We start from the raw sequence: 57,671 nt of genomic DNA, 5'->3' as shown, positions 1-57,671 counted from the left end.
AAAATGAACTGCCATATTATTTGCCCCATGCCTTGAGAAGCATAGTAGCGAATATTTATTCAGAAATCTTTGCTTACGCAAGATTTAGACGACAATTTGTGTCACGAATTTCTCTGAACGATATTTATTATTTTCTCTTTCTTTTAGCTCTGCGTTTATTCGAATTGGTCGAGTATTTTTTTAATGGTGTTTGATTTTCAACAACTTTTATTGTGGGGTATGGAAATAGATATTGAATGAGTAGTGGACAGAAAAAAATCACCAACCAAATGCACATATTAGGTGGAATGATTTGGAAGTAATAATTCAAGGTATAAGCAAACGTTGAGATGAGTAAACATAAACTCGCCTCTATCCATGAAATTTGATCTAAAGAAAAACGTTCAATATGAGCTTGTGTATTTTCTTTAATATCTGAAAAGTAAGAACGAGTATATTTGTTGGGCAAGTATTGCAGTAGCAACATGATATTTTGAAATAGAAATAATGCAGAAATGCCAAGTAGGAAGTATTGAATCAGTAAAATAATATTTTCAGCAAGTGTTTTACTTAAGCTTGGTTCACCTTGATCCATAAGTTGAAATAAGTTATCTAAAGATAGTATCACAACAGCAATACAGGTACTTATACTTAAAATGAAGCGACTGACAGCATTATGTTTAATTTTAAATAATGCATGTATGACAGAAAATGCTGTAATTGAAAGCACCGTCATGCTTAAGACTTGGGTCAAAATAAATGAAAAGTCGAATAAGTAATTTTCAAAGAGCCAATATAGAAAAGCCAAACAAAACAATAAACTGAGCCCTTCACCGAAAGGTGTTGTTATTTTTTTATCATGCTCTACAGACATAATAATGAGATAAATAGTAAGAAAAAAATAAATCCATATCTCTATATGTTCTGCGAAAACATAATGCGTTTCATTTTCTCCTTGACCGAATGCTAACAAACTTACAAATGAACTAATGGTTAGATAAATGAGGATTTTTTTAAAACTTTGAGTGATTTTGTAGCTTTGATAGATTAAGCCTAGAATCAATGTCACCATCGTCAGTGGGATGAGACTTTCTTCTTCTTGGAATGCAACATAGCAAATAAAGAAGTAAAGTGCTAAGACAATGGTCGTTAAAAAAATAATAAATGGGTTTTGAAAGAGAGTCCCAAAAGATGAATTAAATTGAGAATTTTTGGAGTTCTTTTGCTTTGAAGGCATCGATTCTTTTCTATTTTATTTAGTTTTTTGGAACTGAGTAATTATGACATTGATAAAAAAAGTTGTCATTACGATTATAAGTTTCGAAAAATTAGACAAAATAAAGCCGACGATTCGAGTGATAGAAAATCGTCGGCTAAAATACTTCGATCATGAAAATTTAGGCTGCTACAACTAAACTTTAATGCTAGAAGCAAGATTTATAAGTCTGATTGGTTTAGAGGTCACCAAGAACATTTGCGGATGCCGTGGCAAATCATTCATGGTTGCTACTGACCTTCTACTCTATATAACGTCGGCTTATGGACATTCGTTGACAATAAACTGAAAAAAAACTCAATTTTTTTTATACTGCTGTTTTATTCAGTGTTGGTTGAACAAAAATGGTCTCTTTGAAGAAATATTACCTATGGTTCTTTTTACTTTGTTTAGGACTGACATTGATCGCAGGCGTGGTGGCTGCACTCTTACCACCAAAAGTGGCAGGTATCGTGACCGCTTTACCTTATATGATCGCGATGATCTTTGTGCTGAATCTATTTATCAAACAACAACGCCGTGCGCCTACAGACCAAGAGCGTAAAAAGTTTACTTTAGCGTATACGTTTATATTTTGGGGTTACAACATCGCAGGGGTGTTATTTGGCATCCTGATGTTTTCTCGAAAAGACCCTGAAGTATGGCAAAACTTCGTACTGTATATGACCAATGGTAAATTTTTAAGTCTCACCATTATTATGATCATGATTCTAGCTATTCCATTGTACTTAATTACCTATTGGTTTTATGGCAAACAAGCACAGCGTATGGCTGCAAAAAAGTTTGGTTAACTCATTTTTAAAGTATTAAAAGGAATAGCGACAATCTGAAACCATTTAAATGGGTTCAGTCCGCTGTAATCGGCTCGGACTATAAACTTCTGCATTAACTAGAGTGTCTTGATTTAAGATCAGTTCGCGTAGAAGCTGTGCTGAAGCAGGTCCCATACACAAACCATTTCTAAAATGTCCAAAGTTTGCCCAAGCATTATCAAGTTTAGGAAGTCGTCCGATATAGGGGATCCCTGTAGGTGAGCTTGGGCGTAATCCAGCCCATGATTTTACGATTGGGAATTGTTCCAGTTCAGGCACCATTTCTAAGCTGGCTTCATAAATTTTACGTTGTGTGTCGATGTCTGGACGATGGTCAAAACCAATGTCATCCATACTTGAGCCACAGACGATATACCCATCTTGTCGTGGAATTAAATACATGACTTTATTCATACACATGGTCGGTAACCAGTGTTCAGGCGTTTTAAAGAGTAACATTTGACCTTGTACAGGATGGACAGGAATGTTCAATCCGAGTTGATTTGACCAATGTTCTGACCATGAACCTGTCGCAATCACATACTGATCCGCCCTGAAGTCTTGACCTAATGTGGTTCGTATCGAGTTAATTTTATTGTTTTGAATGTCAAAGTGATCGATCCATGTATTTTCATACAGCTTGACTTTTGGATGTTGTTTTAAATAAGCAATGATAGATTTAAGCAAACGTGGATTACGTACATTTGAAATTTCAGAAAAATACATCGCTTGCTGAAATTGTTGGGAAATCCGTGGATTGGTCTGTTCTAATTTTTCACGATCGAGCAGTTGGCAATGTTGCATCGGCTCATGATGACGTTCTGCATATTGATGACCAATTTCAAAATCATCTTGATCGAAAATCAATAAACCTGTGTCGTGAATTTCAAAGTCGATTCCTGTTAGCGGACTGAGTTTTTTATTCCACTGTTGATAGAGTGCTTTGCCATGTTGAGCCAAGTCATTGACCGCTTGTGGGTAACGCCATGGATACATCGGAGACAGAATCCCGCCACCTGCCCATGATGCAGCTTTGCCAGCTTGCTGTTGATCAAATAAGCTGATCGAGCAACCTTGATCCAATAATTCGAGTGCAGTTAATAGACCGCTAATCCCACATCCAATGATGGCAATATGCATCTTAAACTCAGTGTTATCCATGACCGTGTGCGATATTAGAACATAGCATCAAGCTCTCAAGCGAGTCGAAACTTGATTTAAAGGTTCACGATTTAAAAATATTGGAAAATAATTTTTAGATTGATCTCAATTCTTTTAATGAAGATCTTAACTGGATTAAAAAAGGCCGATCTTAGATCAGCCTGTTTAGAAGGGTATTAGGTACTTTGAAAATTAATTGATGCCTTTTAACATTTTCGCAGCATCTTCAGCAAAATAAGTCCAGATTCCATCTGCACCTGCACGACGACAGCTCATCAGTGATTCTAAAATGACACTTTCAGACAACCATCCATTTTGGATCGCCGCTGCCAACATTGCATATTCACCACTGACTTGATACACAAAGGTTGGAATACCAAAGGTATCTTTGACTTCACGAACGATATCGAGATAAGGCATGCCTGGTTTTACGATCACCATGTCCGCACCTTCTTGAATATCTAATGCAATTTCATGTAAAGCTTCAGCACGGTTACCGACATCCATTTGGTAATTGTATTTATTACCACCTTTGAGATTACTTGAAGAGCCGACAGCATCGCGGAATGGGCCGTAGAAGCTTGATGCATATTTCGCTGAATACGCCATGATATTAGTATAGATATGACCATTTGCTTCAAAAGCTTGACGAATCGCTGCAATGCGCCCATCCATCATGTCGCTTGGTGCAAATACATCAGCACCTGCTTCGGCATGACTCAAGCCTTGTTTAATTAAGCACTCAACCGTTTCATCATTCAGTACATAGCCTGTTTCATCAATGATACCGTCTTGACCATGTGTGGTATATGGATCAAGTGCGCCGTCAGTGATTAGCACCATTTCAGGCAATTCTTTTTTTAGTAAACGTACAGTTGTTTGAACCAGACCATCATCACGCCAAGCAGCTTCAGCTGATAAGCTCTTGTCTTCTTGTGGCGTTACAGGGAATAGCGCAAGTTTAGAAACACCCAATTCCAAAAGTTTTTCTGCTTTGTTTAACAACAAATCCGCGGAAAGTCGTTGGATTTTTGGCATACTAGGGATGTCTTGGGTTTTATTTTGACCTGGTAGCACAAATACCGGATAAATGAGGTGCTCTGTAGATAGATGCGTTTCTCTCACCATCTCACGGAGTTTTTCATTTTTTCGAATACGGCGCATACGTGTAGCAGGAAAAGCTGGGCGATTAAACGTATAAGTCATCACATTCTCGATGTTCGGTATTTAACTTGCGGTTATTGTAGCCCCCTTAATGCGGTTTTGGGGAGAATTCCTGAATGGTTTTTTCTCATTATGTTGATTTGAGTTTGTTATGAATGATGTAGAAAAAAAATGGACGGGCAATTTGCATTACGGTGCAAAGGTTGACTTGAATGTGGTTTTAAACCAATTGGTTCAGGTGTTTAACACTTCACCTTATTTTTCGTACAATGAAATGCAAATGCGTGTAGTCGATGGTCAAATCCAAGGCTATATCGAAATGAAGCCGAATCTCATCGGGAATATTTCATTCCAGATTTTACATGGCGGTGTGTCTGCGACATTGCTCGATAGTATTGGCGGTATTGTCGCAATGGCAGAGCTATATAACCGTGCTGAGCCTGACCAAATGGCAGAAACCTTGAAAAAAGTTTCTCGTTTAGCGACAGTAGACATGCGTGTAGATTATTTAGCACCCGGTCGTGGAAAGCATTTTATTGCCACAGCTGAAGTACTTCGTATGGGACGTAAAGGCTGTACCATGCGCATGAATATGGTGAATGATGAAGGCAAGCCAATCGCAACTGGGATTGCTTCTTACGCTTACTAATTGCAAAGTTTTTATTAAAAGATAGAAAAATAAAAGCCCTCAATTTACATGATGCTAAAAATGAGGGCTTTTTTGTGTCATTACAATTGAATCAGGACTTTGCTCGATTGAGTGCATCTTGCCAAAGGTTTAAATGATGTTGACGTTGATCTTCGTTCATATTTGGCTCAAACGCACGATCGAGTTGCCATGATTCAGAGATTTCTGAAAGCTGTGTAAATACACCAGCTTTTAAGCCTGCCATAGCTGCTGCACCCCAAGCCGTTGATTCGAGCATTTTAGGACGCAGAACAGGAACATTCAGTAGATCAGCTTGAAACTGCATCAGCATATCATTACTACTTGCACCGCCATCAACTCGAAGTTCTTTCAGCGGTTGTCCAATATCCGACTGCATTGCAGAGAGCACATCTGATACCTGAAAAGCGATTGCTTCCAACGCTGCACGTGCGATATGCGCTTTATTTGTCCCACGAGACATGCCACAGAGTAGGGCACGGGCTTCGCTATCCCAATGCGGTGCGCCTAGCCCTGTAAATGCAGGGACTAAAACCACGCCTTCAGAACTATCGACCTGACAAGCCAAATGCTCAACATCTTGGCTATTTTTAATGATTCCTAGGCCGTCACGGAGCCATTGCACAATTGCACCTGCCATAAAGACGCTGCCTTCAAGTGCATAAGTATTTTGATTTTGGCATTGCCAAGCCAGGGTAGATAGAAGTTGGTTTTGGCTGGTTTTAATTTGATCGCCTGTATTGAACAGCATAAAACAACCTGTTCCGTAGGTATTTTTAGCCGTACCGATGTCAAAACAAGATTGACCAAATAATGCGGATTGTTGATCGCCTAAAACGCCCATAATCGGAATTTCTGCGCCTAACAAACCCTTTGCGGTGTTAGCAATATAGTGGTCGGAACTGACAATTTGAGGTAATACAGAACGAGGAATATTAAATAATGTCAGTAATTCTTCATTCCATGTTTGTGATTTTAAATCCATGAGCATGGTGCGTGAAGCATTACTCATCTCAATCACATGCTCAGAACCTTGAGTTAAATTCCAAATCAGCCAACTATCAATGGTCCCAAAAGCAACATGACCTTGTTCTGCAAGTTCACGTAAACCTTCTACATGTTCGAATAACCACACCAATTTCCCTGCACTAAAATAAGGATCAATCCGTAAACCTGTAATATTTTGAATGCTCTGTTCATGCTGATTTTGAATGAGCTGTTGACACCATGAGCTTGCACGTCGGTCTTGCCAAACGATAGCGGGGGCGAGCGTTTGACCTGTGCGCTTATCCCATACCACAGTAGTTTCACGTTGATTGGTGAGACCAATGGCTTTGATATCTTTGGCGAGTAGGCGAGCAGAGGCGATAGCTTGCTGTACCACTGCGATTTGAGTCGTCCATATTTCTTGAGCATCTTGTTCAACCCAACCCGAATGAGGTGTTTTAATCTGGATTTCACGTTGAGCTGTTGCATGAACTTTTCCGTGTTCATCAAAGATGATCGCGCGACTGGAAGTCGTTCCTTGATCGAGTGCAAGTAAGTAACTCATATTTTTTTTAAATCTTAGACTTGAAAAACAAAATATTAGCGCAATTATGAAATTAAGCGCATCAAGTTGTGTAATTGTTTGAAAATTACATCGTATTTTTCAGCAAGTATGCTATGATTGCGTTGTACTTTGGGGATGTTCCTGGCTTCGACGCTGGTGATGAAGCTCATAGATGCATGCCGAGAGCGCATTTTCTCTCGTAAATCAAATTTGCATTTTTTAGTCGCAAACGACGAATCATACGCTCTAGCTGCCTAAGGGCAGCTTGTCCGCCTCTCCGAATACTTGTGGTTAGAGAGTCCGACTGAAGCGCACGCACACAAGTCCGTATTAAAGCCACGCCTCGGGGCTTTGTACTAAATTTAGAGGATCGCCTTAGCACCCTGTTCGTCGGGTCGCAACGGGTTAAACTAATTGACGATATCTAAGCATGTAGTATTCTCGAGTGTAGTGCTTGCGGACGCGGGTTCGACTCCCGCCATCTCCACCAATATACTTTATCAAGTTTGATCAATCTTAGTTAATCTCGATCAAATTAGACCTAAAAGCCTTAAGTTATAACAACTTAGGGCTTTTTTATCGCCTATTGATTCTGTGAATCTTGATCAAGCTCAATCATTATTAATCAGACTTAATCACTATAGAGTGTTACACAGGTGTGACACACGTGTAATAGGGGCTTAAAAGTGCTATCCGACTCTCAAGTAAAAAGCTTAAAAGCAAAAGAAAAAAGATACTCAATGGCAGCTGGTGAGGGGGTGTCAATTGATGTACTGCTATCAAGGGAAAAGACATGGTGCTCACCAGGTACGTTATAAACAAACACGTAATCGATTAAACGTGTATACAGTAGTGGAATATATAGAAGCGAGACAACTTGCTAGATAATATAAATCTGAAGCTCAAGACAAAATTTTTGAATCACGTATGGTTAATGAGGGTGTTGCTGAATAATCCACAGTGAGGAATATGACTGGTCAAATGAAACATTTATGAATAAAGTTGTCTTATTTAAACTATAATAATGAACAATTTATTATCAAATTTTGAGGTTTTTATATCATGTAAATACATGTTCAATAAATATGAAGACTTTAAAAATTAATTTGGTAGTTATTGCAAGTGATTGTTATTTACAGGTTTGTTAACATATACCCTATAAATAAAATATACATAAAAATTTATCTATTCATCAATCTGCATTTACTCCAATATGCAGATTTTTTTAACTATAGCTTTACGAATCAATGATCAATTTCGAAATCTGATATAGATTCGAGTCCTGAATGGAATGACATAAAACTTAAAATAGCTTGTATGTTCTAATTAACTGATAGCTTTATTGTTGCTATTCGTCAGCCTTTCATCTAGTTTAGAATTACAACATACAAATTAGAAGAATGATATTGATTAGTTATGATTATCCAACATTAAAACAAATATACTTTTTCCTCATCGAAACCAAAGGATTCGAACATTTAAGCAATACAACACAATGTATTCATTTTTTTGAAGAATTAAATGATAGTAAACAAGCTGATTTTAAAGTAGATGAAAATCAACATGTAATCGGTAAATTTGGTAGACTTTCCAAAGTTGATCTTAACGCTGCACCACAGTTTACCCAGATGGAAAACTTCTTAAAGTGGGTGTTTCAATTGTTGCAAAACTAAATTATAAAATGATTTATATAGATATTTAAAATCTACAATCCCACTTTCTAGAAAAGCAAAATCATAGAAATTTATTGCTAAAGCTTATTTAGGCTTGCTGTCACCTTGCGTAGGCTTATCTGATGGTGTGGTTGTGGGTGGGGTTTGATCAGGCTTAGTTGTTTCGTTCGCTTGAACATTTGCCAACGGTGTATTAGCTTTATTTGAGAAAGCTTTGAATCCTGAAATAGTACTTGTCATGATCTTTCCTTAGTAGTTGAAATAATGGTTGAGCAGTCAGTGTGGGCTTTTAATCTATTAACACTACGGTAGTTTTGAGATGTGTTTGTGGCTATATGTACAGTTTAAGGATTTATATCTTATTAATATTTCAATAATTTTTATATTTCATTGCAAGTGAGTGATTGTTATCACTATATGATTAATCACTTATAAGATGGCAGATACGCGAACTCAACAATGTATCTAATTCAAGGTGAGTTTATAAATTATTTAATACTTAGATGAAGTGGATCCGCAGGTGTTATAGTGAGGTATCTCTTAGGTACTTTATTACATGTCTGAAATATATAAATACCTTTACACAAAAATTAGTATAGGCGGTTCATTACCCACTTATAAGGTATTTAGTGGCGATATAGGTGGTAAAACAAAATGGGTATTTGCAGATAATACGTTCATGTATGGTTATGTATCAGACTGGTCTTTAAAACATGCGGGACTTGATTCTGGTCAAGCTTCTTGGTTGAATGAACCTAAATTAACCCTAGAAACTGAAAAACGAAAACTAGCCATATATAAGGCTTCACATTTGGATTTTATAACTGAAGACGAAAGTTAAATTTTCATTTTTTAATTTATTTTTTAAATTGGAGTGTTAATAGATTAAACACCTTGATTTAATTTATAGAAATATTCAGATTATCGAGTGAAGTTAATATTTTACATTAAAGTGCATAAGAATCTGAGTGAGGATGATTATCTAAAAATAATAAAATTTTTACAATATTGCTTTCTGCCCGATTCACTATCGATCAGCTTATATATGAAGTGATCATAAAAATTACGATGCTTAAAATCATTTATATTTTGCTTGAAATCACCTTCAAAGACTATTTTTCTAAAATATAAATTGCGTTTAACTTCAAATTCAGTTAATTCATTTTTCATTTTTTTGATCTCTATATGGCCTATTCAGATGATCCCTCAAAACCCAAACCTCATTATTTAAAACAATTTTATTACCTTTGTTAATGGTCAGAATTTCACCATAGAAGCCTGTCATATGTGTAAAAATGCCATTCTCATTGAAATTAGCCCAGGCACATCTACACTCGTTTGGATCGGATTCTTTGCAGAAAGTTAATAGAACTTGGGGATAGCGCATTTTCATGTATTCACTAAATTTAACGAAAAAATTCATAATCATTTTCAACAAAATATACATCACCAGTAGATTTTAATTCCCATTGCTTTGTGCCTTTAATTTTTGTGAGTTCTTGATTTAAATTATTAAATAACTTGACCATCAAATTATTTTCATTGAAATAACCTAAATATTGAATAATTGGAAGACTATGAAAATCTTCATACATTTTATGAACAATTACTTTTCTTGTTTTCATATCCATTCCTTACCATTTAAAAGGGATTACAATTTTAAGTGGCTTTGATCAAGTCTTGAAAAAAATTATTTTTTCACTGGATTTTCATTGTGTTCTTTTGGCGCATTTATATTGGGTTTATTTTCAGCATTTTTTTGCTGATCCTGATGTTTTTCCTGTTGTGACTTTTGGTTGTTGCCGCTAGAGGACGATGACTGTTGTTGTTGTTGTTGTTGTTGTTGTTGTTGGGATTTAGAATCATTTTGCTTATTGAAGTTTGTCATGATAATTGTCCTTTATTTGTCGAAAATATTAACGACTTAATGAGCATGTTCTTTATAATGATTAATAGATACTTATTATATGTATCAAACTATGTTGTTTTATAAGTTATTTTGCTTGGGTTGTTGAAATATATAAATTAAATATTTCTGTATTGTATTTAATGATCGGTTAATAGTATTTGTCCGTATTAATAGATTTTAGTGTTATTTGGTGGATTTGCTTGAAAGCTTAGAGTTGGTTGTCGGGAATTTTGGATTTTATATAAATGATTTTATGATTGAATAAGGATTTGAATATTTAATTTCATTATTACCAAATAAGTATATAGATAATAGCTAAAAATTATTGATTAACATAGCCCTACCGTGTTTATGTGAGCTAGAAAACAATAAACTGAATAAATAGCTCTGAAATAAACCAAGTAATCAAACTACTGAGGATGATGATAAAAAAGATTTCTTGTTTAATATTATCCAAAGGGTGACCTGCAAATTATTTTTTGTAAGAAATTCCGTAATTAACCAATTTACTCATTCAAGTAATTAAATGATTTCATATTAGTCATCCATCACCTGATGTCGTTCTTGATGATAGCTCTCTTCATTTTCTCCTTGCTTCCAGTAGGGAACAGCATACAGATACGTTTTTGGGATTTTAAATTGTTGCCTAAAAAGTTTACGCAGAGATACAACTCTCGTATTTTCACCTGCTAAGGACACTGAAACAGTCATGGACTGCCAATCTAAAAGATTCAAAGCATTCACAATTTTAGTTTCAGTGTTTTGATCTTTGATGATCCAATGAATCTGCATAAATTTGGGGTGTTTGATTTTTATTTGATCATTTGAATTCTCAATTTCAATCCAAACTTTACCCCCAGCATTTTCAGGTAATTGCTCTAAACTTGAAGAAATCATGGGTAGCGCTGATAAATCACCAATAAAAATCCAGTAATTTGCTTGCAAATTGAATCGATCAGGCCCACCTGGACCTGCCAATCCAAGCACGTTTCCTTTTTGCGCATGCATCGCCCAATCCGCTGCAATGCCAAAATCAGTATGACGTACAAAATCAACTACGAGTAATTGTTCATTTTTAAGAAAATCACGAATGGTATAAGTGCGCGTTACAGGTTTTTTTCCTTCAGGCCAAATGACTTTTCCAAGTTCATTCCGAGTAGGAAGTATGGGCTTTTGATCAATCTGCTCAGGAAAAAATAGCTTGATGTGCGCGCCATTTTGATCAGTAGGAAAATCCGAAAAATCATCACTCGAAAAATAAATACGTTGCAAGTGAGGGGACAATTGTTCCGATTTTTCAACATAAATATAACGTGGCGAAGGGAGAGAAATATTTGCCATGTGTATTCTGCTTTTAAAATTTATTGGGAAAATGGATTAGAAAATTTCTGAACGGAATAGCTCTGTGGAAATAATGTAATGCAACTAAAAACCATTTGCAAATGATAATCATTATATTTAATAATTTGTGTGAATGTTTTGATGACTCTATTTGAAGGCTTCATCAATAAATACACCTAGATTTTTATACTCGATTATAAAAATTATTTAAAATGGTATGACAACTCATGCAAACAATGGATTCTTTAGTTCCTTTAACTCGCGCACAACACAGTATGTGGAAAGGGCATCAGTACCACGGTAGTTATCCTTTTCACACAGCTGAATGGTTGGTGATCGAAGGGCCTTTAAACCGAGAGCTATTTCATCAAGCCATAGAGTTAACACTCAAAGAGGCGAAAGCCCTACATTGGCGAGTTTTGGAAAAGGATGGGAAAGTTTATCGTGTAGATGATGTGGGATTGCGTGCACCACGTTTTGTTGATTTATCGCATTTAGACGAACAAGGAATTTTAGATTGGGCGGATAAGGAAGTAGAGCCACCTTTTGATTTGAGTGTAGGTCATCTTTATGATTATGTATTTGCACATTTAGGTGAGCAAAAATACGGTTTATTGTTTAAAGCCCATCATGTTGCATTAGATGGCTATGCATATGGCTTAATGATTAGCCGTTTCTTCGATTATTACCAGTCTTTAAAAAATGATAAAGCTCTAAAAAACAAAGCCTTTGATCATTTTGATCGCTTTCTTGCAGATGAACAACGATATTTATCATCTCCTAAAGCAGAGCAAGATTTACAATTTTGGCGGGATAACTTTTCCAACGAATTAGCACCAAAGAAACGTTTAAAACGAAAATTAAAACAGCCATTTTATCAAGGTCCTCGCTATGAAGAAGTGATCGATTGGGATACACAGCTACAAATGAATAGTTTGGCAGCGGAACTGAAGCTACCGAGTGCCATGGTCGTGATGGCGGTGATGATGAGCTATTTAGTGAAACAATCAGGTGACACGCAGCAAAGTTTTGGCGTGCCAATGATGTCACGATTAGGCACAGCAGCGATGCGTATTCCTTGTTTAGTGATGAATATTTTACCCTTACGCTTAGCTGGTACAGGTCGAGAAAATTTGTCTGAAACGGTGCAGTTGTTGGCAAAACGTTTTGCAGAAATACGACCACATCAAAACAGTTATTTTGAGCAAATGCGTTATGTACTTGAAGGCTTTGAACCGATGGAAAATATTTTATTCGGTCCGATTGTCAATTGGATTCCTTATCCATTACCTGAACAGTTTGAGGGCTGTACACTGAATAAAACCACAATTTCTGCAGGACCAATTGAAGATTTTGATATTGCGATTACCAACAAATTCGTCAATGGTGTTGAACGTTTATACCTTGCAGTAGATGGGCATAAAGAACTTTATGATGTTGAGTCTCTAGGGGAATATTGGCATGACTTTATGTCAATGTTGCGTCTATGGTTAGCTCAACCTGAGCTGACAGCAAACCAATTAGCGATTCAAAAAAAACTACCAGTTTAAGGCTGGTAGTTTTAAGTAAATGGTTTAAGTCATTATTTTAACTAATTAGGTTTAAGTAGGTGTTATTAAACGCCTAAAGTTGCTCCACCATCCACGACCAGTTCGTGCATGGTGATTTGTTGTGCTTGATTGGAAAGTAAGAACAAAATTCCATTGGCAATATCTTCAGGTTCAGCCATTTTTCCAAGTGGGATACCACTACGGTATTGTTCAAGATTTCCTTCAACAATGCCTTTGGGTGGCTGTTCATCTGTCCATAATTGCTTTTGCATTTGAGTCAAAGTCGAACCAGGTAAAACAAGGTTGCAACGAATGCCATGTGGAGCGAGTTCTAGCGCTAAATTTTTAAAGAAGTGACTGACAGTTGCTTTGGTTGTGGCATAGAGCCCCATATTCATACGTGGAATCAATGCGGCATTCGAACTGATACTGACAATTGCGCCTGCTTTGTGAGGAATCATTTGTTTGGCAACCCACTGAGACAATAGGGCAGGTCCAATAAAGTTAACGGCTAAGTTATGTTGCCATTGTACTTCGGAGGTATCCAGTAAACTGCCCATTTCTAAAATCCCTGCTGCATTGACCAAGCCTGTAATGGCGAGGTGATTCCATGGTGATTGCTGAATTTTGCTAATTAATGTCGTTGTTTTGGAGATGTCATGGGAAATTGCATGAAAACGAGCAGTTTGGTCTGAGTCTAGCTTTTTTAAAACCTCCCAAGACTGTAGTTCAGGATTGAGGTCGATACCAATAACGTTATGTTGTTGTTGAATTAATTTCTCTACCACCACTGCACCAATGCCACGTGCGGCACCAGTCACAATAAATACTGTGGACATTTTTGAATCCTTTTTTAATTAACAAAATGTAACGATTATCATTACTAATTGAGAATAATAATCATTATAGTTATTGCGTTCAACCACTTTAATCCAAGAAAGTCGGGTTGGACTGTTAAAACATAATTGAAAGATGTGAGAGCAAATATGTTGCCAGTAGAACCATCAGTATTTAAAAATATGATTGGAATCACCAAGGAAGATTTAATTGAGGCAGATTTAGCCGGTTTTGTTTTTGCGACACCCACGGGAACAATATCGAGTAAAAAACTCATAAAAAATATTCATTTTGAGCGTGATGAAAACTTATCTTTTGAAGCACAACAACACGCATGGCTGAATAAAGCTCAACGAGAGCTACAGCAGAAAATTCAAGCAACAGGAAATGCTGAACTCATATTGGTGGGAAGTTTGCCTTTTGATCATCGCGATTTACCTGAAATGTCGATCGCAGAAGCGAAAAATACTTTTGTCACTGATGGGTTGAATTTGCCAGAGCCGATTGAACGACTCTCACAAGTTCAAGCGACTTTAGTTCCTCCTCAAGCAGACTATGTGGAAGGTGTTGCAAAACTCGTGCAACTCATGAAAACCACGCATCTTGAAAAAGCGGTATTGGCACGAGCAATTGATTTGAGCAGTGCGCAAAAAATCCCAGTTGTTAAATTATTTCATCAGTTATTTAGAACCAATCCAGACGGTTATACCTTTGCCTTGGCACAAGATCCTAAAAAGACAGGCTGGTTTTTAGGGGCGAGTCCAGAGTTATTGGTGGCAAAGCAAAACCAATATGTGTTTAGTAATCCTGTCGCAGGAACGCTTGCTCGAAGTTTGGATCCAGTTGAAGATCAAGCACAGGCTGATCGTTTATTTGCTTCAGCTAAGGATCAGCATGAACACAAAGTGGTGATTGAAGCCATTGCCGATCAACTTTCTCCTTTATGTCAAACACTGAGCATTCCAAAGTTACCCTCTCTCATCAAAACTCAAACAGTCTGGCATTTGGCGACTCAAATTAAAGGCACATTAAAAGATCCTGAAATGCACGTATTTGATCTTGCATCACTGTTACATCCGACACCTGCAGTCTGTGGTCAACCGCCGGCTTTAGCACGTGAATTGATTTCAGAACTTGAGCCTTTTCAACGTAATTTATTTGCAGGAACCATGGGCTGGAGCGATGCACACGGTAATGGTGCATGGGCAGTGAATGTACGCTGTGGGCGAATTTTTGAAAATACCGCTCGACTCTATGCGGGTGCAGGCATTGTGGAGGCGTCACAACCGACCAGTGAGTTAAATGAAACCATTGCAAAATTTAAGACCATGCTCAATGCAATGGGCTTAGATGCTGACCAACTGACTTATCAATAAGGCAGTCCCATGAATCTAAATAAACGAATTAAAGAAAATAAGTTGGAACAAAAACTTTGGGAGGGTATTACTCAATATCCAACCGAGTTCGTCGAAAAGTATATTGCGCAAGGTTATTGGCAAGGTCAGACACTGAGTGAGTTTTTTATAGAATGTGCAGAAAAATACGCAGACCAGATTGCATTGGTCTGTGGTGAGCGACGATTGAGTTATCGAGATCTACGTAATCGTATCGATGAGTTTGCTGTATATCTCAATCAAAAGGGCTATCAAATTGGCGATAGTGTTGTCATACAACTCCCTAATATTGCAGAGTTTTTTATCGCATATTTTGGTGCGTTGCGTATTGGCATGCGTCCTATTATGAGTTTGCCTGCACATCGACATGCTGAAGTGAGCCACTTCATTCAGCAGACAAATGCAAAGCTGTATATCTGTGCTGATAAATTCATGGGCTTTAACTACCGCAATTTAGCCAAAGAATGTCAAAAGCGTTGTGACAGCTTCGAGCAAGTGATTATTGTATCGAACACAGCTTTAGCTACAGATGAAAATGATAGTTTTGATACTTGGCCTGATACCTCAAAGTTTCAACAACAACGAATCGTTCCACCCCAATTGACCGCGCGTCATGTGGCTTTTTTTCAACTTTCAGGTGGAAGTACAGGAACTCCTAAATTGATTCCACGTACACATGATGACTATTTATATAGCGTTCGTGCGAGTGCTGATATTTGTGAATTGAATCAGCACACCAAGATGCTCATGGTACTACCTGTTGCGCATAATTTTAGTCTGAGTTCGGCAGGGTCATTGGGACTGTTTTATGCAGGTGGAATGTTGGTTTTAGCACAAGACCCATCAGCATCAAATTGTTTTGCATTAATTAAACAACACCAAATTTCTCATGTTGCTTTAGTGCCTGCGTTGGCTGCCGCGTGGGCAGAAGCTGTGCAAAAGGGTGCTGATAATATTTTTTCTCAGTTAGAGGTCTTACAAGTCGGTGGAGCAAGGCTAGCGGATGCTTTAGCTCGTCAATTGATTGAACAATATCAATGTCGTTTGCAACAAGTATTTGGTATGGCTGAAGGCTTGGTGAATTACACCAGATATACCGATGATGTTGAACAAATCATTTCAACTCAAGGAAGTCGAATCAGCCCTTACGATGAAATCAAAGTGGTAGATGATGAAGATCGTGAATTGCCCCTTGGTGAAGTTGGTCATTTACTCACCCGTGGTCCATATACCATTCGTGGTTATTACAATGTACCTGAACATAACCGAAATGCATTCACACTCGATGGTTTTTATCGTACAGGTGATTTAGTTCGAATCAATGCCGAAGGCAACATTATTGTTGAAGGGCGGAGTAAAGACCAAATCAATCGAGGTGGTGAAAAAATTGCGACAGAAGAAGTGGAGCAAGTACTGAATCAACATCCACAAGTGATTCAATCTGCATTGGTTTCAATGCCAGATCCAATGTTGGGTGAAAAGAGCTGTGCCTATATTCAATGGCGTATGGATGAACAAGATCCAAGTTCAATTCGAATTGGAATGCAACTTCGACAGTACGTGCAAGCCTATGGTTTGGCAACTTATAAGATTCCAGATCGTATCGAGTTTGTTGAAGATATGCCTTATACCGCTTTGGGCAAAATTGATAAAAAAGCATTAAGACAACGTTTAGTTGCCTAACACTTTATAAAATATTGAGGTAGAAAAATGGCTATTCCACGTATTGCAAGTTATCCCATGCCACAAGTGCGAGATTTTCCAACAAACAAAGTGAATTGGACGATTGATTCAAATCGAGCTGTCCTTTTGGTGCATGATTTACAGCAATATTTTTTAGATTTTTATGATCAAACTCAAGCCCCGATTCCTGAGCTTTTAAAGCATTGCCGTCAACTGATTGATGCATGTCATGCGCAAGGTATTCCTGTTTATTACACAGCACAACCGGGTGATCAAAGTACAGAGCATCGTCAGTTACTCACAGATTTTTGGGGCAAAGGTTTAGCGGCTGATCCTGAAATTGTGCAAATCATTCCAAGCCTAAAGCCAACGGAAAAAGACATGGTTTTAATGAAATGGCGTTATAGCGCCTTTAAGAAAAGTGACTTTGAACAACGGATTAAAGATGCAGGACGCGATCAACTGGTGATTTGCGGCGTGTACGCGCATATTGGTTGCCTACTCACAGCAGCGGAAGCTTTTATGCTGGATATGCAAGCCTTTTTAGTGGGAGATGCTTTGGCTGATTTTAGTCTTGAAGAGCATGCAATGGCATTAAAATATGCAACGGGCCGCTGTGCCAAAGTTGTCGATACTGCGACAGCGCTCACTGAGTTGAACGTACAGGCAAACACTGAGCAAAAAGTGGAGGCACTAGCATGAGTTCGGTTCAATTCAGTTTAGAGGGAATACGTCAGACTGTAGCAACACAATTGGGCATTGAGGCGACTGAAATCCGAAACGATGACAACTTGTTTATGTTGGGTCTGGATTCAATGAGCTTGATGACACTGGTTGGACTGTGGCGTGAGCAGGGGGTGAGTGTTGAGTTCCAAGACTTGGTTGAGGAACCCACTTTGCAAGACTGGCAACATCGCTTGAAACCGAACCCTGTATTCTCTGGACTGGCCAAATAAATATCCAAATTTTCCATCAATAAACCCAATGCTTGATCTCTAAGATCAATCATGATTGAGAACGGCCCCAGCCACGTCACTTCGCCAAGGCCATTTCGTTTACAGCTGTTTGTAACGCGAGTGGATCTTCCATGCAGTTAGAAAATTATTATTCTCCGAAACAATGGCAAAAAATTCAGAATTTTGCTGCCAATAAGCCGAGCCCATTTTTATTGCTCGATTTAGATCGGGTTGAGTTTAACTATCAAGAGCTTCAACACAGTTTTCCTCAGGCCAATATCTTTTATGCGGTCAAAGCCAATCCAAGTATCGAAATTTTACAACGCTTAGATCGGTTGGGTTCATGTTTTGATATTGCCTCAGTGTATGAGCTTGATCGGGTGATTGATTGCGGTATTTCACCCGAGCGCATTTCTTTTGGGAATACCATTAAAAAAGCATCCGATGTGAAATATGCCTATGACAAAGGCATTCGATTGTTCGTGACAGATGCACAAGCCGACCTAGAACAAATAGCACAATATGCACCGAACTCTAAGGTTTTTGTACGAGTACTGGTTGAGTCGGGGAGCACATCGGATTGGCCTTTATCACGTAAATTTGGCTGTGATACCCAAATGGCAATTGATTTGATGGTGAAAGCTCAGCAAATGGGTTTACAACCTTATGGGGTATCTTTCCATGTGGGGAGTCAACAAAATGATGTCACGGTTTGGCGTACTGCGTTAAAAACGGCAAAAGTTGTATTTGAGACCCTCGAAAAAGAACATGGCATTCAACTGGAACTGATCAATGCAGGTGGTGGGTTCCCTGCACAATATTTAGCAGATATTGATAGCATTCAAGACTATGCGAAGCGTATTCAATGCTATATGGATGATTTATTCCAACAAAAAGTAACGCTGTTTTTAGAGCCTGGACGTTCTTTGGTTGGCGATGCAGGCGTGATTGTTTCTGAAATTGTATTGATTTCAAATAAATCTGAACAAGATGAAAAACGTTGGATCTATACCGATGTAGGTGTATTTAACGGTCTTATTGAAACGCTAGGTGAAATGATTAAGTATCCGATTTATACCCCTAAAATGCATAATAATTCGCCGAAATCTAACGTGGTTTTAGCAGGACCAACCTGCGATTCGACTGACATTATGTATGAAAAAATTGCTTATCCACTTCCTCAAGACTTAGCAATGGGAGATCGATTGTATTGGTTGAGTACAGGTGCTTATACGACATCTTATGCATCAGTGGAATTTAATGGTTACCCACCATTGAAAACTTTCTATTTAGATTAAATGTTCAAACCTCCCATAATACCCAGCTTGAGTTATCTCGCTGGGTTTTTTTATAACGAACAATTTTTGTATTCAACATTGGGGTTGCTTGACTGTAAACAGTATTGAAAATCATAAAAATAGCTCTCGTTCATAAAATTTCAATCCATTTAGTATGTTCTTTAATCGAATTTAACTGTAATTTGCAAAAGTATAAAAGATAATTTAAATGATAATGATGTTTCAAATGATAATTATTATCATTAATTGGGTGTATGATATTTCCAAAATTAATATCATGATCCAGTGGGGCATCACTTTGAAAAGAAATCTATTATTTTTGTCTTTAGTCACCATTCCTTTTTTTGCTGTAGCTGAAGAGCCGACTCAATTGGCAACGATTGTTGTTAAAGCAGATTCTCAAGAAACTGATGTCACAGGAAAATTAAAAAAGAAAGCGACCTTGAATATTTTAGGTGAAAAAGATGTTTTAGATACGCCTTTTACGATTCGTAATTACAGTGATCAAGCGATTCAGGACTCACATGCACATACCATGGCAGATGTACTAAAAACAGATCCAAGTATTCGTACAACAACAAACAGCGGTCATTTAAATGAGAACTTTAGTATTCGTGGTTTTAGTGTAGGCTGGGAAGATTATAACCTCAATGGTTTATATGGTATGGCGCCTTCGGGTCGTGTAACTACAGATATTTTAGGTTCAGTCACTGTACTCAAAGGTCCTAATGCTCTTGTTGCAGGGATGCCACCTGCTGGTGGCGTTGGTGGAGTAATTATTGCCAATACTAAACGTGCGGACAAAGAGCTGACCCGAGTTACAGCAAACTTTGAAGATGAAGGTTTTTATAAATCTGGTTTTGATGTTGCACGCCGTTTTGGTGAAAACCAAGAGTTTGGTGCGCGTGTAAGCGCCAACTATGGTCAAGGTGAACATGTTGTTGATGGCTTAGAAGACGAAAGTGTTTCAGCAGTTATTGGACTAGATTGGACGACTGATAAGGCTAAAATTAATTTAGATGCTTACACCACAAGTGACAAACGTGATGGTGGATCACCAGCAATGGTTCAATTTAGTGAAAAAACAAGTGTACTTGATGCACCTGATGGCAGAACAAATTTATTCCCAAATCTACATGGCAGACAGTCAGCGCAACATGTCGGAATTTCAGGTGAATATAAATTACTTGATAATTTAAAAGTGATTGCAGGTATTGGTGTTGCCGAACAGAAGTATCAAGGTCATCTGTTTGGGACGCGTGTAGTCGTAAATGATAAACAAGGCAATGCAACATCTCAATATTATCATGTTCAGCAAAAACAACAGAATAAGACCGCTAATTTAGGCCTTGAAGGTGCATTTAGCACAGGCAATATTGATCATGTGGTGGGTATCCGTGCTGACTATTTAAATCAGGAAGAGGAAAGACATACGGGGCGTGGTAACCAGAGTCCGAATTTTACAACCAATATTTATAACCCAAATGCGAATCAAGCAATGCCAGGCCCTCCTCGCACTGCACCTTTTTCAGATAACGACTATATAAGCTACTCTTTAACTGATCAAATTTCATTATTAGATGAGAAATTACAGTTTATTTTAGGTGTGCGTTATCAAGATATGGATCTAACAAATCCAACGACTAAGATGAATTATAATGAAGATAAAGTTTCACCAAGCCTAGGTATTGTCGTTAAACCATGGGGTGAAGATTTGTCACTGTATGCTAGTTATGTCGAAGGACTAACAGCAGGTAGTACTTTAGATAAGGATAAGGATGTAAATGATGGGAAAACTTTTGCACCGTTCCAAACTAAGCAATATGAGATTGGTGCTAAATACCAACATGGATCTTGGTTACATACGATCTCAGCATATCAAATCGAGAAGCCTAGCCTAATTGAACAGGCAATCATTGATGATCCTGACTATTTAACAATAACAACCGATAGTGGTGAAACAACATCGAAAGGTATTGAGTATGGATTCTCTGGTAACGTGATTGATGATGTGATTATCTGGGGTAATTTAGCTTATATTGATGCTGAATATACTAAAACTTCAACTGCTATCGAAGGTAATACCGTGATTGGTCAGCCTGAGTTTACAGCGGGCTTGGGTGTTGAATACAAATTTCCTGTGGATGGTTTTAGTGTTAATGCCCGTGCCACATATGTAGATGAACAATACTTAACCCAAGATAACAAGCTTGAATTACCTGACTACACATTATTGGATATTGGTGCGAAATACAAAACCAATATCGGTGGTGTAGATACAACCTTCCGCGCAAATATTGATAATGTGACTGATGAAAAATATTGGGCTGGCGTTTTTGGTAATGGCTTTACAACAATCGGTGCAGGGCGTACTTACAAACTTGGCCTAACATTTGATTTCTAAAATTTTCGTCTTATTAAAGGATTAAGCCCTTTACTATTTATTGCGAGCGCTCATTCATAACTTGGATGAGATCCGCAATAAATAGGATGGTTTTTATAGTTCCCCCTCAATTCACGTTTATACAGTTTTGAACTCTCCATAATTAAAAGACCGCTTATTTATTTGTAAATTGATTCACTCTTTCAAGTTTATGAAAACAAATGATTGATTAAATTAAGTTTATAAGGTGAAAAATATTGAAATTTATCGCATTTTTTTGTGTTTTGCTTGGATGTGTATTGATGTATTGCTCACATACAAACCAAGACCTTTTAGATAAGAAACTTCCTGATTCATTGCGTTGGTTTGCATTGTTGAGTATTGGACTGGCATTGATTCTATTTTTAATCTGTACACCCAAACTTGTTGCTATTTTTATGTGGTTATTGACCATTTTGGTGATGTGGTCATTTTTACCTTTTATTCCACTCATCTTCAAAAAATATAGCTCATGAAGTCATTCATTCATCAAAAAATACAAGCAGATTGGTGGACAAAATCATTTGCGGGTTTTGTACTAGGTTTCATTTTGTCATTGCTGTGTGCATCGATCATTACCATTTTCGCATTTAAGACACTGAGTCCTGGTTTAGCACCGCAGTTTGGTATGTGGTCGATACCATGGATTTGGTTACCTTTATGTTTTATCGCATTTTTTATTCCCAAAGGGTGGCAGGCTATCGCTATATATTCCGCCCTTAATGTTTTGGCTTATGCCGTTTTGTATGGGTTAAGAGGTTTTTAAATTGAAAGTTCGTACTGATATTATTCGACATGCGAAAGAACTTCATACTTGGGTTGGAATTATATGTGGAATAGTATTGTTCATCTGCTTTTTTGCAGGTGGGCTCAGTATGTTTCAACATGATTTAAGTCGCTGGGGCACACCGCCACAACAACAATTAAGCTCTATTTCTATATCCCAATACAACCCGTTGGTCGAACAAGTCCAAAAAGAATATCCCGAGACGTTAAAAGGTTTTCAGCTAAACTTTGATTCTAAAGAGTTTCACTATGCTCCGATGCAGTGGCAAGCGATAGAGGAAAAAGGACATGATGAACATGGGTTTGATACAGAACAGCACAGTATGTTGGCAACGTTCAAGCCAGATGGATCATTACAATTAGAACAAGAAAATCTATCCAAACTCGGTTGGATGATTGAACAATTACATGAAACGGCAGGTATTCCGGGAACCATAGGTCATCATACATTTGGAATGTATGTGATGGGTGTTGTTTGTGTTCTGTATTTTCTCGCCTTAATGACAGGATTAATTGTTTTATTACCGACTCTAGTGAAGGACTATTTTGCAGTTCGTCAGGGCAAAAATAAAAAAAGATTTTGGTTGGATGCGCATAATGTTGTAGGTATAACCAGTTTACCTTTTCATATTATGATCAGTGTGACTGTCATTGCCTTTGCATTTCATGATGTATTTTATGATGCGATTGGGAAATTAATTTCTCCCGATAAACCACTTTTTGAACGACCACCTGCCGTTAAAGTGGTTGAACCTTTAGAACCTTTCGATGTAGAAAAAATTTTATTTAAAATTAAACAACAAGCACCTGAATATCAGGTTAGTTCAATTGGCTTCACTAACCTTGATCAGCCATCGAAGGCATCTGCACGAGTTAATTTATATAGTGCTGATCAAATGCTTCGTGGTGATCGTTTTGATGTCATAGTTTTTAATCCCTATTTAGATAAGCCTTTAAATACCAGTAATTTAAATACACATGCAACAGCAATGGATCAAGTAATTCGATCGATGTTTGGTTTACATTTTGGAAATTATGGGGGCGATTTAACCCGATGGTTATATTTGGTCTTAGGTATGGGGGGAGCATTTTTGTTTTATTCAGGGAATATTCTTTGGATTGAGTCACGGATTAAACGCCAAAAAAATCCTAATTTACCTGTTCCAAATCAGAGAAAAGATGTCAGGTTTATTGCGAGTTTAACGATCGGAGCTTGCTTAGGATGCATTTTAGCTATTACAGCCAGTATGCTGATTGGCCGCTGGGCTTATGTGATCAATGCCGAACTCATCAGTTTGAATCATTGGTTTATGTATAGTTATTATGCTGTCTTTTTGTCTTGTTTGATCTATAGCTTTATCAAGGGTGCAGGAAAAGCATTACCCCAACTCTTAATTTCAATAGCTATTCTATTGTGTTTATTACCCCTAACATCTTTTATTGCATTGTTATTGCCTAACATGGGTTTATGGTCTTCACATTCATCGTTATGGTGGATTGATATCATGGCAGTTGTATTGGCTATACTATTTTTACGTTTTTATATTCAAGCAAAGCATAGACAGAAAAATATAGAGGCAGGTAGCATTTGGGCTTAATCGAATGATGAACTTTGAATTGATTGATATTGTGGATATATAATTTTTAATGGAGTAGTAACGAATTCTTAGCGATAGCCACTCAATCCTGTTTTGGAATTATAAAAGCCCTTAGATGTAAATTTGAGGGCTTCATTTTTCGATATTTTTATTAAAAAACATTCAAAAGCTATTGCTCTAAAATTTTAAGAATTGTTATTTACGATAATGGTTCTTGAATTAAATGGGAAAAGCTTTAAATGTGGACTTAAAGAAATTAATTCTTCCAAAGTAATCATCAATGCATAAAATTTCAAATCCAATCAGCAATACCGAAATCAATTGAATAGTGCACTAAATTGTAGCGCACTATTCTTTAGAATATAGATTGGCTCAAGCCTAAATATATTTAATTATTTATAAATAAACTGCGATATTTTATTTGCTGCCAGTACCACTTTTTGAGAAATCGTTGTGGTGAACTCTGTTTCTGAGTAAGTGCTGATTGGGCAACTTACTGAGAGTACAGCAACCAATTCATTGTTGGCTTGGTTATAAATAGGTGCTGCACAAGCGGCCATGTCAGTATTGTAATGCCCCCAACTGACCATGAATGATTGGCTACGAACATAGTCTAATCTTTCAAGCAGACTGTTGAGATCTTTAGGGGTTTTATCTGAAAATACTTCCCAATCTTTAAAGTTGGTATAGCGCTTTTTGACTTCAGTATTCGACAATCTAGATAACAATAATTGACCGATCACCGTTGCATGTGCAGGCCAACGAGTACCTATGCGAACATTGCTGGTAAAGAAACCTTGTGATTGTAAATTGCTAATAAATAAAAGATTGGTTTCTTCTAATACAGAGAGATGTACTGCAATTTTGACACTGTCTCTTAACTCTTTCAGGATCGGCATTGCAAGTTCTGTGATTGAAAGTTCAGACAAACTGTTAAAACCTAATTTCATGACATTACTATCGAGTGCATAGGTTTTTTGAGAGGTCTTTTTTAAGTATCCAGATGCCTCTAATGTATAAATCAATCGAAATGCGCTTGAACGATTTACATCAATTTTTTCTGCGATTTCAGAAATCGTCATTTCTTGGTTTAAATGATCGAATAAATTTAATATCGCTAGTCCTCTGACCAGACCGGGTACGAGATAGCGCTCTTCATTTTTTTCTTGCACTTCTTCAGATACATCTTCATTCAATATTGAATTCATTAAAGTAAAAACCTTTAAGGGAAATGAGCTGCCCAAAAATGGACGGTACTGCACTATATTTTAGCCACTAAAAAGCAACTAAACAATGTTTATATATAAAACAAAAATTACTATATAAAACGTAACAATATGTGAAAAAAAGATAAGCATATAAAAAGCAACGGAAAATAAGATTTGACAATTATTTTGATTAAATACTATTCTGATACTAAGTTTTAAATATTAAATAATGTTTTGCATACAAAACATGGAGTTTAGCTAATGAATTGGATTTCAGTATGTAAAGTAGACGAGGTTGCTGAGGAAGAACCTAAAGCAATCGAGGTTAATGATAAGAAAATTGGTGTTTTCATTATTGAAGAAAAATACTTCGCAATTGAGAACGTTTGCCCACATGCCTTTGCGCTATTAACAGAAGGTTTTATTGAAGATTCGACCGTTGAGTGTCCATTGCATGAAGCAATTTTTGATATTCCGACTGGACGTTTAGCAAGTGGACCGGGTTGTCGTGATCTATGCACGTATCCCGTTCGAGTTGAAAGTGGTGAGATCCAAATTCAACTTTAAAAATGGATTATTAGGGAATTTGTCCAATGAAACTATATAACGAAAAGCTAGCAAGATGGGTTCATTCAGTACCTTCTAGTGATGCAGGGATTAACAATATTCAAGTACCAGGAGATGTTGAACACTTGGTATGGCAGAACCGCTACAAAGAACCAAGTTTATATGAGAGTGACTTTGTTCAGCATTTACTTCAAGCATTTACCGATGGTGTAACTGAATTAGAGAATTTGGTGAATGCGCTTAATCAACAAGGTTTCAGAGATGAATCAGGTGATCTATGGACGATTGATCACTTCACAACTGAAATGCAGCGCTTAGGTTACTAAAAATATAGGGACATCATCATGGTTACAGCAGAAATTAATGTTGAGCAGTATCTAGATCTTGGTCTACGTGATCAATGGCATCCAGTATTGGCAAGTTGGGAAGTTGCTTCAAGCCCAGTCGGTATTACACGATTGGGTGAAAATATCGTGGTTTGGCGTGATGACCAAGGTCAGGTACATGCATTAGAAGATCGTTGTCCACATCGTGGGGCAAGACTGTCTCTGGGTTGGAACTTGGGGCATCGGATTGCATGTTGGTATCACGGTGTTGAAGTTCGTCATGATGGTGTAGTTGAAGATGTTCCTGCGGTTCATGATTGTCCACTCAAAGGCAGTGATTGTGTAAAGACTTACCCAGTTCAAGAGTTGCATGGTGCTATTTTTATTTGGTTTGGTATAGATGCATCTGAAAAACCTGCTGAGTTAATGCTTCCAGATCAATTGGCAAGTGATGAGTGGAGTTCTTTCCTTTGCATGGCAGATTGGAAAGTGAACCATCAATATGCGATTGATAATGTGATGGATCCAATGCACGGAACATATTTACATTGCACATCACACTCTATGGCAGATGGTGAAAAAACAGCAGAGATGAAACATCGACCAACGAAAGATGGTTTTGTATTTGAGAAAGAAGGGCAAACAGGAGTGAATTTTGACTGGGTTGAATATGGTCAAACAGGTTCAGCTTGGTTACGTTTGTCTATTCCCTATCGCAAGCAGTTTGGTCCAGGTGGTGAGTTTTGGATTGTTGGTTTTGCTACGCCCATTGATGAAAATAATACCCGTGTATTCTTTTGGCGCTGTCGTAAAGTGTCGGGCTGGCAACGAAATGTGTGGCGTTTCTTGTATCGTAATCATTTAGAACAGTTGCATTGGGATGTTTTAGAGCAAGACCGAATTATTCTTGAAAATCTTGCGCCAAATGCACGTAAGCATGAATTCCTTTATCAGCACGATGTAGGCCTATCACGCTTACGCCGTTTAATGAAAAAAGAAGCTGAAAAGCAAATCAAAAAAATAACAGCACTTCGTACCGCTCAAAACGAAAACCGTATTGATATTAAGGAAGTGTCAAATGGCTAGTTTACCCATTTTACAAGGTAAACGCATTCTGGTGACAGGTGCGGCAAGAGGTTTAGGGCGTGACTTTGCACAAGCAGCTGCGGAAGCTGGTGCAACAGTGGTCATGGCTGATATTTTGACTGAACTTGTTCAGAGTGAGGCTTTAGCACTTACAGAGAAAGGCTTAAATGTTTCAGCAGTAACTATTGATTTAAGCCAAAAAGCATCGATTCAGGCTGCGATAGAGACTACGGTTGAGCGTCTTTCAGGTTTAGATGGTTTGATTAATTGTGCTGCGCTGGCAACAGGTGTGGGTGGTGTTTCTCTCATGGAATATGACGAAGATCTTTGGGATCGAGTCATGACTGTGAATGTCAAAGGCACATGGTTGGTTACTCGAGCCTGCGTCCCTCATCTTAAAAAATCGGGTTCAGGGAAAATCGTAAATATTGCATCAGACACAGCAATGTGGGGTGCGCAACGGTTAATGGCGTATGTCGCAAGTAAAGGTGCCATCATTTCCATGACACGTTCAATGGCACGTGAACTGGGTGAAGATAATATTTGTGTCAACACGATTAGCCCAGGTTTAACACTGGTCGAAGCAACAGAATATGTACCTCAAGCTCGTCATGATTTGTATGTCAACGGAAGAGCAATACAACGTCAACAACATCCACAGGATTTAAACGGCACAGCGATTTATCTACTTTCAGATATGTCTTCATTTGTGACTGGGCAGAACATTCCTGTGAATGGCGGCTTTGTATTTAATTAAGGAGCAACACATGATTACAGGTATTGAAGTACTCAAGTTTGGTGTTGAAGATAAAGAACAAGCCAAAAAATTCCTAAATGATTTTGGTCTTACTTTCAGTCCTTCGGATATTGAAGCAACTGAGCTTTATCAAACGCAGAATGGTTGCAAAATCTATTTATACGATATTGCAGATGAGCGTTTACCTACTGCAATTGAGCAAGGTTCAACCCTACGTGAAGTGACTTGGGGTGTAGAGAATGATCAAGATCTTGAATTGTTAAAAGCCAAACTTTCAGCTGAGCCAAAATTTGAAAGTTCAGCGACTAAAGTACAGTGTCTTGATCCAAATGGTATGACTATCGTATTTGAAAAGACGATGACCACGGATGTTTCAAAATCAAAAACAGAAGGCATTAACCAATTCGGCAATGTACAAAGAGTAAATGCAGCAAGCCCAGTTTATGACAAAGCTGAACCTGTTGATATCGGTCATGTGGTGTTTTTCACGCCTGATCTAAAAACAACTCAAGCATTTTATATTGAAAAATTAGGCTTCCATTTATCTGATGCTTATACAAATAGAGGTGCATTCCTGCGTTGCCGCGGTGAAGGTTTCCATCATGACTTGTTTTTACTCTCTATTCCCAATAAGCCAGCTGGTTTAAACCATGTCGCTTTCGTGGTTCGTGATATTCATGAAGTCATTGGTGGTGGTTTAAGTATGAATCGTCAGGATTGGTCAACCTTTATCGGCCCTGGACGTCATCCGATTTCATCTGCGTATTTTTGGTATGTAAATTCGCCATTAGGTGGTGCTTTTGAGTACTACACCAATGATGACTATTTAACTGAAGAATGGAAACCGCGTGAAGAAGAGCATCGTTTAGAGTTATTTACAGAATGGGCGATTGAAGGCGGTTTAGATCATGAAACTCGTCGTCAGGTAAAGCCTGTCTAGTTTCTTCAAGATAAGGATATCGTGAGCATGAATAAAATTGTGATTATCGGTGCGGGACAAGCTGCTGGTTGGGCGGTTCACACCCTACGCCATCAAGGATATGAGGGTGAAATCCACGTCATCTCAAATGAAGATCAAGTGTTTTATGAACGTCCGCCGTTATCAAAACAAGTTCTTGCTCAAGAGGCGACTGAAGAGAGTTTAAATTTATTTTCAAGTGAACAAATGGATGCATTTTCTATTATTTGGCACAAACCAGATTTAGCCATTCAGATTGATAAGTCTGCAAAAAATGTACACTTGAAAAGTGGTCAAGTATTGGCTTATGACAAGCTTCTCGTTGCTACAGGTAGTCGAGCGCGTATTCCTGTAACCGAGTGGGCAACATTTAAACATGTTTATACCATGCGTGATATTCAGGACTGTAAGGCTTTAACCGAACAGCTTCAAACAGCTAAGAAGGTTGCTGTTATTGGTGGTGGGTGGATTGGCTTAGAGATTGCTGCAACCGCAAATAAGCTCGGGAAGCATGTTGAAATTTTTGAGTATGGAACACGTTTGTGTGCCAGAAGTGTCAGCCCTGAGGTTTCAGAGTTTCTTAAAAATCTGCATGAAAATGCAGGGACTCAGATTCATCTGAATGCGACCCAATTAACGTTGAATGAAACAGATCATCATCAAGTTGAAGTACGTAATGCAGATGCTGAACCGGATGTATTCGATTGTGTCGTGGTCGGTGCAGGTGCTGAAATCGCAAAAGAGCTGGCTGTTGATGCTGCGCTGGAAATCAAAGACGGCATCGCTGTTAATTCATATGGTCAATCTTCAGATCCAGATATTTATGCAGCTGGCGATGTCGCGATACATCCTGCATTGGGTTACTGCATCCAATCTTGGGCAAATGCTCAAAACCAAGCGATTTCTGCTGCAAAATCAATGTTAGGTGAATTGACAGAATATCGAGATATTCCTTGGTTATGGTCAGATCAATATCAACACAATATACAAATTTTAGGAACGTATCAGCCAGAGCACACCGCTCAGGTAATCCTACGAAGGACTGATCCGAATCAACAAAGTTTTTTTTATCTAAATGATAAAAATCAGCTCATTAATATGATTGCAGTGAATGAAGCGAAATTAGTCAAGCTTGCAAAAAGATGGTTGGCAAGTGACAAAATACTTGATCCTCAGCAACTACAAGATCCAGATTTTAATCTTATGAAATTGAAGTAGCCAAGTTATAGATCTCACTTAAAAACATATTCGAAGGAACGTACCATGGAAAGTGAAACAAAAACCGGGATAAAGCATTGGACACCAGCAGTCATTTTAATGATATGTGTGGTGCTCGCATTTTTTGACAAGATTAGTATTGCGGTTCTGTTTTCTGATGCAACATTTTTAGATGTGATGGGCATTGGTCAAGACAAAGCAAAATTAGGATGGCTCATGACCAGCTTTTTGTTGGCATACGGCTTTTCTTCCATGTTTTTAAGTTTTTTAGGTGATATTTTTTGCCCTAAAAAAATGCTGTTATGGAGTGTTGCCTCGTGGGGTTTACTCATGTTGGCAATGGGCTTTACCTCTGATTTTACAACACTTGTTGTATTACGAATCTTATTGGGATTGGCTGAAGGCCCATTATTTGCACTGGCTTACACCATTGTAAAACAGACCTATACCGATCGTCAGCAAGCACGTGCTTCGACTATGTTTTTGCTTGGAACGCCTATCGGTGCATTCCTTGGTTTTCCAATCACCGCGTATGTTTTAGCTCACTACGATTGGCATTCAACTTTCTTTGTAATGGCCGCTTTAACGCTTGTTGTGATGATACTGGTTTATTTTGGACTGAAAAATTTAAATCTGAAACGAACTGTAGATTTAGATGGCGTAGCAAAGCGTGTCAATTTTAAAGAGCATGTTTCAAATACCAAGAAGCTTTTGACCAATAGCGCATTTTGGCTGATCTGTGTGTTTAACATTGCTTTGATGACGTATTTGTGGGGGCTGAACAGTTGGGTACCTTCATATTTAATCCAAGACAAAGGCTTTAATTTAAAAGAGTTCGGTATTTATGCAAGTTTCCCATTCATTGCAATGTTGATTGGTGAAATCGTGGGTGCAGTGTTCTCTGACAAGATGGGTAAACGTGCCATTCAAGTCAGTGGCGGACTCTTCGTCGCAGGTATTTTTATGTACCTGATGGTGATTGCGACCAATCCAATGATGGTGATTTTGGCAATGTCCTTGAGTGCGATGGCATGGGGCTTTGGTGTTGCAGCTGTATTCGCTTTATTGGCACGGATTACCACAGCAGATGTTGGTGCAACAGCAGGTGGGATTTTCAATGGTTTGGGTAACTTCGCCAGTGCAGCAGCACCTGTAATTATTGGTGCGATCGTGATGCAAACAGGTAGTTTTAACCTTGGAATTACTTTCCTTGCGGTGGTGGCAGTGGTTGGATCATTCTTTCTCGCACCTTTATTAAAACGCTACTAACTACTTACTCAAGATACCGACTCAATATAAAGAGTTCAGAGCAGAGAAATTTAATAAACGGGCTGAAAGGAATATTAACTTGAATATTCAGCCCGAAACCAGATAGGAGAGAGTTTCATGTCAACTCAACAATTTGAATCTTGGAAACAACCAGAAAATAAATCGCTTGAAGAGTGGATTGGTGGACGTATTGCTCGTTTTGAAACACGTAAATATGATTTCGATGCATTGAAATTTCAAGCAGATTACGATCCGAAATATCGCCGTGCACAGATGCGTTATATGGGTACAGGAGCAACAGGTGTTGCTGATGATAGCAATACAGTTCCTGCTGAAAACTTCACATTTTCAACGATGGTATTGCCACCACAATGTGAAGGTCCTCTGCATATTCATCATGATGTTGAAGAAGTGTTCTTCATGCTTCGTGGCGAAATTGATCTGTTTATTGAGCATGAAGGTGAAAGATTCTCAACGCGTTTAAAAGAGCGCGATTTGATTTCTATCCCACCAGGGATTTACCGAGGTCTATTTAACCCAGGCGTTGAAGATGCATTGATGTGTGTAATGTTAGGTACAGGTAAGCCAACAATTCCTAACTATCCGCCTGAACACCCTCTCTCTCAAATCAAACGTTAAGTTAAGCAAAGGGGATTGGAATGACTTATATCGAGCAATTAGAACAATTTGAATTGAAAACGATTCAACTCAATGGTGTTCAACAGTCTTATCGAGAATCAGGACATGGCAAGACACTTGTACTGCTACATGGCATTAGCTCAGGTTCTGGTTCATGGGTAAAACAATTGCAAGATTTAAGTCAGTATTTCCACGTCATCGCATGGGATGCACCAGGATATGGGTTATCAGATCCTTTAAACACAGACCAACCCAATGCAACTGATTATGCCGAACGATTGAAGGCTCTATTAGACCAACTGAATCTTAAAGACATCATTTTAGTTGGGCATTCACTTGGGGCTTTGCAAGCCGCTGCATTTGCAAGTCTTTATCCTGAATATGTGAGTGATTTAGTACTGGCAAATGTAGCACAGGGTTATCAAGGTTTCGAAGCTCAGAAACAACAAGAAGTCTTTGAGAAAAGACCCAAGATGTTAAAGGAATTAGGTGCAAAACGGATGGCGGAGTCTAGAGGCCCTCATCTTGTGGCACATGCCAGTCATGATGCGATGCAACTGATTGAGACCGTGATGCAAGGCATAAGCTTGAAAGGTTTCACGGATGCATCGTATTTATTGGCTTACGATTCGATTCAAAGTTATTTGACCCAACAGCAACCCAATACTCACATAGTCATTGGCATGTCGGATGGGATTACTCCAGCAACAGATATTGAAATGTTAGCGAACAGTTACGCATTAGATCATCGCTATCAAATACAAGATGCAGGTCATTTAAGTTATTTAGATCAAACCAAGCAGTTTAATCAAATTTTATTGTCGCTAATTTAAGCACGAATGTGAGATAGGGAAATGAGCTTCCAATTGAATGGAAAAAATGCAGTAGTGACCGGTGGCTCGTCTGGTATTGGACTGGCTACGGTTGAGCTGTTGGTAGCAGAAGGTGCAAACGTCGCTTGGTGTGGTCGTGATGAAAAGCGTCTGAGTGATTCTAAAGATTTTATTTTATCACGCTATCCAAATGCCAATATTTACACAGCAACTTGTAATGTTTTAGACAAAACAGATGTACAGGCTTTTGCTGATCGAGTTGAAAAGCAGTTTGGTGGTGTTGATATTTTAATTAATAACGCAGGTCAAGGACGTGTTTCAAACTTTGAAAATACGCAAGATGAAGATTGGTTGAAAGAAATTGAATTGAAGTATTTCAGTGTATTACATCCAATTAAAGCATTTTTACCTGCTTTAAAACAGTCGAATTTCGGTTCTATTACCAATGTAAATTCTCTGCTTGCTTTACAGCCTGAACCTCACATGATCGCAACCTCATCTGCGCGTGCCGCATTGTTGAACTTAACACATTCTATGGCACATGAGTTTTCTCAATACAACATTCGAGTGAATTCTATTTTGCTCGGCATGGTGGAGTCTGCACAGTGGAAACGCCGTTTCGCAGACCGTTCAGATTTGAGTCAGAGCTGGGAAGAGTGGATTGGCAATATTGCAAAAAAACGCGGTATTCCCATGGCACGTTTAGGGAAGCCCGAAGAGCCTGCACGCGCATTGGTATTTTTAGCTTCACCGATGGCGTCTTACACGACAGGTTCAACCATCGATGTTTCTGGTGGCTTTAATAAGCATATATAAGGTGATCTTATGAAGCAGTTAATGATGATTGGTTTTGGCGCAATGGCAAATGAAGTGCGATCACATTTGCCTAAAGATCTTGAACTGAAATGGGTAGTCGTACCTGAACGTAGTGTTGAAGCAGTGAAGCAAAAAGTGTCTGCAGATATTCAAGTGATTTCAAATATCGATGATTGCATAGGCGAACCTGATTACGTTGTTGAAGTGGCGGGTCAAGCTGCGGTGAAAGAACATGCTGTAAATGTACTTGAACGCGGTTGGACGATTGGACTGATTTCAGTAGGTACATTAGCTGATCCTGTGTTTTTTGAAAAATTGCAAAAAACAGCTGAAAAATCAGGAGCACATTTACATTTACTTGCAGGTGCTATTGCGGGGATTGATGGCATAGCTGCAGCCAAAGAAGGTGGCTTGGAAAAAGTCACTTATAAAGGCTGTAAAAGTCCAAATAGTTGGCGTGGCAGTTATGCAGAAAAGCTGATTGATTTGGACAGTGTAAAAGAAGCAACTGTCTTTTATACAGGAACAGCGCGTCAAGCCGCTTTGAATTTTCCTGCCAATGCTAATGTTGCCGCAACCATTGCTTTAGCGGGGATTGGCATGGATGAAACCATCGTTGAATTAACTGTTGACCCTAATATTAGCCAAAACAAACACACCATTGTGGCAGAAGGTCGCTTTGGACAAATGAGTATAGAAATGATTGGTGTGCCTTTGGAAAGTAATCCAAAGACTTCAACCTTGGCTGCACTGAGTGTGATTCGTGCATGCAGAAATAGTGTAGATGCAATTCAGATTTAATAGGGATAGGTGATGGCCATGGTAAAAGAAATATATATTGCAGGTGAATGGCGACTTGGTCGAGGCAATGTGATTCAGAGCCTATTTCCTGCAGATAACTCAGTCAATGCAGAAATTTCAACAGCGACTTTAGACGATGTGGAAGAAGCAATTGTGAAAGCAGATCAAGCTTGGCGTAAGCCTGAATGGCGCAATTCACTACCGCATGAACGTGCAAAAATTTTATATCGTGTAGCAGATATTATTGAAGCACGTGCAGATGAATTATCAAAATTACAAACACGTGATAATGGTAAGCCTTTATCTGAGACACGTGCATTGGTGATGAGTGCAGCTGCAACGGCACGTTTTAATGCGGCTGCATGTGAAACGTTTAATGAAGAACTGACTACACAACGTGCATCTGATTTTATGACCATGAGTGTATATGAACCTGTTGGTGTCATTGCTGCGATTACGCCATGGAACTCACCGATTGCCAGCGAAGTGCAAAAACTTGCCCCTGCGATTGCAGCAGGGAATGCGGTGATTTTAAAACCTGCTGAAGCAACATCACTGATTGCTTTAGAGCTTGCGAAAATTTTTGAAGAAGCAGGCCTGCCAAAAGGTATTTTGAGTGTGCTTGTGGGACGTGGTTCAGTGATTGGTGATGCGATTGCACAACATCCATTAGTACGCAAAATCTCATTTACTGGGGGTACAACCACAGGTCGTCATTTAGCACATATTGCAGCTGAAAAGTTAATTACGACTTCCTTAGAATTGGGTGGAAAGTCGCCTACGATTGTATTCCCAGATGCTGATATTGAAATTGCTGCCAAAGGTATTGCTTACGGTATTTTCAGTTCAGCAGGGCAAGCATGTATTGCAGGTTCACGTTTATTTATTCATGCCTCAATTTATGACGTTTTCTTAAAGCGCCTTGTAGAAATTACTGGAGGTTTAAGAGTAGGTCATCCTGAAACATCAAATGTACACATGGGCTCTCTCATTAATGCAAAACATTTGGAATCGGTTCATCGTTATGTAGAGCTTGCTAAAGCGGAAGGCGGAACGGTTGTTACAGGTGGTGAGGCAATAACAGAGGGTGAATTTGCCAAAGGTAGCTTCTATAAACCCACCATTATCACAGGGTTGAAAAACAGTGCACAAACTTGCCAAGAAGAAATTTTTGGTCCTGTACTTGTGGTGATGTCTTATGACAATGAACAGGATTTGATTGAACAAGCCAATGACAGTTGCTTTGGTCTAGCAGCAGGGATTTGGACAGAAAATTATCGTAAAGCATGGAAAATAGCCCGCACTTTAGAAGTCGGAACGGTTTGGATTAACACCTATAAAAAGTTCTCAATCAGTGCACCATTTGGTGGATTTAAAGACAGTGGTATTGGTCGTGAGAAAGGTCGATTAGGCATTCTGTCTTATATGCAACAAAAAAGTATTTATCTCGGTTTAAACGAGCAAGCCAACCCTTGGTCTGACTAAAACCACCATTGAACAATTGATTTGAAATTAAAAAAATTAAGGAATGATGAAATGACTGAAAAAGTAAATGTAGGCGAAGCAATCGCACGTGTTTTAGAAGCACACCAAGTTAAAAGTATGTATGGCGTAATTTCTATTCATAACTTGCCGATTGCAGATGCAGTAGGTCGCCGTGAAAAAATCCGTTTTGTTGCAGCACGTGGTGAAGCAGGTTGTGTCACGATGGCAGATTCAGACTCTCGATTCACAGGTCTAGGTGTTGCATTGACCAGTACAGGTGCTGGTGCAGGGAATGCTGTGGGTTCACTGATTGAAGCCATGAATGCAGGAAGTCCTGTATTGCATTTAACTGGACAAGTTGAACGTGAATATTTAGACCGTGATGCCAGCTTTATTCATGAAACGAAAGATCAGCTTACTTTTTTAAAAGCATCAAGCAAAGCGGCATTTCGTATCACAAGCCCTGAAAATGCAGTGGGTGTGATTCGAGAAGCGATCCGAGTGGCAACAACAGTGCCTATGGGGCCTGTAAGTGTTGAAATTCCAATTGATGTGCAAGCAGCAGAAATCGATTTACCTGCAAACTTAGGGCCTGTAAAAGCGCTTCAACTTCCTGTAGCGGAAGATGTGGAAGTAAGTTTAATTGCAGATGCGATTAAAGCTGCGAAACGTCCCGTTTTTTGGATAGGTGGTGGTACGTTAAATGCGGTTGATGAAGTCAAGGCCATTGCAGATTTGGGTATTCCTGTGGTGTCTTCAACTCATGCACGTGGTGTATTGGCAGATAGCCATCCACGAACATTAGGGGCATTTCATAACTCTGCTGCTGTAGAGCAACTGTTAAAAGATGCAGATTTATTGGTTGTGGTGGGTTCACGCTTACGTAGTAATGAAACCAAAACCTATTCAGTGGTTTTTCCTAACAATATTATTCAAGTTGATGCAAATCCTGTTGCACAACAACGTAACTATAAAGTGAATCAATTTATCTGTGCAGAAGCTAAAAATGTGTTGGCGCGCGTTGTTGCTGCATTAAATGGAAACAGCAAAGTTAATGCAGATTACGATGCCGAAATTAAAGCTGCTCGTGAAAATGCGATAGAAGCTCTACGTACGCAAATGGATCAATATGCACTGATTTGCGATCACTTACGTACAGCATTGCCTGAAGACGGCATTTTTGTTCGTGATATTACGATGTCGGGTAGTACATGGGGTAGTCGTTTATTTCCAGTTCAAACACCGAATAAAAATATTCACTCCCTTGCAGGTGCGATTGGTTTAGGTCTTGCTCATGCCATCGGTGCATCGATTGCCAATCCAATGAAAAAAGTGGTCGGTTTAGTCGGTGATGGTGGACTGATGTTAGGTATTGGTGAAATTGCCACCATGGCACAAGAAAATACCGACATGGTGTTGATGGTCATGAACGATGGTGGATATGGCGTAATGCGTGGTATTCAAAATAATTACTTCGGTGGACGCCAATATTTCAATGAACTACATACACCCGATTATCAAGCTTTAGGTGAATCAATGGGTGTAAAAAGCTGGAAAGTAGGCAGTGCAGACGAGTTCAAAAAAGCAATCAAAGAAGCCATTGATTTAAATGGCCCAGCAGTGATTGAACTCGATATGAATTCAATTGGTCCACTTAAATTTGCAGGTCCACCACAGAAAAAATTGTATTAATTGAAGTAACAAATGGGGGCTTAAAAAGGGTTAAAACCGTAGTGAATTGAAAGGCTGAGATTGATAAATCTCAAGAGGAAGATCACTGCTGATTTAATTTTTTTTAAGCAAAATATGATGGAAACAATGTTTTATATATAAAACTTTATTAAATCAAGTTAGGGAAGGCTTAAAATGAAAAAGACAATCTTAGCCACAGCAGTGATGTTGTTCGCCACAAGTCTCTCTTCAAATCTTATGGCAAAGGATGATCCGCTTGAATGGAAAAGCGAAGATGGTGCCAACTCATTTAAAGTGGGTGGGGTAATCCGTTTTAATCACCGTTATGAACAGTGGCCTCAAAGTGACAACCGAGGTTTTGGAAAATTAGATTTTGATATTTTTCGTTTAGATCTAAAAGGGAAATATGGTGATTTTTATTTGAATGCCAGTCCAATTATTCAAGATCAAGAGATGACCTCAATTGAAAAAGCCTATGTCGGCTATAATATTAATGAACATCAAAGTATTGAAGCAGGCTTGGTATATAAACCATTCGCCATTTATCCTTATCCACAAAATGGATGGACTTACCACATCCCATTTTTCTTGGGCTATGGCAATAACATTGCCCCAGGTGTGAATTGGAATTTTAACAACTCAGATTGGGATATTAAATTGGGTTATTACCCACGCATGCTCGATGCAGATCTGCGTTATTCACCTGAATCGGGAACTTATGATGATTTCTCAGAGAATCATTTACCATTCCAAGCCGCGTATCAAAATGAAAAGCACAACCAATTTAATGCTCGTGTTGTACACAAGTTAGAAACAAAAGCATTAGGTAAACATGAAATCGGTCTGTCTGGTTCAGTCTCTCAACTTCATAATAAAACCACAGATGATGATGGCGATTACCATGCAATCGGGATTCATACCAATAGTAATTATGAACGTTGGAATCTTCAAACTTCGGTGATCAAGTACGAATATGATGCTAAAAATCCAGCAGGGGTTAATGATGACATGACTCTAATGGGGGCAAATGGACTGACACCTTCTTATTTTATTGCCTCTGAAGGAACGATTAGCAGTGTTAATCTTGCTTATACCTTACCTGTTAAAGATATGGGTAAATTAAAAGCGATACGTTTTTATAATGATTATAGTTACTTAGATAAAGAGCGTAGTGATTGGGCTGCATCGCAAATGAATACCACAGGTGCGATGTTTATTGCATCACCATTTATGGTGTGGGCAGATTACACATGGGGTAAAAATGCCAACATTATTGGTGGAGCAACGAATGGTACAGGCTTTACCTCTGCTGACTCAATCAACAGTGATAAGTGGATGTACCGTGTGAATTTAAATATCGGTTTTAGTTTCTAATTTAGCTTCCAAATAAGATTCTAGACTTATATTTAACAAGGTTACTTATACAAAATAGGTAACCTTTTTGCTTTTATAGATCAGTACATTTTATATAACACTGAAATAAATCTAGAGCGTCGGATCATCCTTGTTTTTTTAGTTAAAATTTAAAAATAATTTTATAAAAAAACTTCCTTGAATTTTACAATTTTAACTATATTTCATATATTTACTGCAGTAAGTAAAAACGAAAGCATTGCCACGGAAAAGGGAAATTGCCTTCAGTTTGGATTAATTCATACTGAGAATGTACCAAAAAAAGGAACATCTCAAATGAAGCATACTCGTATTAGAACTTTCAATACAAAAGTCACTTACCCAGAACAAAATTTAGATAATGATTTGTGCCAAGCAGTCGTTGCACGGGGTCGTACGGTTTTTCTACGAGGTCAAATTGGACAGAATCTAGATACCTCTGAAAATGTGGGTGTGGGTGATGTAACAGCGCAAACAGAGCAAGCCATGTACAACATTAAAATGCTTTTAGAAGAGGCAGGTGGTGAGCTCGAAGATATTTGTAAAATCACAATTTATATTATTGATCCACGTTATCGTGAAGATGTTTACCGTGAGGTGGGGAAATGGTTGAAAGGTGTATTCCCTGTTTCTACAGGTATTGTCGTTTCTGCATTAGCGCGTCCTGAGTGGTTGGTCGAAATTGATGCAACTGCTGTCATTCCAGATGAATGAGTCGGGAGAATATGAACCATGACATTTTCAATTATCGCTAGATGCAATAAAACAGGGCAATTTGGAGGAGCGGTTTGCTCCTCGTCTCCAGCTGTTGCAGCACGGTGCATTCAGGCCAAAGCAGGGGTAGGTGTTGCGACATCGCAGAACATTACAGATCCATACTTGGCAAACATTTTGCTAGATATGACCAAGTATGATCTGGCACCAGAAGATTCTATCGCTGAATTGGTTAAAAATACGGACTTTATTGAGTACCGTCAGCTGAGTGTGATCAATTCAGACGAGCAACCTGCTGCATTTAGTGGCAAATATACCTTAGGTGTGCATTCGCAGTGCATAGGGGAGCATGCAGTTGGTGCGGGAAATCTTCTTGAAAATGAGGATGTTCCAAAAGCGATGGTTAATGCTTTTGCTGAATCAGCAGGAAGTTTAGCTGAACGCTTAATGGTCGCTTTAAAAGCAGGCTTAGCCCAAGGGGGGGAAGCTGGTCCAGTTCATTCAGCAGGTCTATTAGTTGTCGATAAACTCGAATGGCCTGTGATTAATTTACGTGTTGATTGGTCGGATACACCGATAGAAGACTTATATCAACTGTGGAAAGTTTATGAACCGCAAGTTGAAGATTATATTGTTCGTGCACTTAACCCAACCGACTCAACGAGTTATGGGGTGCCGGGAAACGAATAATTCTGATGCGGTCTTTACAAGGATGAGCTTGTGCTGAATCGAATTTCATTACGTCAAATGCAGTATTTTGTCGCAACTGCGGAGTGTGGCAGTATCATCATTGCCTCAGAGAAGATTCATGTGTCTTCGCCTTCTATCTCAGCGGCAATTGCGCATATCGAGTCTGAACTTCAAGTCCAATTATTTATTCGTCAGCATGCTAAAGGATTATCTGTTACTGCTATTGGCGAGAAAATTATGCAGGAATGCAAATTTATTCTCAGCCAAGCAGGTAGTTTATATTCTTTAGCCGCTGATTTTTCAGGGTCAATTCGTGGCCCGCTTAAACTCGGTTGCTTTAGTGCATTTTCGCCAATGATTTATGCTGAAATTATTCATGGATTTACCAACCTTTATAAAAGTGTCAATTTAGAATTATGTGAAGATGATCAGCAAGTGCTACTCAGCCGTTTGGTTCGAAATGAACTTGATGTGGTACTCACTTATGATTTAAATATTGATTATGACTTAGTTAACTTTGAATCTTTAGCAGTTCTACCACCGCATGTATTGGTCAGTGAAGCGCATCCATTGTCTAAGAATGTCGCCGTTACTTTAGAAGAGTTGGCAGAGCATCCAATGGTCTTGCTCGATATGCCATATAGTAATGACTATTTTATTTCTCTATTTCGTCAACAAAAATTAAGCCCGAAGGTCGAGCATTCTTCACGTCATGTAGATGTCGTACGGTCGATGGTGGCGAATAATTTAGGCTATACGATTCTTAACGTTCGTCCAAAGAATAATTATTCATTAGATGGGAAACGCTTGGTTCGTTTACGTATCGCAGGTGAACATCGCCCAATGAAAATCGGATTGGCAACTGCGAAAAATGCGAACTTAAATACAGTGTCTCAAGCCTTTATTAGTCGTTGTAAAGCATTCTTATCAGATCAATATATTCCAGGAATGGGCGATGCTCACTTTTTTGATCCACATGTGCGTATGAAACTTGTCTTGGAAGAGGTTTAATATGAATGATTTAAGCAGTCTTTCGCTTTTATCAAAATTAATTGCATTTGATACCACTTCTTATAAAAGTAATCTAGATTTAATTTTTTATATCCAAGCTTTATTTGAACAACAGAATATTCGTGTTGAACTCAATTTTAATACTGAAAAAAGCAAAGCAAATTTGCTTGCCAGCATAGGTCCAATCGATCAAGCAGGTATTTTGTTATCAGGACATTCAGATGTCGTGCCTATTGATGGACAACAATGGGATACGCCTGCATTTGTTGCAACAGAAAAGGAGGGCAATATCTACGGTCGTGGTACGGCAGATATGAAAGGTTTTTTAGCATGTTCCATCATGACCATGTTGAAAGCATCTGAGCTTGAGTTAAAGCGACCATTGCACCTATGTATTTCTTATGATGAAGAAATTGGATGTATTGGGGTAAGAGGGATTTTGGATCAGCTCTCAGCTACCATGATTCCACCGATCATGTGTGTGATTGGTGAACCGACCATGATGCAGTTGGCTTTGGCACATAAAGGGAAAACAGTATTTAAAGCGCAATGCTGTGGAGAAGAAGGGCACTCCGCTTTAGCGCCACGTTATGTTAATGCGATCCATGTGGCATCGAAATTGGTTGAATCGATTCAAAATGTACAGAATTATCTAAGAGAACAAGGTCATCAAGACTCTGGCTATGATATTCCCTATACCACGGTGCATGTAGGTAAAATTGCAGGGGGGACAGCATTAAATATTGTGCCGAACTCATGTGTGGTGGATTATGAAATTCGTCATTTGGCGCAAGACAATAGCCAGCTGATTCAAGAAAAAATCATTGAACATATCGAAAATGATTTCAAAGTTAAAATTGATGTAGCGGAAGTGAATCAATATCCAGGTCTAAAAACATCAGCGACGATTGAAGCGGTTCAATTTATTCAAAAATTACTTCCAGATACGACACCCGTTGGAAATATTTCATTTGGTACAGAAGGGGGCTTGTTACAACAAGCTTTGAAATGTCCTGTGGTGGTCTGTGGTCCGGGAGATATTGCAGTTGCGCATAAACCCAATGAATATGTTTCGATTGAGCAAATACATCGCTGTGATATTTTTTTAGATAAACTATTAATGAGTTTAGTGAACTAGGATGAAATGAATAAATTTTAAATTTTAGTTAAATATAAAGCTTGATTGTAATGATTAATGTCGCTATAAAAGATATTATAAATATTTCCGTTATTTATAATTATATCGCCCATGAATTTATTTTAATAAGACCAATATAAATGTTGGTCTTTTTTATTGCTTAATAAAAACCTTAGCGATGCATCATTTTTTCAAAATTACTTATTTATCGAAATTCCGATATAACAAAGTTAATAGAAAATAATCATGCAAGTGAGGTTTTGAATGGATTTTAATTGGGCATATACACTCAGTTTGTTTTCACACAAAAGTTTTTGGGAAGCAACGTGGACGGTGATTGAACTCAGTGTTTTGGTCTGGGTGATAGGTATTGTTCTCGGCTTTTTACTCGCACTTGCAAAACAATCAAAATTTAAAGCACTGGCTTGGTCAAGTGATGTTTATATCTGGTTCTTTAGAAGCTTACCTTTATTGGTTCTTTTGGTTTTTACCTATAATTTACCGCAAATTTTTCCTGCATCGAGTGTGGTTTTAGCTTCGCCATTTATTGCGGGTTTGATTGCAATGACTTTGAGTGAAGCTGCCTATATCGCTGAAATTCATCGCGGTGGTTTAACGTCTATTCACAAGGGGCAAATTGAAGCGGGTAAGGCGCTCGGCATTAAGTATTCAGGCATTCAACGATTAATTGTGATTCCACAAGCTTTTCGTGTTGCATTACCTGCGCTTGGAAATGAATACGTTTCGATTGTGAAATTGACCTCATTGGTTTCTGTCATTTCACTTACTGAAATTTTATTGGTTGGTCAACGTTTATATACCCAAAACTTCTTGGTTATGGAAACCATGCTTGCTGTTGCATTTTACTATGTATTGATCGTGACATTATTTGGCTGGTTAATGGGCTGGTTTGAACGAAAAATCGATATTACGCGTCGTAAACCAGGTTTATTGGCTGAAAATGATCCTTTAAATCAGTTGCCTGCTGCATCCGTTCGAGCGCGTAAAGCTATTAGCAATCAACACAATAGCGAGTTTGCTTTAGAAGCGACCAATATTCATAAGTCTTATGGTAATCAAGAAGTCCTTAAAGGCATTGATTTAAAAGTAAAATGGGGCGAAGTGATTTCAGTCATCGGGCCATCGGGTTCAGGTAAGACGACATTAATTCGTACTTTGAATGGATTGGAATCATTGAATCAAGGCACGGTCAATTTATTGGGGCAACCATTTCTAAAAGATCAAGAACTGACAGAAAATTCGATCGAATATAAAAAACAGATCGTCAATGTAGGCATGGTGTTTCAAAGCTTTAACCTGTTCCCACATAAAACGATTTTAGAAAATGTCATGTTAGCCCCGCTTTATCACAATATGGATACTGTGCTTGACAGTAAAATCACGGCTTTGGCGATGCTTGAAAAAGTAGGAATGAAGCAACATGCCAATAAATACCCACACCAACTTTCTGGTGGTCAACAGCAACGTGTTGCCATTGCACGTGCCTTGGCGATGCAACCTTCGATCATTCTGTTTGATGAGCCAACTTCTGCGCTTGATCCAGAATTGGTGAATGAAGTGCTAAAAGTCATTGAAGAGTTGGCAAGTGAAGGGCTAACCATGATTATTGTAACGCATGAAATGCGCTTTGCATTTCAAGTTTCAGATCGAGTGGTATTTATGGAAGGTGGGCATGTAGTATTAAATGATACACCTGAGGTATTAGAGAATACCGAGAATGAGCGTTTCCAACGTTTTATTTCAAATGATTAATATATTCCTCTAAACGCTATTGATAAAGATACAGCCATTATTGGCTGTATTTTTTTATTTTAACGGTACTAAATTTTATTTTTATAAATCCATGCATTTAAAAATCAGAATCGGATTGTTGAATATTTTGTTTTATATTTTATTTACAGGATAAATAAATAATGTGATAGGGGTATGAAATGCAAAAGAAATCATTATTGCTAGGGGCTGTAGTTGGTGCATTACTCCTTACGGGGTGTGCTAAACAAACTGAAAAAGATACTGCACAGGCTGGTGCAGTAGAGAAGAAATCTGTGACGGTCGGTTCTGATTTGACGTTTCCCCCTTATGAATATTTAAAAGATGGTGTACCAAGTGGTGTTAGCGTGGAAATTATGGAAAAAATTGCTGAGGTCGATGGTACATATAAAGCAGAGTGGATTGATACGCGTTGGGCGAATTTAATACCAGGTTTGAAAGGTGAAAAATTCGATATTCTTTTTTCTTCCATGTACATCACCAAAGAACGTCTTGAGCAAATTGACATGATTCCGTATTACAAAACGGATATTTCATTATTGGTTTTAAATGATTCAAAGCTTGCGCCCAAAGGTGCAAATGACCTATGTGGACGTACTGTAGGTGCGATGAAAGGGACGGCATTCTCAGAACAGGTACATAAAATTTCTAAAGAGCGCTGTGTAGCAGAAGGCAAAGAGGCGATTACGATTCGTGAATTTGAAACATCTCCTCAAACGACTCAAGCGTTATTAGCACATGCTGTAGAGATTCAATACGATGATGCAGCCGTTTTAAAAGCCGCTGAAAAGAATCTAACAGGCAAAGTCAAAATCACATCTACTGAAGAGTTTTTCCCAACTGTAGGTGGGATTGGCATCCGTAAAGGAGATACTGCTACGTATAAAATGGTTGAAGATGGTATCAATAAAATCAAAGCCTCTGGTGAGTTTGAAAAAATCCTTCATGCATATGGTTTAAAAGCACCAACAGATGAAGATATCAAAGCCGTGATGGGTCAATAATTTTTGGGAAATAAGGTAAATCACATGTTAAATCAAATACAAATAGATCAATTCCATCGTGACGGTTATTTGGTTGTTGAAAACGTACTCAATCAAGAAGAATTATTGGGTTTACGTACTCAACTTGAAACTTGGGTGGATGAAAGCCGTGATTTTCAAGAAGCTTATGGTGAAACCATCGATGGTCGTTCACGTTTTGATGTCGATCCGACAGATCATAGTTCAGACCATCCTGCTTTACGTCGTGTAAGTTCTCCTACTGAAATTTCAGATGCTTATTTTGAAACTGCGATTCATTCAAATATGGCTGAAATGGCAGGGGAACTTATTGGGGGCAGTGGTACGCGTTTCCATCACAGTAAAGTCAATGCAAAATTGCCACATACCGCTACGACTGTGAAGTGGCATCAAGATTTTCCATTCACGCCACATACCAATGATGACATGATCACTGCATTATTGATGGTCGGTGAAGTGACTCAAGACAATGGCCCATTGCAAGTAATTCCAGGGAGTCATAAAGGGGAGTTATACAACCATTGGCAAAATGGTCGGTTTACTGGAAAAGTGGAAGATGAGGTAGAAGCCAAAGCATGCCAAGACTTTGTGTCATGCATCGGACCAGCAGGTTCAGTGTGCTTTATGCATACACGGTTATTACATGCATCTGGGGCGAATCATACCGAACTGCCACGCTATTTATTTATCACTGTGTATGCTGCAGAAGATGCGGTTGCACTTTCAGATAATCCATTGCCAAGTGTGCATCAGGGACAGTTAGTTTATGGTGTCGAAAGTGGTCAAGTTCGTATGACCGCAAACCGATTGCAGATGCCACAAAAGCCAAAAGGTGCTTCATTTTTTGTTCAACAAGCAGGCTTGGAAATGGCTTAAGTATAAGTCCCACCATAAAAAAAGAGCTTTTTATCAAGCTCTTTTTTTATTACTACAATTAAATTGCAATAAAAAACTAATCCATGAAACTTGGATCTTCTTGTATTAATAAAGTCTTCATTTCTTCAAAATGAGCAATACTAAAATCTTCAATTTTTTCCCAATCCTGTGCCGTTTTTTCAGCAACATCATCAGCCAAAATATTTAAAGCTTGGCCTGTAGAATATGCATTAATTAGAATTTGGCTTGCGCGTTCAAAGGTATACATATCATCAAAAGCGACACCAATGTCATGCGAACCAATCAGTACGCCATGATTTCCCATGAGCAATCGTGAGTTGCTTTTTAAAAGAGAAGCTAAACGTTGTCCTTCAGCAATATGATCTGCCATGCCACTATAATTTGAATCATAAGAAACACGATTAAAGTAACGTGCGCTATTTTGTTCAATTGGTAATAGTGTCGGATTTTTTAAACAAGATAATGTTGTTGTATAGATTGGGTGTAAATGCATGATCACTTTAATGTCTGGACGCAATTGATGAATTTGTCCATGTATAGCCCATGCCGTTGAATCTATTTTTCCTTTGTCAAAACTACTTGGATCATCTGCATGAACGAGAACCAAGTCGCTGGCTTTAATCTTAGAAAAATGCACCCATTTAGGGTTCAATAAAAATGATTTCCCATCTTCCGAAATTGCCGCACTGAAGTGATTCGCAACGGCTTCATGCATGCCTAATTTTGCACTTAAACGTAGCGAAGCTGCCAAATCGATGCGTAATTGTGATTCGCTTTTCATGTTATTTATCTCGTTGAAATATATGAAAAGTCTAAGCGTAATTGTTTCCTTTGTTGCATCGTTTTTTCTAGCGAATTGACTAGGAAATTCAAAATTACTTTTGGAAAAAAACTCACGTATAACATTTTTAAGCCAATTAAATATGTGTCATGGGAGTTTCGAAAATGCGTGTCATTTCAAAGGTGAAACCACTGGTTGCTGCTTTGTGTTTAATGTGTGGATTGAGTGCTTGTAGTGATCAACCTGAGGCTGAAAAAGACTCTGCTGCAAAGGTTGAGTCAAAGGTATATCAAATCGGAAGTGATATGACCTTTCCTCCATTTGAGTCGATTGAAAATGGCAAACCTGTTGGATTTGATATTGATATTGCCAACGGGATTTTTGCACATACAGGTGAAAAGGCTGAATTTGTCGATAGCCGTTTTTCAAACTTAATTACGGGTCTAGAAGCCAATAAGTTTGATTTGGTGATGTCTGCGTTGTACATCACCAAAGAGCGTTTGAATAAGGTCGATATGGTGCCTTATTACATGACCACTGAAGCGTTGATTGCGCTGTCAGATTCGAGTTATCAACCTAAAACACGTGATGACTTATGTGGAAAAACTATTTCAGCTCAAAAAGGCTCAATGTTCCCTGAACAATTACGTCAAATGTCCCAGAATAGCTGTGTAGCAAAAGGCAAAGATGCAATTACCGTCCGTGAATTTGATACATCTCCTGAGTCCGTTCAAGCCTTACTCGCAAAAGCTGTAGATGCACATTATGACGATGCAAGTGTTGCAAAAAGTACGGTCGAAAAGCTGAAAGGACGCATTTTAATTAGCTCAACAGAACCTTTTTTCCCTGTGTTAGGCGGCATTGCAGTGCCTAAAGGAAATCCAGAAATGCTTGAAAAAGTGAAAGCAGGTTTAGCGGCAATGAAAGCATCGGGTGAATACGACAAACTCATCACGCAATACAACCTTCAAGCACCACGTGATGAAGAAGTTCAAAAATATATGCCGCAATAAATCAAAAGTGAATCCGTAGTTCTGACCATTAACTTAGAGATACTTCAATGCTTAAAAACAACCTTAACCTCGCAATGACTTTCGTGATTTTCGGTGGGCTCATGACCCCTTTGCATGCAGCAGATTTGAAAATAGGTGATCCTCAATCCGATTTGGGAGAGTTGGCTATCTCAGGCTTTTTACGAGCGAAATACCAAGATAAAAGCTGGACTGAAAATGACCATAAATTAACCTTTGATGCGGCCAGAATTAATATTGATTACACCTCACCTCAGTTTTTTGGTCATATTGAATATCGTTGTTATCAATTTGATAAGCTTTGTGATTTTTCCACACTTGTCGATGCTTACGCAGGTTATAACATTAATCAAAATCATCTTGTACAAGCCGGTTTACAAGCCGTTCCATTTGGTCCAGGACGTTTTTGGGAAAGCAACTACTATGGTGGTGTAATCACCCAAATTGGCTTGGAAGATGTACATAACCTCGGTGTGAAATATCAGGGTAAATTTGATACCAATACCAAATTAGAGCTCGCATACTTTACAGGAGATGGCGGTAAATACAGTGGCCCATACTCAGATGATGCAAGTCGCTATACTTCGAACTATGTTAAGCCGGAAGATCCATCGCTGACACATTTAGATGAAACCAATATGTTCATTGCACGTGTTGAGCAACAGTTAACTTCATTGCCAGAGGGTGTGAAGGGGGCTGTGGGTGGATCATATTGGTATTCTGATATTGACAATAAGAGCAATGGCTTAACAGGTGATCGCCAAGCATGGGCATTGTTTGGAAATATCAGTTATCAAAACTTTGATGCTGCATTGACAGTGGGCAAAAATAAAGTTGATAACCAAGATTCTTCAAATCCAAATTTGTCGTTAATGGGTTCATTTGATGACAACTATATGGTTGCAAATGAAGGCATGTTCTACACTGCAGATATCGGTTATTCATTTAAAAATGTAGGCAAACTCGATTCTATTCGTCCATATGCGATGTATAGCGCTTACGATAAATCTGAAGACGGTTATGACACTTCAAGTCGTAATATTTTAGGTGTCGCAACTTACTATAAAGATATTACTTTTGTCGCTGAATATATTATGGGTAAAAATGACTTCTTAATTGGAGGTCCTTCAAGCTCATATGGCGTTGGGAGGGATTCAGAAACCCATGAACAGGTGAATCTGCAACTGTATTATAAATTCTAATTTATAAGATTGGTTTGATTTATAGACACTGCATAAAGCAATTTATGCGGTGTTTTTTGTTCTTTTGGGTGAGGGTTTAGGTGGGTTTGTTTGGAAACGCTTGGATGTTAAAATTTTTATTCAATATTTATCCTAAACGATTAAAAGTATATGAAACTCATCGAAATTGAACCTTATTTTTGGGAGTTATATCAAGATGAAAATACCATGTATCTCAGCATATATATTCATAGCAGTTTTGTGACTTGGGAAAAGTCTGTTTGTTTGGATGAAGAGGCGATAAACAATTACAACCAACACGGTAAACTGAGTATTGATGCTTTAGCGAAAAGAATTGAAAGTAGTCAAATAAGAAAGGATGATGAAAGATTTTATGCATACAAAAGCGTAGATAAAGAACAAAGAAGCAATATGTATAACGCTTTCATGGATTGGAAAAAATTGAATCAGATTTCATAAATAGTTTGGATACAAAAAAGAGGCGATAATCGCCTCTTTTTAATTTTATAGATTAGGCTACTTCACCTAAACCTTTCGGAATACCATTTCGACCAGGGAAGTCTTTTGCCAGTTTGCGTGCATTCGGCATCTTTAACCACAAACGCAATAATTTACGACGTTTGTCGACGTCATCATAATCTTCAAATGAAGAACGGGAATGCATAACACAATAATTATTACAGAACTGAATATCACCAGGTTCTAACATCATGTCTAATCTTAAACTCGAGTCTTGGCTGATTTGATCAAAAATATTTAAGGCATCGATTTGTACTTGAGACAGTGGAACACTGCGACGGTCATGCCCAAGTTCGATGTAGTAGCGTAAATAGCGGCACGCCAATTTGCCATCAAAATAACTAAAGATCGGTGATAGCGACGGCTCAGTTTCACCCAAATGATCATACCAAGCAGGATGATAGAAATAGCCTAAGTATTCAGGATATTCTGCCAAAATGCGGTTATACACTGTGGACGAACTGACGATACTACTGAGCCCACCTTCTTTTGCTTTGCGAATGGACAGTAGGCCAACCACGTCACTTAAATCAGCGTGATAGGGTAGATAACTATTGGTTTCATATACACGGGTCATTTTTTGATTTTTATCGCCAATGTTTTCGACATAACCAATTAAATCACCACGCGCATTTTGGGTGACTGAGTTCCCCATATGCAAACCGATTAAATAGTAAATATTAGCAAGTTGATGTTCATTGTATTTTTCAGCATCTAAACCACGAATGACGATGAATCCATAACCATTTTCTAACTCATTACAGATTAGATCGATTTGTTTTAAAAACTCTGCATCTTCAATCAATGCATCTGACTTTGCAAAATTTGGAGCCATTAAGTTGTGTTGTTCGAGTTTGCCTAAAGCTTTGTCCAATACATTTAACATATGTGGTGAAAGTTGGTAAATCCAATCTGTTTTATGTGCAATCTCTTGTCCAATCCATGCACATTGATCATTAATAGGGGATTTTAAAATGGTTTTCATATCTGCCTCATTGAAAGATGTCTATAAAACGGAAATGGTGTACAGCACATAAAAAACAGATAAGCCAAATAAACTTGGCTTATCTTCAGTAGGATTTAAGTTTTAAGCGGATTGTTTGAGTAGGTTCTTGTTCGTTTGGTATTCATGGTATTTACGTTGAATATCAATATGTTCAGCAATATGTTTTGCATCATGCCAAACACCCCAAATAAAACTAGAACCACGACCAGTGAGGTAAGGTAAACCTAAGAAATAAACCCCACGTTCAGGTGAAATCCCTTGTTTGTGTTTTGGTTTATTGAGGTCATCAAAGGCATTGACTTGAAGCCAGTTAAAGTCATAGCTAAAACCTGATGCCCAAATAACAGATGTGATATTGGCTTCAGCCATATCCAATTCTAAAATTGGATGAGTCACACATTCAGGATTCGGTAGTTGTTGTCTTGCTTGTGGTTCGGCAGGAAGGTCTAAACCATTTTTAGCGACATAAGCATCAGCTTCATCATAGAAAGCCATCAGTGCAGCATCGCCACCTTCAAGATTTTTCTTTAAATCATCTTTAAAACGAATGGTGTTGTTGTCGAAAGAGTCGGTCATGCCGACGAGCATAATGCCTTGTTTTTCTAATGCACGAAAATCAATATTAATTCCACCATGTGCACCACTCACTGCAAGACCTTTTAGCGGTCCATTGTCTGTACGCATGAAATCCCAGCCACCTAAAACACCCAACCACCATACATTGTCACGGTTACGATAAGTACGTGGCGGACGCTCATGTTGCCCAACGGATAAATAGACTTTTTTACCCGAACGATTGATTTCATCGGCAATTTGAACACCTGAAGAGCCTGCACCAATGACTAAAACTGCTCCTTCAGGGAGTTGTTGTGGATTTTTATATTGGTCTGAATGGATTTGATAAAAAGAAGGATCTTTGGGTGCAACAGGTGGAATGACAGCTTTTTGAAATGCGCCTGTAGCAGACACAATACGTTGGGTATAAATCGTGCCTTCTGAAGTTTCAACTGTAAAACCTAGACGTTTATCAGATTTGTAGGCTTTGTTGACTGATACGCCTGTATGAATCGGAAGTTTAAATTTTTCAGCATATTTTTCGAAATAATCTGCAACTTTATCGTGATGTACAAAACTATCTGGATCAGCATCAAATTCTAAGCCAGGGAAGCAATCGTGCCAGCACGGACCATTTGCAACCAATGAATCCCAACGTCGTGTACGCCATGCTTCTGCAATTCTATTTTTTTCTAATACAACATGCGAAATACCCAGCGTTGTTAAGTGTTCACTCATGGCTACGCCGGCTTGTCCTGCACCAACGACAACCGTATCTACATTTAAATGATCTAATTTCATGTTCTCTATCCTTCTGCCAAAGCTTTGGGTCAAATTCATTGTTGTCATTTATTTTTGAACGTTATTCATTTCAAAAATTAAAATCTGTTTCGATGAATTCAATATAAGTAGCTCTGCTGAATAGTGAAAATCATATAAGCAAAACATATGCATCAAAAAAACCGAATTGCTTAAACATGGCTGAGTTCATATAAAAGATCACATAAAGAAATTGAAATCTTGTTGCCGAAATTTCATTGCTTGAACCTATATTGTGTAGGTTTGATCAGAATATTCGGGCAACAGTATTGTTAAAGGAAAAAAGATGAAATCACGTGCAGCAGTCGCATTTGCACCAGGCGAACCATTACAAATTATTGAATTAGATGTAGAAGCGCCGAAAGCTGGTGAAGTATTAGTCAAAATCACCCACACAGGTGTTTGTCATACCGATGCCTTTACACTATCGGGCGCAGATCCTGAAGGTATTTTTCCTGCGGTATTGGGGCATGAAGGTGCAGGTATCGTGGTTGAAGTCGGTGAGGGTGTAACAAGTGTTCAGCCAGGTGACCATGTGATTCCACTTTATACTGCTGAATGTGGAGAATGCTTATTTTGTCAATCAGGAAAAACTAACCTCTGCGTATCTGTCCGCGCAACTCAAGGTAAGGGTGTCATGCCAGATGGTACGACGCGTTTTTCTTATAATGGCCAACCGATTTACCACTATATGGGCTGTTCAACGTTCTCTGAATATACTGTCGTTGCAGAAGTTTCACTTGCTAAGGTCAATCCTGAGGCGAATCCAGAGCATGTATGCTTATTGGGCTGTGGTGTGACCACAGGCATTGGCGCAGTACATAACACTGCTAAAGTTCAAAAGGGTGATTCTGTAGCAGTATTTGGTTTAGGTGGGATTGGTTTGGCTGTTGTACAAGGAGCTAGACAAGCCAAAGCAGGTCGAATTATTGTGGTTGATACCAATCCAGAAAAATTCAAATTGGCAGCAGAATTTGGTGCCACTGATTTTGTGAATCCAAAAGATCATCCAAAACCTGTACAGGAAGTCATTGTGGAAATGACAGGTTGGGGTGTTGATCATTCATTTGAATGTATAGGCAATGTGAATGTCATGCGCTCTGCATTGGAAAGTGCGCATCGAGGATGGGGACAATCCATTATTATTGGTGTTGCTGGAGCAGGACAAGAAATTTCAACACGACCATTTCAGCTGGTGACAGGGCGAACGTGGAAAGGAACTGCATTTGGTGGTGTAAAAGGGCGTACTCAGTTACCCAAAATGGTTGAAGATGCCATGAAAGGTGATATTCAATTAGAACCTTTTGTGACCCACACAATGGGCTTGGAGAAAATTAATGAAGCCTTTGATTTAATGCATGAAGGTAAATCCATTCGAACTGTCATTCATTTTAAAGATTAAGCATAAATAAAATATTATAAGCTCTGAGTCATCAGGGCTTTTTTAATGATGAATTGAGTCAGCTATATACAAAAAAACCAATGTTCAAATGGGTGAACATTGGCAAAACTAGAATTAGCGTTCAATTCAATCATCAATTTGCATGTTTAAAGCATCCGAATTAAGCCACAAATGGAAACTCATCTTCAGGTAGAGCATCTCCTGTAGCTAATAGATTGATCAAATGTGGATATTGAGGTGATGTTTTACCTCCTCGATTGACATAAATGGCATCATCACCTAACCAGCGGAAAGACACAGCTCTACGTGCATGTTCAGTTGATAGATTACCGGGTGCACCGTGAATGGTCAGGTAGTTGAAAGCGATCGCATCACCAGGTTCAAGTGCCCAGCCTAAAATGTTGTAGTCTTCACGATGCTGATCAATGTCAGGTAAGATCTCTTCGTTGGCACCTTTATGATCGTAATATTCGCCATTGAAACTTAGTGGCTTGAAGTGTTTGCCCCATTGATGCGAACCTGCGATAAACTCAATTGTAGAATCACGTGAAACTGGATCTAGAGGAATCCATAGGCTCAAAGTTTGTTTCGCATCGACTGGATAATAAGGTGCATCATGATGCCAAGGCGTCACTTTGGCAGAGCCAATACCTTTAACTAAAACATGTTCATGAAACATACGTACCGAATTTGATCCCATAATTGATTTAACAATTTCAGCTGCGGGACTTTCTTTTACAAATTGGTTGAAAGCTTCGATACGTTGCCAATTGCAATAGTCCGCCCAAAAGCGACCTTGAGTTTCACCAGGGGTATAGTCACGAAACCACTGTCCTGGACGCTCAAAATTTTCTTGAACCCCAGACTCTAATAATGGAATCCACTCTTTAAATAATCCACGAATGACGACTACACCATCTCGCTCAAATATTTCACATTCCGTCTCTAACATATTTCACGCTCAACTATATTGAAAATTACTTGGGAAGTTACAAACTGGATAAAATATAAAAGTAGTGATCGCTCACTTAAATAAGCTATTTAAAAAGATTTACTTCAATATTTCGGAAGCAAAACAAATGAAGTGATTTATCTGGCTTTAGATAGGCTATGTCATCAATAAAACTGAATAAGACTAATTGTAATATCGTTGAACAAAGCTAAACCAAAAAGGTTAATATCATTGCATTACAATTTCTTTTTAAAGGTTTGGTTGCAGATGAATTTTTTAAAAAAGAAAAACAAAGCCAGTTTTGTTTTTTTCATTATTACGCTTTATTCATTTTTGGGATTTGGTATCGGTTACGTTATTTGGGAATTTTTTCTTTCTTAGGAATAGATGTTGTTATTGTATTCAGCCGATCAATTTAATCGGCTTTCAACTCTTTAATGTGATGTGGAATAAAATCGTCATTTCCTAAACAATAATTTTAGACTCTAACCTCTAACGCATATTTTAAAATCATTACGATCCAGCAAGATCTTTAGAAAATGAGTCTAAAAATATTATCCAATAGTGATGTAACTGTTAAATGGCATTGCAAGAACTGTTTTTTATCTGATGATCTTTAATGAATTGAGATTAGAACAACTTGAGTTCTAAAATAAAAAACTGAATGTTGAATGCTTTTTTATGAAATTCGTTTATTAAACCAACAGAAAACATTCAAATTCACTTATTTTGTTTGAAAAATAAACACTCGCTATATTTTATTTAAAATAGGGGTTGCGCGTTAAATAAAACTGTATAGAATACGCAGCATCCCGACGCGATACAGCAAACGAACTTAGCTGAACAGGTTAAGTTGTTAAGATTGTATTGTGTTGAACTTGTCTCTGACGAAGAGCAAGAAGATCATTAAGAGATTATGAAGAACAACTTGTGTGGATTTTTACTGATTGATTGATCGAAATTATTTTCATTGATTGATGGTAGAAATTACTCGAAGTTTATTTGAGAAATATTTGTCAGAAAATTGATGAGCCAAGATTGGTGCCCTTTAAGGCACTAAGCAATATTAAACTGAAGAGTTTGATCATGGCTCAGATTGAACGCTGGCGGCAGGCTTAACACATGCAAGTCGAGCGGGGAAGAGTAGCTTGCTACTTTACTTAGCGGCGGACGGGTGAGTAATGCTTAGGAATCTGCCTATTAGTGGGGGACAACATTTCGAAAGGAATGCTAATACCGCATACGTCCTACGGGAGAAAGCAGGGGACCTTCGGGCCTTGCGCTAATAGATGAGCCTAAGTCGGATTAGCTAGTTGGTGGGGTAAAGGCCTACCAAGGCGACGATCTGTAGCGGGTCTGAGAGGATGATCCGCCACACTGGGACTGAGACACGGCCCAGACTCCTACGGGAGGCAGCAGTGGGGAATATTGGACAATGGGGGGAACCCTGATCCAGCCATGCCGCGTGTGTGAAGAAGGCCTTTTGGTTGTAAAGCACTTTAAGCGAGGAGGAGGCTACCGAGATTAATACTCTTGGATAGTGGACGTTACTCGCAGAATAAGCACCGGCTAACTCTGTGCCAGCAGCCGCGGTAATACAGAGGGTGCGAGCGTTAATCGGATTTACTGGGCGTAAAGCGTGCGTAGGTGGTCTTTTAAGTCGGATGTGAAATCCCTGAGCTTAACTTAGGAATTGCATTCGATACTGGGAGACTAGAGTATGGGAGAGGATGGTAGAATTCCAGGTGTAGCGGTGAAATGCGTAGAGATCTGGAGGAATACCGATGGCGAAGGCAGCCATCTGGCCTAATACTGACACTGAGGTACGAAAGCATGGGGAGCAAACAGGATTAGATACCCTGGTAGTCCATGCCGTAAACGATGTCTACTAGCCGTTGGGGTCTTTGAGACTTTAGTGGCGCAGCTAACGCGATAAGTAGACCGCCTGGGGAGTACGGTCGCAAGACTAAAACTCAAATGAATTGACGGGGGCCCGCACAAGCGGTGGAGCATGTGGTTTAATTCGATGCAACGCGAAGAACCTTACCTGGTCTTGACATACAGAGAACTTTCCAGAGATGGATTGGTGCCTTCGGGAACTCTGATACAGGTGCTGCATGGCTGTCGTCAGCTCGTGTCGTGAGATGTTGGGTTAAGTCCCGCAACGAGCGCAACCCTTTTCCTTATTTGCCAGCGGGTTAAGCCGGGAACTTTAAGGATACTGCCAGTGACAAACTGGAGGAAGGCGGGGACGACGTCAAGTCATCATGGCCCTTACGACCAGGGCTACACACGTGCTACAATGGTCGGTACAAAGGGTTGCTACCTAGCGATAGGATGCTAATCTCAAAAAGCCGATCGTAGTCCGGATTGGAGTCTGCAACTCGACTCCATGAAGTCGGAATCGCTAGTAATCGCGGATCAGAATGCCGCGGTGAATACGTTCCCGGGCCTTGTACACACCGCCCGTCACACCATGGGAGTTTGTTGCACCAGAAGTAGGTAGTCTAACCGCAAGGAGGACGCTTACCACGGTGTGGCCGATGACTGGGGTGAAGTCGTAACAAGGTAGCCGTAGGGGAACCTGCGGCTGGATCACCTCCTTAACGAAAGATTGACGATCGGTAAGAATCCACAACAAGTTGTTCTTCATGAAGATGTATCTGAGGGTCTGTAGCTCAGTTGGTTAGAGCACACGCTTGATAAGCGTGGGGTCACAAGTTCAAGTCTTGTCAGACCCACCATGACTTAAGATACATCGAATCTATAAATGATAAGCTGGGGACTTAGCTTAGTTGGTAGAGCGCCTGCTTTGCACGCAGGAGGTCAGGAGTTCGACTCTCCTAGTCTCCACCATACATTCTTCGGAGTGTATAAGCTGAGAAATTATAGAACTTAGTAAATTAGACGATTGAGTTTAAGTTTATTAATTTCTGTGATTTATCACAGTTACCTGCGATCCGATGAGGACGTAGTTAATCATTAACAGAATATATTTGAGTTGAAATAAATTGTTTAAGGCTCATTTCAAGTAGG

Annotated in this window: 55 protein-coding genes, 2 tRNA genes, 1 rRNA gene and 1 other RNA gene (1 of these 59 running past the window's edge); 44 read left to right on the top strand and 15 right to left on the bottom strand. The window is 38.7% G+C overall.

The window, feature by feature from the left end:
* Both AC5YDM_RS13210 and AC5YDM_RS13205 read right to left on the bottom strand, forming a co-directional pair.
* Window positions 1-15, bottom strand: partial view of an exonuclease SbcCD subunit D C-terminal domain-containing protein gene (locus tag AC5YDM_RS13210; protein WP_496152548.1) — the 5' portion only. It extends 1,236 nt beyond the left edge of the window; the window shows 15 of its 1,251 coding nt (coding positions 1-15); the start codon lies at window positions 13-15; its stop codon lies beyond the left edge, outside the window.
* 112 nt (window positions 16-127) lie between these two features.
* A complete protein-coding gene (locus AC5YDM_RS13205; protein WP_496152547.1) occupies window positions 128-1,216 on the bottom strand; it encodes a hypothetical protein in 1,089 nt (362 codons plus the stop codon).
* Between the two features lie 383 nt (window positions 1,217-1,599).
* Between AC5YDM_RS13205 and AC5YDM_RS13200 the strand changes: the two genes are divergently transcribed.
* Window positions 1,600-2,046: an ABZJ_00895 family protein gene (locus AC5YDM_RS13200; RefSeq protein ID WP_496152546.1), complete on the top strand. Its 447-nt coding sequence runs from the start codon at window positions 1,600-1,602 to the stop codon at window positions 2,044-2,046.
* A gap of 45 nt (window positions 2,047-2,091) precedes the next feature.
* Here AC5YDM_RS13200 and AC5YDM_RS13195 read toward each other — a convergent pair whose 3' ends face one another.
* Together AC5YDM_RS13195 and hemB are read right to left on the bottom strand one after the other, a co-directional pair.
* Window positions 2,092-3,207: an NAD(P)/FAD-dependent oxidoreductase gene (locus AC5YDM_RS13195; RefSeq protein ID WP_496152574.1), complete on the bottom strand. Its 1,116-nt coding sequence runs from the start codon at window positions 3,205-3,207 to the stop codon at window positions 2,092-2,094.
* Between the two features lie 213 nt (window positions 3,208-3,420).
* Window positions 3,421-4,434, bottom strand: a complete 1,014-nt coding sequence (hemB, locus tag AC5YDM_RS13190; protein ID WP_496152545.1) for a porphobilinogen synthase — start codon at window positions 4,432-4,434, stop codon at window positions 3,421-3,423.
* A gap of 109 nt (window positions 4,435-4,543) precedes the next feature.
* Between hemB and AC5YDM_RS13185 the strand changes: the two genes are divergently transcribed.
* Entirely contained in the window at window positions 4,544-5,041 is a 498-nt protein-coding gene (locus AC5YDM_RS13185) for a thioesterase family protein (RefSeq protein WP_496152544.1), read from the top strand.
* A 91-nt stretch (window positions 5,042-5,132) separates the two neighbouring features.
* Here the strand turns inward: AC5YDM_RS13185 and glpK are convergent, their stop codons facing one another.
* Window positions 5,133-6,611 carry a glycerol kinase GlpK gene (gene glpK / locus AC5YDM_RS13180; RefSeq protein WP_496152543.1) on the bottom strand — a complete coding sequence of 493 codons (1,479 nt, stop codon included), beginning with the start codon at window positions 6,609-6,611 and terminating at the stop codon, window positions 5,133-5,135.
* A gap of 131 nt (window positions 6,612-6,742) precedes the next feature.
* Between glpK and ssrA the strand changes: the two genes are divergently transcribed.
* Both ssrA and AC5YDM_RS13170 read left to right on the top strand, forming a co-directional pair.
* Window positions 6,743-7,101: a transfer-messenger RNA gene (gene ssrA, locus AC5YDM_RS13175) on the top strand.
* Between the two features lie 916 nt (window positions 7,102-8,017).
* On the top strand, window positions 8,018-8,284 hold the full coding sequence (locus AC5YDM_RS13170) for a hypothetical protein (RefSeq protein WP_496152542.1): 267 nt from the start codon (window positions 8,018-8,020) through the stop codon (window positions 8,282-8,284).
* An 84-nt stretch (window positions 8,285-8,368) separates the two neighbouring features.
* Here AC5YDM_RS13170 and AC5YDM_RS13165 read toward each other — a convergent pair whose 3' ends face one another.
* Window positions 8,369-8,524, bottom strand: coding sequence for a hypothetical protein (locus tag AC5YDM_RS13165; RefSeq protein WP_496152541.1), 156 nt, complete (start codon window positions 8,522-8,524; stop codon window positions 8,369-8,371).
* A 316-nt stretch (window positions 8,525-8,840) separates the two neighbouring features.
* Here AC5YDM_RS13165 and AC5YDM_RS13160 point away from each other — a divergent pair, with 316 nt between their 5' ends.
* Entirely contained in the window at window positions 8,841-9,125 is a 285-nt protein-coding gene (locus tag AC5YDM_RS13160; protein ID WP_496152540.1) for a hypothetical protein, read from the top strand.
* Between the two features lie 565 nt (window positions 9,126-9,690).
* Here AC5YDM_RS13160 and AC5YDM_RS13155 read toward each other — a convergent pair.
* From AC5YDM_RS13155 to AC5YDM_RS13145, 3 genes are all read right to left on the bottom strand, one after another.
* Window positions 9,691-9,909 carry a hypothetical protein gene (locus AC5YDM_RS13155; RefSeq protein WP_496152539.1) on the bottom strand — a complete coding sequence of 73 codons (219 nt, stop codon included), beginning with the start codon at window positions 9,907-9,909 and terminating at the stop codon, window positions 9,691-9,693.
* 65 nt (window positions 9,910-9,974) lie between these two features.
* Window positions 9,975-10,172, bottom strand: coding sequence for a hypothetical protein (locus AC5YDM_RS13150; protein WP_496152538.1), 198 nt, complete (start codon window positions 10,170-10,172; stop codon window positions 9,975-9,977).
* A 558-nt stretch (window positions 10,173-10,730) separates the two neighbouring features.
* A complete protein-coding gene (locus AC5YDM_RS13145; RefSeq protein WP_496152537.1) occupies window positions 10,731-11,534 on the bottom strand; it encodes a siderophore-interacting protein in 804 nt (267 codons plus the stop codon).
* Window positions 11,535-11,761: 227 nt separating this feature from the next.
* On the opposite strand from AC5YDM_RS13145, the gene AC5YDM_RS13140 reads away from it, so the two are divergent.
* Window positions 11,762-13,084, top strand: a complete 1,323-nt coding sequence (locus tag AC5YDM_RS13140) for a condensation domain-containing protein (protein ID WP_496152536.1) — start codon at window positions 11,762-11,764, stop codon at window positions 13,082-13,084.
* A gap of 65 nt (window positions 13,085-13,149) precedes the next feature.
* Here the strand turns inward: AC5YDM_RS13140 and AC5YDM_RS13135 are convergent, their stop codons facing one another.
* Window positions 13,150-13,923, bottom strand: coding sequence for an SDR family oxidoreductase (locus AC5YDM_RS13135; protein ID WP_496152535.1), 774 nt, complete (start codon window positions 13,921-13,923; stop codon window positions 13,150-13,152).
* Between the two features lie 147 nt (window positions 13,924-14,070).
* Here AC5YDM_RS13135 and AC5YDM_RS13130 point away from each other — a divergent pair, with 147 nt between their 5' ends.
* The 9 genes from AC5YDM_RS13130 (at window position 14,071) to AC5YDM_RS13090 (ending at window position 24,058) form a co-directional block, all read left to right on the top strand.
* Window positions 14,071-15,297 carry an isochorismate synthase gene (locus AC5YDM_RS13130; protein ID WP_496152534.1) on the top strand — a complete coding sequence of 409 codons (1,227 nt, stop codon included), beginning with the start codon at window positions 14,071-14,073 and terminating at the stop codon, window positions 15,295-15,297.
* Window positions 15,298-15,306: 9 nt separating this feature from the next.
* Entirely contained in the window at window positions 15,307-16,998 is a 1,692-nt protein-coding gene (locus AC5YDM_RS13125; RefSeq protein WP_496152533.1) for a (2,3-dihydroxybenzoyl)adenylate synthase, read from the top strand.
* Window positions 16,999-17,025: 27 nt separating this feature from the next.
* On the top strand, window positions 17,026-17,700 hold the full coding sequence (locus AC5YDM_RS13120; RefSeq protein WP_496152532.1) for an isochorismatase family protein: 675 nt from the start codon (window positions 17,026-17,028) through the stop codon (window positions 17,698-17,700).
* Window positions 17,697-17,954: a phosphopantetheine-binding protein gene (locus AC5YDM_RS13115; protein ID WP_496152531.1), complete on the top strand. Its 258-nt coding sequence runs from the start codon at window positions 17,697-17,699 to the stop codon at window positions 17,952-17,954. The genes AC5YDM_RS13120 and AC5YDM_RS13115 overlap by 4 nt, the downstream gene beginning before the upstream one ends.
* Window positions 17,955-18,085: 131 nt before the next feature.
* Window positions 18,086-19,252, top strand: coding sequence for a type III PLP-dependent enzyme (locus AC5YDM_RS13110; protein WP_496152530.1), 1,167 nt, complete (start codon window positions 18,086-18,088; stop codon window positions 19,250-19,252).
* A gap of 298 nt (window positions 19,253-19,550) precedes the next feature.
* Window positions 19,551-21,656 (top strand): TonB-dependent receptor, encoded by a 2,106-nt coding sequence (locus tag AC5YDM_RS13105; RefSeq protein ID WP_496152529.1) that lies wholly within the window; start codon window positions 19,551-19,553, stop codon window positions 21,654-21,656.
* A gap of 236 nt (window positions 21,657-21,892) precedes the next feature.
* Window positions 21,893-22,150 carry a hypothetical protein gene (locus AC5YDM_RS13100; protein WP_496152528.1) on the top strand — a complete coding sequence of 86 codons (258 nt, stop codon included), beginning with the start codon at window positions 21,893-21,895 and terminating at the stop codon, window positions 22,148-22,150.
* Window positions 22,147-22,440 (top strand): hypothetical protein, encoded by a 294-nt coding sequence (locus tag AC5YDM_RS13095; protein WP_496152527.1) that lies wholly within the window; start codon window positions 22,147-22,149, stop codon window positions 22,438-22,440. Before AC5YDM_RS13100 ends, AC5YDM_RS13095 begins: the two co-directional genes overlap by 4 nt.
* Before the next feature lies 1 nt (window position 22,441).
* Window positions 22,442-24,058, top strand: coding sequence for a PepSY-associated TM helix domain-containing protein (locus AC5YDM_RS13090; RefSeq protein WP_496152526.1), 1,617 nt, complete (start codon window positions 22,442-22,444; stop codon window positions 24,056-24,058).
* A 392-nt stretch (window positions 24,059-24,450) separates the two neighbouring features.
* On the opposite strand, the gene AC5YDM_RS13085 is transcribed toward AC5YDM_RS13090, so the two are convergent.
* A complete protein-coding gene (locus AC5YDM_RS13085) occupies window positions 24,451-25,266 on the bottom strand; it encodes an IclR family transcriptional regulator (protein ID WP_496152525.1) in 816 nt (271 codons plus the stop codon).
* A 261-nt stretch (window positions 25,267-25,527) separates the two neighbouring features.
* Here AC5YDM_RS13085 and AC5YDM_RS13080 point away from each other — a divergent pair, with 261 nt between their 5' ends.
* From AC5YDM_RS13080 to AC5YDM_RS12980, 21 genes are all read left to right on the top strand, one after another.
* Complete coding sequence (locus AC5YDM_RS13080; protein ID WP_496152524.1) at window positions 25,528-25,833, top strand: non-heme iron oxygenase ferredoxin subunit; 306 nt, start codon at window positions 25,528-25,530, stop codon at window positions 25,831-25,833.
* A gap of 26 nt (window positions 25,834-25,859) precedes the next feature.
* Window positions 25,860-26,159, top strand: a complete 300-nt coding sequence (locus AC5YDM_RS13075; protein ID WP_496152523.1) for a recombinase-like helix-turn-helix domain-containing protein — start codon at window positions 25,860-25,862, stop codon at window positions 26,157-26,159.
* Between the two features lie 18 nt (window positions 26,160-26,177).
* Window positions 26,178-27,245, top strand: coding sequence for a Rieske 2Fe-2S domain-containing protein (locus AC5YDM_RS13070; protein WP_496152522.1), 1,068 nt, complete (start codon window positions 26,178-26,180; stop codon window positions 27,243-27,245).
* A complete protein-coding gene (locus AC5YDM_RS13065; protein WP_496152521.1) occupies window positions 27,238-28,002 on the top strand; it encodes an SDR family oxidoreductase in 765 nt (254 codons plus the stop codon). Before AC5YDM_RS13070 ends, AC5YDM_RS13065 begins: the two co-directional genes overlap by 8 nt.
* Window positions 28,003-28,012: 10 nt before the next feature.
* Window positions 28,013-28,942, top strand: coding sequence for a VOC family protein (locus tag AC5YDM_RS13060; RefSeq protein WP_496152520.1), 930 nt, complete (start codon window positions 28,013-28,015; stop codon window positions 28,940-28,942).
* A gap of 27 nt (window positions 28,943-28,969) precedes the next feature.
* A complete protein-coding gene (locus tag AC5YDM_RS13055) occupies window positions 28,970-30,178 on the top strand; it encodes an NAD(P)/FAD-dependent oxidoreductase (protein ID WP_496152519.1) in 1,209 nt (402 codons plus the stop codon).
* Between the two features lie 45 nt (window positions 30,179-30,223).
* Window positions 30,224-31,447: an MFS transporter gene (locus tag AC5YDM_RS13050; RefSeq protein ID WP_496152518.1), complete on the top strand. Its 1,224-nt coding sequence runs from the start codon at window positions 30,224-30,226 to the stop codon at window positions 31,445-31,447.
* Window positions 31,448-31,564: 117 nt separating this feature from the next.
* Entirely contained in the window at window positions 31,565-32,086 is a 522-nt protein-coding gene (locus AC5YDM_RS13045; protein WP_496152517.1) for a cupin domain-containing protein, read from the top strand.
* A gap of 20 nt (window positions 32,087-32,106) precedes the next feature.
* On the top strand, window positions 32,107-32,919 hold the full coding sequence (locus AC5YDM_RS13040) for an alpha/beta fold hydrolase (RefSeq protein WP_496152516.1): 813 nt from the start codon (window positions 32,107-32,109) through the stop codon (window positions 32,917-32,919).
* 21 nt (window positions 32,920-32,940) lie between these two features.
* Window positions 32,941-33,735 (top strand): SDR family oxidoreductase, encoded by a 795-nt coding sequence (locus AC5YDM_RS13035; RefSeq protein ID WP_496152515.1) that lies wholly within the window; start codon window positions 32,941-32,943, stop codon window positions 33,733-33,735.
* A gap of 9 nt (window positions 33,736-33,744) precedes the next feature.
* Window positions 33,745-34,536, top strand: coding sequence for an aspartate dehydrogenase (locus tag AC5YDM_RS13030; RefSeq protein ID WP_496152514.1), 792 nt, complete (start codon window positions 33,745-33,747; stop codon window positions 34,534-34,536).
* Window positions 34,537-34,554: 18 nt separating this feature from the next.
* Window positions 34,555-36,021 carry an aldehyde dehydrogenase gene (locus tag AC5YDM_RS13025; protein WP_496152513.1) on the top strand — a complete coding sequence of 489 codons (1,467 nt, stop codon included), beginning with the start codon at window positions 34,555-34,557 and terminating at the stop codon, window positions 36,019-36,021.
* A 51-nt stretch (window positions 36,022-36,072) separates the two neighbouring features.
* Window positions 36,073-37,713 (top strand): thiamine pyrophosphate-binding protein, encoded by a 1,641-nt coding sequence (locus AC5YDM_RS13020; protein ID WP_496152512.1) that lies wholly within the window; start codon window positions 36,073-36,075, stop codon window positions 37,711-37,713.
* Between the two features lie 174 nt (window positions 37,714-37,887).
* Complete coding sequence (locus tag AC5YDM_RS13015) at window positions 37,888-39,087, top strand: hypothetical protein (protein WP_496152511.1); 1,200 nt, start codon at window positions 37,888-37,890, stop codon at window positions 39,085-39,087.
* Window positions 39,088-39,402: 315 nt separating this feature from the next.
* The gene (locus AC5YDM_RS13010; protein WP_496152510.1) at window positions 39,403-39,819 is read left to right on the top strand and encodes a RidA family protein; all 417 of its coding nucleotides are present in this window, start codon (window positions 39,403-39,405) and stop codon (window positions 39,817-39,819) included.
* An 18-nt stretch (window positions 39,820-39,837) separates the two neighbouring features.
* Complete coding sequence (locus AC5YDM_RS13005) at window positions 39,838-40,509, top strand: DUF1028 domain-containing protein (RefSeq protein WP_496152509.1); 672 nt, start codon at window positions 39,838-39,840, stop codon at window positions 40,507-40,509.
* 30 nt (window positions 40,510-40,539) lie between these two features.
* Entirely contained in the window at window positions 40,540-41,520 is a 981-nt protein-coding gene (locus AC5YDM_RS13000) for a LysR family transcriptional regulator (RefSeq protein WP_496152508.1), read from the top strand.
* Between the two features lies 1 nt (window position 41,521).
* A complete protein-coding gene (argE, locus tag AC5YDM_RS12995) occupies window positions 41,522-42,658 on the top strand; it encodes an acetylornithine deacetylase (RefSeq protein ID WP_496152507.1) in 1,137 nt (378 codons plus the stop codon).
* A 264-nt stretch (window positions 42,659-42,922) separates the two neighbouring features.
* Window positions 42,923-44,431, top strand: coding sequence for an amino acid ABC transporter permease/ATP-binding protein (locus AC5YDM_RS12990; protein ID WP_496152506.1), 1,509 nt, complete (start codon window positions 42,923-42,925; stop codon window positions 44,429-44,431).
* A 179-nt stretch (window positions 44,432-44,610) separates the two neighbouring features.
* Entirely contained in the window at window positions 44,611-45,453 is an 843-nt protein-coding gene (locus AC5YDM_RS12985; protein WP_496152505.1) for a transporter substrate-binding domain-containing protein, read from the top strand.
* A 24-nt stretch (window positions 45,454-45,477) separates the two neighbouring features.
* Entirely contained in the window at window positions 45,478-46,347 is an 870-nt protein-coding gene (locus AC5YDM_RS12980; RefSeq protein ID WP_496152504.1) for a phytanoyl-CoA dioxygenase family protein, read from the top strand.
* Between the two features lie 76 nt (window positions 46,348-46,423).
* Here the strand turns inward: AC5YDM_RS12980 and AC5YDM_RS12975 are convergent, their stop codons facing one another.
* Window positions 46,424-47,149 (bottom strand): class II aldolase and adducin N-terminal domain-containing protein, encoded by a 726-nt coding sequence (locus AC5YDM_RS12975; protein WP_496152503.1) that lies wholly within the window; start codon window positions 47,147-47,149, stop codon window positions 46,424-46,426.
* 164 nt (window positions 47,150-47,313) lie between these two features.
* On the opposite strand from AC5YDM_RS12975, the gene AC5YDM_RS12970 reads away from it, so the two are divergent.
* The 3 genes from AC5YDM_RS12970 (at window position 47,314) to AC5YDM_RS12960 (ending at window position 49,841) form a co-directional block, all read left to right on the top strand.
* Window positions 47,314-48,162: an ABC transporter substrate-binding protein gene (locus tag AC5YDM_RS12970; RefSeq protein ID WP_496152502.1), complete on the top strand. Its 849-nt coding sequence runs from the start codon at window positions 47,314-47,316 to the stop codon at window positions 48,160-48,162.
* Window positions 48,163-48,209: 47 nt separating this feature from the next.
* The gene (locus AC5YDM_RS12965) at window positions 48,210-49,382 is read left to right on the top strand and encodes a hypothetical protein (RefSeq protein ID WP_496152501.1); all 1,173 of its coding nucleotides are present in this window, start codon (window positions 48,210-48,212) and stop codon (window positions 49,380-49,382) included.
* A gap of 150 nt (window positions 49,383-49,532) precedes the next feature.
* Entirely contained in the window at window positions 49,533-49,841 is a 309-nt protein-coding gene (locus AC5YDM_RS12960; RefSeq protein WP_496152500.1) for a hypothetical protein, read from the top strand.
* A gap of 52 nt (window positions 49,842-49,893) precedes the next feature.
* Here AC5YDM_RS12960 and AC5YDM_RS12955 read toward each other — a convergent pair whose 3' ends face one another.
* On the bottom strand, window positions 49,894-50,886 hold the full coding sequence (locus AC5YDM_RS12955) for a TauD/TfdA family dioxygenase (protein WP_496152499.1): 993 nt from the start codon (window positions 50,884-50,886) through the stop codon (window positions 49,894-49,896).
* A 102-nt stretch (window positions 50,887-50,988) separates the two neighbouring features.
* Window positions 50,989-52,263 (bottom strand): flavin-containing monooxygenase, encoded by a 1,275-nt coding sequence (locus AC5YDM_RS12950; protein ID WP_496152498.1) that lies wholly within the window; start codon window positions 52,261-52,263, stop codon window positions 50,989-50,991.
* Window positions 52,264-52,567: 304 nt separating this feature from the next.
* On the opposite strand from AC5YDM_RS12950, the gene AC5YDM_RS12945 reads away from it, so the two are divergent.
* Window positions 52,568-53,683, top strand: a complete 1,116-nt coding sequence (locus AC5YDM_RS12945) for an S-(hydroxymethyl)glutathione dehydrogenase/class III alcohol dehydrogenase (RefSeq protein ID WP_496152497.1) — start codon at window positions 52,568-52,570, stop codon at window positions 53,681-53,683.
* A gap of 160 nt (window positions 53,684-53,843) precedes the next feature.
* Here AC5YDM_RS12945 and AC5YDM_RS12940 read toward each other — a convergent pair whose 3' ends face one another.
* The gene (locus tag AC5YDM_RS12940) at window positions 53,844-54,635 is read right to left on the bottom strand and encodes a phytanoyl-CoA dioxygenase family protein (protein WP_496152496.1); all 792 of its coding nucleotides are present in this window, start codon (window positions 54,633-54,635) and stop codon (window positions 53,844-53,846) included.
* Between the two features lie 267 nt (window positions 54,636-54,902).
* Between AC5YDM_RS12940 and AC5YDM_RS12935 the strand changes: the two genes are divergently transcribed.
* From AC5YDM_RS12935 to AC5YDM_RS12920, 4 genes are all read left to right on the top strand, one after another.
* A complete protein-coding gene (locus tag AC5YDM_RS12935; protein WP_496152495.1) occupies window positions 54,903-55,016 on the top strand; it encodes a hypothetical protein in 114 nt (37 codons plus the stop codon).
* Window positions 55,017-55,703: 687 nt separating this feature from the next.
* A 16S ribosomal RNA gene (locus tag AC5YDM_RS12930) occupies window positions 55,704-57,241 on the top strand.
* A 61-nt stretch (window positions 57,242-57,302) separates the two neighbouring features.
* Window positions 57,303-57,379 (top strand) — tRNA-Ile (locus AC5YDM_RS12925).
* A gap of 36 nt (window positions 57,380-57,415) precedes the next feature.
* Window positions 57,416-57,491, top strand: a tRNA-Ala gene (locus tag AC5YDM_RS12920).
* Window positions 57,492-57,671: the final 180 nt, after the last annotated feature.

It is taken from the genome of Acinetobacter sp. CY81, assembly GCF_059515925.1.
Note: the sequence above shows the minus strand (reverse complement) of the source record. Positions and strands in the feature narration are given on the sequence as shown.

Bases quoted from the DNA above. Each gene is read 5' to 3' on its own strand.
- AC5YDM_RS13140 (WP_496152536.1), top strand. From the start codon at position 11,762: ATGCAAACAATGGATTCTTTAGTTCCTTTAACTCGCGCACAACACAGT.
- AC5YDM_RS13020 (WP_496152512.1), top strand. From the start codon at position 36,073: ATGACTGAAAAAGTAAATGTAGGCGAAGCAATCGCACGTGTTTTAGAA.
- AC5YDM_RS13025 (WP_496152513.1), top strand. From the start codon at position 34,555: ATGGTAAAAGAAATATATATTGCAGGTGAATGGCGACTTGGTCGAGGC.
- AC5YDM_RS13155 (WP_496152539.1), bottom strand. From the start codon at position 9,909: ATGAAAACAAGAAAAGTAATTGTTCATAAAATGTATGAAGATTTTCAT.
- AC5YDM_RS12965 (WP_496152501.1), top strand. From the start codon at position 48,210: ATGCTTAAAAACAACCTTAACCTCGCAATGACTTTCGTGATTTTCGGT.
- argE (WP_496152507.1), top strand. From the start codon at position 41,522: ATGAATGATTTAAGCAGTCTTTCGCTTTTATCAAAATTAATTGCATTT.
- AC5YDM_RS12955 (WP_496152499.1), bottom strand. From the start codon at position 50,886: ATGAAAACCATTTTAAAATCCCCTATTAATGATCAATGTGCATGGATT.
- AC5YDM_RS12990 (WP_496152506.1), top strand. From the start codon at position 42,923: ATGGATTTTAATTGGGCATATACACTCAGTTTGTTTTCACACAAAAGT.
- AC5YDM_RS12985 (WP_496152505.1), top strand. From the start codon at position 44,611: ATGCAAAAGAAATCATTATTGCTAGGGGCTGTAGTTGGTGCATTACTC.
- AC5YDM_RS12945 (WP_496152497.1), top strand. From the start codon at position 52,568: ATGAAATCACGTGCAGCAGTCGCATTTGCACCAGGCGAACCATTACAA.
- AC5YDM_RS12950 (WP_496152498.1), bottom strand. From the start codon at position 52,263: ATGAAATTAGATCATTTAAATGTAGATACGGTTGTCGTTGGTGCAGGA.
- AC5YDM_RS13130 (WP_496152534.1), top strand. From the start codon at position 14,071: ATGTTGCCAGTAGAACCATCAGTATTTAAAAATATGATTGGAATCACC.
- AC5YDM_RS13015 (WP_496152511.1), top strand. From the start codon at position 37,888: ATGAAAAAGACAATCTTAGCCACAGCAGTGATGTTGTTCGCCACAAGT.
- AC5YDM_RS13150 (WP_496152538.1), bottom strand. From the start codon at position 10,172: ATGACAAACTTCAATAAGCAAAATGATTCTAAATCCCAACAACAACAA.
- hemB (WP_496152545.1), bottom strand. From the start codon at position 4,434: ATGACTTATACGTTTAATCGCCCAGCTTTTCCTGCTACACGTATGCGC.
- AC5YDM_RS13095 (WP_496152527.1), top strand. From the start codon at position 22,147: ATGAAGTCATTCATTCATCAAAAAATACAAGCAGATTGGTGGACAAAA.
- AC5YDM_RS13045 (WP_496152517.1), top strand. From the start codon at position 31,565: ATGTCAACTCAACAATTTGAATCTTGGAAACAACCAGAAAATAAATCG.
- AC5YDM_RS13165 (WP_496152541.1), bottom strand. From the start codon at position 8,524: ATGACAAGTACTATTTCAGGATTCAAAGCTTTCTCAAATAAAGCTAAT.
- AC5YDM_RS13205 (WP_496152547.1), bottom strand. From the start codon at position 1,216: ATGCCTTCAAAGCAAAAGAACTCCAAAAATTCTCAATTTAATTCATCT.
- AC5YDM_RS13110 (WP_496152530.1), top strand. From the start codon at position 18,086: ATGCAGTTAGAAAATTATTATTCTCCGAAACAATGGCAAAAAATTCAG.
- AC5YDM_RS13160 (WP_496152540.1), top strand. From the start codon at position 8,841: ATGTCTGAAATATATAAATACCTTTACACAAAAATTAGTATAGGCGGT.
- AC5YDM_RS12970 (WP_496152502.1), top strand. From the start codon at position 47,314: ATGCGTGTCATTTCAAAGGTGAAACCACTGGTTGCTGCTTTGTGTTTA.
- AC5YDM_RS12975 (WP_496152503.1), bottom strand. From the start codon at position 47,149: ATGAAAAGCGAATCACAATTACGCATCGATTTGGCAGCTTCGCTACGT.
- AC5YDM_RS13050 (WP_496152518.1), top strand. From the start codon at position 30,224: ATGGAAAGTGAAACAAAAACCGGGATAAAGCATTGGACACCAGCAGTC.
- AC5YDM_RS13195 (WP_496152574.1), bottom strand. From the start codon at position 3,207: ATGCATATTGCCATCATTGGATGTGGGATTAGCGGTCTATTAACTGCA.
- AC5YDM_RS13145 (WP_496152537.1), bottom strand. From the start codon at position 11,534: ATGGCAAATATTTCTCTCCCTTCGCCACGTTATATTTATGTTGAAAAA.
- AC5YDM_RS13120 (WP_496152532.1), top strand. From the start codon at position 17,026: ATGGCTATTCCACGTATTGCAAGTTATCCCATGCCACAAGTGCGAGAT.
- AC5YDM_RS13075 (WP_496152523.1), top strand. From the start codon at position 25,860: ATGAAACTATATAACGAAAAGCTAGCAAGATGGGTTCATTCAGTACCT.
- AC5YDM_RS13060 (WP_496152520.1), top strand. From the start codon at position 28,013: ATGATTACAGGTATTGAAGTACTCAAGTTTGGTGTTGAAGATAAAGAA.
- AC5YDM_RS13030 (WP_496152514.1), top strand. From the start codon at position 33,745: ATGAAGCAGTTAATGATGATTGGTTTTGGCGCAATGGCAAATGAAGTG.
- AC5YDM_RS13080 (WP_496152524.1), top strand. From the start codon at position 25,528: ATGAATTGGATTTCAGTATGTAAAGTAGACGAGGTTGCTGAGGAAGAA.
- AC5YDM_RS13040 (WP_496152516.1), top strand. From the start codon at position 32,107: ATGACTTATATCGAGCAATTAGAACAATTTGAATTGAAAACGATTCAA.
- AC5YDM_RS12935 (WP_496152495.1), top strand. From the start codon at position 54,903: ATGAATTTTTTAAAAAAGAAAAACAAAGCCAGTTTTGTTTTTTTCATT.
- AC5YDM_RS13085 (WP_496152525.1), bottom strand. From the start codon at position 25,266: ATGAATTCAATATTGAATGAAGATGTATCTGAAGAAGTGCAAGAAAAA.
- AC5YDM_RS13065 (WP_496152521.1), top strand. From the start codon at position 27,238: ATGGCTAGTTTACCCATTTTACAAGGTAAACGCATTCTGGTGACAGGT.
- AC5YDM_RS13125 (WP_496152533.1), top strand. From the start codon at position 15,307: ATGAATCTAAATAAACGAATTAAAGAAAATAAGTTGGAACAAAAACTT.
- AC5YDM_RS13005 (WP_496152509.1), top strand. From the start codon at position 39,838: ATGACATTTTCAATTATCGCTAGATGCAATAAAACAGGGCAATTTGGA.
- AC5YDM_RS13115 (WP_496152531.1), top strand. From the start codon at position 17,697: ATGAGTTCGGTTCAATTCAGTTTAGAGGGAATACGTCAGACTGTAGCA.
- AC5YDM_RS13070 (WP_496152522.1), top strand. From the start codon at position 26,178: ATGGTTACAGCAGAAATTAATGTTGAGCAGTATCTAGATCTTGGTCTA.
- AC5YDM_RS12980 (WP_496152504.1), top strand. From the start codon at position 45,478: ATGTTAAATCAAATACAAATAGATCAATTCCATCGTGACGGTTATTTG.
- AC5YDM_RS13035 (WP_496152515.1), top strand. From the start codon at position 32,941: ATGAGCTTCCAATTGAATGGAAAAAATGCAGTAGTGACCGGTGGCTCG.
- AC5YDM_RS13010 (WP_496152510.1), top strand. From the start codon at position 39,403: ATGAAGCATACTCGTATTAGAACTTTCAATACAAAAGTCACTTACCCA.
- AC5YDM_RS12940 (WP_496152496.1), bottom strand. From the start codon at position 54,635: ATGTTAGAGACGGAATGTGAAATATTTGAGCGAGATGGTGTAGTCGTC.
- AC5YDM_RS12960 (WP_496152500.1), top strand. From the start codon at position 49,533: ATGAAACTCATCGAAATTGAACCTTATTTTTGGGAGTTATATCAAGAT.
- AC5YDM_RS13135 (WP_496152535.1), bottom strand. From the start codon at position 13,923: ATGTCCACAGTATTTATTGTGACTGGTGCCGCACGTGGCATTGGTGCA.
- AC5YDM_RS13185 (WP_496152544.1), top strand. From the start codon at position 4,544: ATGAATGATGTAGAAAAAAAATGGACGGGCAATTTGCATTACGGTGCA.
- glpK (WP_496152543.1), bottom strand. From the start codon at position 6,611: ATGAGTTACTTACTTGCACTCGATCAAGGAACGACTTCCAGTCGCGCG.
- AC5YDM_RS13200 (WP_496152546.1), top strand. From the start codon at position 1,600: ATGGTCTCTTTGAAGAAATATTACCTATGGTTCTTTTTACTTTGTTTA.
- AC5YDM_RS13055 (WP_496152519.1), top strand. From the start codon at position 28,970: ATGAATAAAATTGTGATTATCGGTGCGGGACAAGCTGCTGGTTGGGCG.